The following is a 56,032-nucleotide window of genomic DNA, read 5'->3' as shown; positions in this document are numbered from 1 at the left end:
TCCGCCCACATCCACCTGATGCCCCTTGGCCGCGGCACCTTCGATCAGCGCACGAATGGATCGGTCCGAAACCGAGCTTTCCACGAACACCGCCGTCAATTTCTGATCAACCAGCGTATCGACCAGTTCGCCGATCCGGTTCAGACCAGCCTCGGACTGGGTCGAGATGCCCTGAATGCCCAGCACCGCATAGCCGTATTCCGCACCGAAATAGCCAAATGCGTCGTGGGCCGTCACCAGAATGCGGTTGTCCTTCGGGACGGCGGCCAGCATCCGTTTCCCATAGGCTTCCAACTGGGCAATCTCGGCAAGATGGGCCTGCGCATTGGCGGCGAAAAACTCGGCCGCTTCGGGGCGGGTGTCAGTCAGCGCATTTTGCACCTGAACTACAATGTCGCGCCACAGGGCCGGGCTCATCCACACATGCGGGTCGAATTTGTCGGCGTAATCATCATGGGCGCGCAGCTTGGACGTGTCGATCCCTTCGGCAACGGCCACCACGTTGCGCTTGCGAGACAGGTCGTGGAAGAAATCCTCCATTTGCGCTTCAAGATACAGGCCGTGCCATAGGATAAGATCTGCGCGGGTCATTTCGACGATATCGCTGCGGGTCTGGCGATAAGCGTGCGGGTCTACACCGGGGCCCATCAGGCCCTTGACCTCGACCTGGTCCCCACCGACCTGACGCACGGCATCTGCAATCATACCGGTTGTCGCCACCACTTTAAGCGGCGTTTCGGCCAGCGCCGAGATAGGCAGAGCAACGGCAAAAGCCAGCGCTGCAAGAAAGCTACGACGAATCATGTCAGACCCCGATCTGATATCCCCATGACCGTTAATATGCGAACCATTCGCAACTTAGTCAATGCTATTGCGAATTATTCGCAAAAAAGGCGGCCATATTTGTCCATTTGGTCAAAAAAATGGCAGAAACGCACTCGCTTGCCCTTTTCTTTAGACGCAACCCATGCGATTTTGGCGCAAATCTCCCAAAGGACGCGATGATGGAAACGCAGAGCCCCGTGCGCACCGCGCATCTGCCGCAAGTGACCGAACCCCGCAATCCGGGTATGGATCTGGATTTGGACTGGGTGCGCGCCGTGCAGGCCAACACCTCAGCCATTGAACGCCGTGCCGCCACCCTGCCCGGTCGTCGCTCTGTAAAGAAAGATTATCAGGCCGCTTGGCTGCTGAAGGCAATCACGATGATCGACCTAACCACTTTGTCGGGCGATGACACGGTGGGCCGCGTGCGCCGCTTGTGCGCCAAGGCGCGTCAGCCTGTAGCCCCCGCGCTATTGCAAGCGATGGACATGCCGCCGATCACCACGGGTGCGGTTTGTGTCTATCACGACATGATCGAACCAGCTGTTGCGGCGCTAAAAGGCACTGGCATTCCGGTGGCTGCTGTCTCGACCGGGTTCCCTGCGGGTCTGTCCCCCTTCCATCTGCGCGTGGCCGAGATCGAAGAAAGCGTAAAGGCCGGGGCCGAGGAAATCGACATCGTGATCTCGCGCCGTCACGTGCTGTCAGGCGACTGGCAGGCTCTGTATGACGAGATGAAGGCTTTCCGTACCGCCTGTGGCGACGCCCATGTCAAAGCCATTCTGGCGACCGGAGAATTGGGCAGCCTGCGCAATGTCGCTCGCGCCTCGGTCGTGTGCATGATGGCGGGGGCGGATTTCATCAAGACCTCGACCGGCAAGGAAAGCGTTAACGCCACCCTGCCCGTCTCTCTGGTGATGATCCGCGCTATCCGCGACTACTATGACCTCACAGGATACCGCGTCGGCTACAAACCTGCGGGCGGGATTTCCAAAGCCAAGGATGCGCTGGTCTATCTGTCGCTGATCAAGGACGAGCTGGGCGATCGCTGGCTGGAGCCGGACCTGTTCCGCTTTGGTGCGTCCTCGCTGCTTGGCGATATCGAGCGGCAGTTGGAACATTATGTCACCGGGGCGTACTCGGCTGGCTACCGTCACTCCATGGGCTGAGGACAAGAACAATGACAGTCAAAGAGATTTTCGAAACCATGGATTACGGCCCCGCCCCCGAAAGCGCAGCCGAGGCGCTGGCTTGGCTGGTCGATCAGGGTGACAAATTCGGCCACTATATCGACGGGGCCTTTACCAAACCCGGCAAAGGGTTTGACAGCCGTAACCCGGCGACCGGAGAGGTGCTGGCCAAGCTGACCCAAGCCAAACTGACCGATGTGGATGCCGCGGTGGCTGCCGCCCGGAAAGCACAGCCCAAGTGGGAGAAACTGGGCGGCGCGGGGCGTGCGCGGTATCTCTATGCCATTGCGCGGCTGTTGCAGAAACATTCGCGTTTGTTTGCGGTGCTGGAAAGCCTCGACAACGGCAAACCGATCCGCGAATCGCGGGACATCGACATCCCCTTAGCCCAGCGGCATTTCTATTACCACGCAGGCATGGCGCAGTTGATGGAGAGCGAGTTGCCTGATGCACAAGCTTTGGGCGTGTGCGGACAGATCATCCCGTGGAACTTCCCGCTGCTGATGCTGGCGTGGAAGATCGCGCCAGCGCTGGCGATGGGAAATACGGTGGTCCTGAAACCTGCCGAGTATACCTCGCTGACAGCCCTGCTGTTTGCCGATATCTGCACGCAGGCTGGGTTGCCCAAGGGTGTGGTCAATATCGTCACCGGTGATGGCGCGGTGGGTGAGATGATCGTAAACGCTGACGTGGACAAGATTGCCTTTACCGGCTCGACCGCCGTGGGGCGGCGCATCCGCGAGGCAACCGCTGGATCCGGCAAGGAACTGACGTTGGAGCTGGGCGGCAAGTCCGCCTATATCGTGTTCGACGACGCCGATATCGATTCAGCTATCGAGGGGCTGGTCGATGCGATCTGGTTCAATCAGGGTCAGGTCTGTTGTGCGGGTTCGCGCCTGCTGGTGCAGGAAGGCATCGCCGATCGCTTCCACGCCAAGCTGCGCGCGCGGATGGACGGCTTACGCATTGGCAATCCGCTGGACAAATGCATCGACGTGGGCGCAGTTGTGGACCCGATCCAGTTGCAGACGATCAAAGGCATGGTCGACAGCAACACCGTAGGTGAGGTTTATCAGGCGGCCTGCGCACTGCCCGAAAATGGCTGTTTTTACCCGCCTACACTGATTTCCGGCCTCGAAACCTCGGACCCTTTGATGCAGGAGGAAATATTTGGCCCTGTTCTGGTCTCCTCGACATTTCGCACGCCTACTGAGGCGGTCGAACTGGCCAATAACACCCGCTACGGGCTGGCCGCGACGGTCTGGACCGAGAATGTGAACCTCGCGCTGGATATCGCGCCCAAGCTGGTTGCGGGCGTGGTCTGGGTGAATGCCACCAACCTGTTCGACGCCGCCGCCGGGTTCGGCGGAGTACGCGAAAGCGGCTTTGGCCGTGAGGGCGGATGGGAAGGCCTGGCCGCCTATACCAAACCCAAAGGCAAGACCAAGCCTCTGACCAAGGTCGAGGCCGCGACGGGTGAAGGCGCGCCGGTTGATCCCATTGACCGCACCGCCAAAATGTATGTTGGCGGCAAGCAGGCGCGACCGGACAGCGGATATTCAAAACCCGTCTGGGGCAAATCAGGCCTTCTGGGTCATGTGGGTCTGGCCAACCGCAAAGACGTGCGCAACGCGGTAGAAGCCGCGGCGGGCGCGAAAGGCTGGGCCAAGACCACCGGCCATCTGCGGGCGCAGATCCTGTATTATATCGGCGAAAACCTCTCGGCCCGCGCAGATGAATTCGCCGCGCGGATCGACGCCATGACCGGCGGCAAGACCGGCGCGGCTGAGATTGAGACCTCGATCCAGCGCCTGTTCACCGCCGCTGCATGGGCCGACAAATATGACGGTCAGGTGCATGGCGTTCCGATCCGGGGTGTTGCCCTTGCGATGAAGGAACCCGTTGGTGTGATTGGCGCGCTGTGCGCGGATGAGGCGCCTTTGCTGGGCCTGATCTCGGCCATGGCCCCGGCGATTGCGATGGGCAACCGGGTGGTGCTGGCGGCCTCCGAGCCCTATCCGCTGGCAGCAACGGATTTCTACCAGATCCTCGAAACTTCGGACGTGCCTGCGGGCGTGGTCAATATCCTGACCGGCAGCCACGCGGAGCTGGCCAAACCCCTGGCCGCGCATCTGAATGTGGATGCGGTCTGGTCATTCTCATCGACCGATCTGTCGGCCGAGATTCAGAAAGCCTCGGCGGGGAATCTCAAACGGACATGGGTCAACAATGGGGCCGCGACAGACTGGAACGCGGATCAAACGCGCCGCTTCCTGCAAGCCTCGACCGAGGTCAAAAACATCTGGGTGCCCTACGGCGAGTAGGCCCCCAGAACCGAACCCAGTGGTGCATATGCGCGAAAACACGAGCATATCACCGATTAACATGTGAATTCGTTCATATACAGATAACCCCACGTCCCTCAGCGTGGACCCATTCCAGATGAGGGTGGGCCCGATCATGCTGAATATCCCGTTTGAAATTCCTGACTACATACAACTGACCACAATGGTCGGTGTCTTCGGCGCGGGGCTTTATATCCTGAACTATTTTCTGCTTCAGATGGGCATCGTGCGCGGCACTGGTGTGACCTATCCGGTGCTGGTGATTGTCGCTGCCAGTTGCGTGCTGATCAGCATGATGCGCGAGTTCAATCTGGCAGGCTCGATCATCCAGATGGCCTATATCTCGATCTCAGTTCTAGGCTTGCTGCGCGGGTACCTGTCACGTCATCTGGTGCGTTTTTCCGACGCCGAACAACAGTTCATCGCGCATCATCTGGAGACGTTGAAACCGCATCAAGCCCGGCGGCTGCTGAACACCGCAACTATTCAGGAGTTCCCGGCGGGCAGCAAGCTGATCGAAGAGGGCAAGACCACCGATTTTCTGGGTTTCGTCCTCAGCGGACAAACAACCATCCTGAAGGACGATCAGGTGATCAACCGCTGCGGGGCTGACGAAATACTGGGCGAGTTGACATTTAGCCTGGGATTGCCCGCAACGGCCACGGTAAAGGCCACCGAGCCCACCACCTGCCTAGTATTCGACAATATCCAACTCACGCGCTTGCTGCGCCGGAATCGCCATATCGACGATGCGTTGAAGGCCGCGCATTTCAGACATGCGCGGCAAAAACTGCTGAGCAGCAACAAACACACCCTTCGGGCGCAGAACAGCTCGGTCGCAGCCTAGGCGTTAGCCATCCAGCCCTTCGGGCTTACCAACGATGGTGAAATGCAGCCCCTCCGGGTCCAGCAGTTCCGAGGCAACACGATTCACATCCTCAAGCGTGACCGCGTTCACCTGATCGTTGCGGGTGGCGATATAGTCGATGGGCAAATCCTCCATCTGCATCCCGACCATGATCCCGGCGATCTGGCTATTGCCATCGAACCGCAAAGGATAGGCGCCCGTCAGATAGGTCTTGGCATCGTCCAGCTCTTTCTGGGTGAAGCCTTCATTGGCCGCACGCGCCCATTCATCCCGGATGACGGACACCGCGTCCGCGATCCGGTCATTCGAAGATGAGACCGAACCCAGATAGACCGAGGCCAGATCCTTGGGGACCAAGAAGGTCGACACCCCATAGGTCAACCCGCGTTTTTCGCGCACTTCCTGCATCAGACGGCTTTCGAACCCACCGCCGCCCAGCATGTGATTGAGGATGAAGGCTGCAAAGAAATCGGGATCGTCACGATCGATACCCGCATGACCAAACAGAGCCACAGATTGCGGCGTGTCAAACTCGACAACACTGACCCCGCCGGGGATGTTGACTTGCGCCGGTCCGGGGATCGGTTTGCCTGTTTCGGGCAGATCGGCCAGCAGGTGATCCAGCAACCAGCCGAGTTCTTCGGGCGTGATATCGCCCACAGCCCCTACATAGAGCCGATCTTTGGCAAAGACGTTCTCATAGGCATCAACCACGTCGTCTCGGGTCAGGGCGGTCACGCTTTCGATCGTTCCCTTGCCCTCGGTTCCATAGGGGTGATCCCCATAAGCCATTCGCGCAAAATTGCGTCCGGCGATATCGTTCGGGCTGGTCTGATCCGACCGCAAGCCGGACAGAACCTGCGCCCGCACACGATCCACCGCGTCCTGATCGAAACGCGGCTCGTGCAGGGTCACACGCAGCAGGTCGATCACTTCGTCCCGGTTTTCAGTCAGGAACTGCGCCGAGACCGAGACGGTATCGTCACTGGCGTTATAGCCAAACGATGCTGCCAGCGATTCAAGCTCACGCGCATAGGTTCGGGAATCCATGTCGCCCGCGCCTTCCTCGATCAGGCCGCTCATCAGATAAACGGCCCCTCGCTTGTCAGGGTCGTCCAGTGAAGTTCCACCACGGAACCGCAATTCCAATGCGGTGAACGGGATCGAGTGATCCTCAACCAGCCACGCAGTGATACCACCAGGCGATGTCACCTCCTGAATTTCGATCTCGGCCCAAGCGGGCAATGCGATCACGAATGCAATCAGGGTCGCGAAAATCCGTTTCATTGCGTCACCTCATCGTCGCGCATCAGCCAGCCCGTTACCGAGGTTTCCAGTTGCAGAACCTCGCGGGCGGCAGCGATGATTTCTTCTCCGGTTACGGCCTGCAGGACATCCGGCCAGGCCTGCACGTCCTCGACCGTCAATCCGCTGGTCAGGGCCCGGCCATAGCGATTGCCGATCCCGTCCACATTGTCGCGCGCATAGGTTTGCGAAGCGCGAAGCTGCATCTTGATCCGGTCCAGATCCTCTTGGTTAACACCGTCGGCAATGAACCCGGCCACGGCTGCATCCATGGCTTCTTCGGCCTCTTGCAGGGAAACGCCCTGCGCCGGAACGATAAATAGATCAAAGGTTGTGTCATCCAACGACACGCCGCGATAGAACGCCCCGGTGTAAACGGCTTTCTGTTGCTCGAATTGCAGTTTTTCGGTCAGGTATGACGTGTTCCCACCACCCAGCAATTCGGCCAACATGAACAGGGCTGCGGCCTTTTCCTGTTCGCCCGCGTTGCGTTCAGGCGCCAGATAGCTGCGCTGCACGTAGGGCTGCGATACGCGTGCGTCCTTGAAGGTCAGCCTCCGCGCGGCCGTCTGCGGCGGCTCTTGCGAACGGATGCGCTCGGGCAGGTCCGGGTTGGCGGGGATCACGCCATAGTATTTTTCGGCCAGCGCCTTGACCTCATCGGGCTCGACATCGCCTGTCACAACCAGAATGGCGTTATTGGGCGCGTAGTGCGTCTGGTAGAAGGACAGAGCGTCCTCCATGTCCAGCGTCTCCATCTCGTGCCGCCAGCCGATGATCGGAACCCCGTAGCGGTGGTTGAGGTATTGCGACGCGTTCATCTGTTCGCCGAACAGGGCGCGGGGGTTATTGTCGGTGCGCTGGTTGCGTTCCTCAAGGATCACATCACGCTCGGTCACGATATCATCCTCGGACAGGCGGATATTGCGCATCCGGTCCGCCTCCATTCGCATCATCAGTTCCAGCCGGTCGGCGGCGACGCGTTGGAAATAGGCGGTGTAGTCATACGAAGTGAATGCGTTGTCATTGCCGCCATTGGCCGCCACCGTGGCCGAGAACTCACCCGGTGCCAGCGTATCGGTTCCTTTGAACAGCAAGTGTTCCAGAAAATGCGCCACACCGGACGATCCGACGGGTTCATCCGCCGAACCTGCGCGATACCAGACCATATGCTGCACGACAGGGGCGCGGTGATCCTCGACCACGACGACATCCATGCCGTTTTCCAGCGTGAAGGTTGTGACCGCCTCCTGGCCATCTTCGGCAAAGACCGGGGTGGCAGCAATCAGGGCAGCCGACAGGGCAAGGGCCCGAACCATGGGGCATCCTCCGTTTATTGTCTGAGTTTCAAACTACGGTGGCGCGGCGCAGGTTCAAGTGTGATGACGAAAAGTTAAGGATTATTCACCTGGCGGCGGAGCCGACGGAGTTTCGACCCCAGCCTGCCGTGCCTGTTCATTTACCTGCGACGAATCCAGCGCCCATCGTTTGTAAACTTGCGAATAGCGGTCCACGTTAAACAGACGCAGTCGGGTAAAACGGCTTTGCTTGCGGCGGAACTCAGCGTCTTCGGCATCGACCACCTGACGAGCATTCTCGGTCACGCCATACCGGCTCGAGGCCGTCACCAATGCGCCATCCGCCGCGGGAATCGCCGTGTTAGGATTCAGTGCATCCGGGTTGCCGCCCAGTGCCGCAATCGCATCCCCCTTGGGGGTCGGGTCGGTTAGATTCCCTGCGCCCGGTGTCGGCGCGGGCAGGAATTGATAATCTTCGGGCTGTGTCAGCGGCTTGACCGGCAGGACCGAGAATTCATCCGGTCCCGGACCCGGCGCCTGAAGGTGGCGCAGACCGATATCGGAACATCCCGCCACCGTGAAGGCAAGCGTCACTGCAAAAATGGAACGCGGCAACCGCATCGTAGTCTCCAGCCTGTTTGAGGCGCTTTTATCGCATTTCCACCGGCGCGTCACGAGGGCTTTTTGCCGTCGAATAGGATCAACCCGATGGCACCGGCGAAAATAAACACATCGGCCAGATTGAAGACAAACGGGTTGTTGATACCGCAACAGGACATGTTCAGGAAATCCAGAACATAGCCGTAAAGCACCCGATCCAGCACATTACCCAACGCGCCGCCAATCAAAAGCCCGCCCGAAAGCAGCATGATTTTCGACGGCGCAGACCGCATCAGCCAGACCAGCACAGCCGCCGAGATCGCAATGGACACGCCGATCAGAACCCAACGTGCCGCCTCGGTATTGCCCTGAAACAAGCCAAAGTTGATGCCGCGATTCTCGCCATATTTGAAGACAAGCAAGGGTGGCAGGACGTCGATATCGCCTTCGGCCACGCGCATGATGTGAACGACCAGAACTTTGCTGATCTGGTCGATCGCAAACGCCGCTAGTGCAGCCCAAATGAGCAAGCGATAGCGCATCAGTGACGGAAGTGCCGCATGCCGGTGAAGACCATGGCCAGATCGGCCTCGTCCGCCGCTGCGATCACTTCATCATCACGCATTGAACCACCGGGCTGGATCACACAGGTGGCACCGGCCTCAGCGGCCTCCATCAGACCGTCGGGGAAGGGGAAGAACGCGTCCGATGCTACGGCCGAGCCGATGGTCAACGGTTGAGCCAAGCCCAACACATCGGCCATACGTTCGGCTTTCTTGGCTGCGATCAGCGCAGAGTCCACGCGGCTCATCTGTCCAGCACCCACGCCTACGGTCGCGCCATCTTTGACGTAGACGATGGCATTGGACTTGACGTGTTTCGCCACTTTCCACGCGAACAGCAAATCGCGCATTTGATCTTCGGTCGGAGCCTTTTTGGTGACGACCTTCAGGTCATCCATACCGATAAAACCATTGTCCTTGTCCTGTACCAACAAACCTCCGGCAACCTGACGGACGGTTTTACCACCGGCCATTACATCAGGTAAGCTGTCGGTGGTCAGCAGGCGCAGGTTTTTCCTGGCGGCGAAAATGGCTTTCGCCTCATCGGACGCGCCTGGGGCGATCACGACCTCGGTGAAGATGCCAGTGATTTCCTGCGCGGTTTCGGCATCCAACGGTTGGTTCAGCGCCACGATCCCGCCAAATGCCGAGGTGCGATCGCAGTCGAACGCCGCCTTATAGGCCTCGATCAGCGTGGCACCTGTCGCTACACCGCAGGGGTTGGCGTGTTTGATGATGGCACAGGCAGCACCCTGCGCCGGATCGAACTCGGCCACCAACTCAAACGCGGCGTCGGTGTCGTTGATGTTGTTGTAGCTCAGTTCTTTGCCCTGATGCTGCACGGCGGTGGCGACACCCGGACGATTTGTGCCATCGGTATAGAACGCTGCCTGCTGGTGGCTGTTCTCACCATAGCGCAGGGTCTGTTTCAACTCTCCTGCAAAAGCGCGACGCTTCGGAGCCTCTAGCTGCAGCGCGTCAGCCATCCAATTCGACACAGCCGTGTCGTAGGCCGCGGTGCGGGCATACGCCTTTTGGGCAAGCCATTGGCGGAAACCATACGACGTCTTTCCGTAATTCTCCTCCAACTGGTCCAGCAGTGAGGAGTAGTCTTCGACATCCACCACTACGTTTACAAAGGCGTGGTTCTTGGACGCCGCCCGGATCATCGCCGGGCCACCGATGTCGATATTCTCGATGCATTCGTCATAGCTTGCACCTTTGGCGACTGTGGCCTCGAACGGGTAGAGGTTCACCACCAGAAGGTCGATCGCGCCGATGCCATGTTCGGTCATTGCGGCAACGTGAGTGTCGTTGTCACGCAGCGCCAACAAGCCACCATGCACCATGGGGTGCAGGGTTTTTACGCGGCCGTCCATCATTTCGGGAAAACCGGTAATCTCGCTGACATCCTTCACATCCAGCCCCGCCTCGCGCAGCGCCTTTGCGGTACCACCTGTGGACAACAGCTCGACCCCGCGCTCGGCCAGCGCCTTGCCCAAGTCGATCAATCCGGTCTTGTCGGATACGGAAAGCAGCGCGCGGCGCACGGGGTGAAAGTCGGTCATGGGTCCAAAGGTCCTTTTGGCGTCAGTCGAAATCGGGCTCGTCCCGGTGCACATCGCGCACGGCATAGGCTGTATCCTGCGCCTTGCTCAACGTCCACCGGATGCGCGTCGCATACTCCATTGCGCGGCCAGATAGAACGATCTGTTTTGTCGCGCGCGGCTTTAGCCGCCCTTTTTCAAGGTAAACGCTTGGCTCGACACCCAACTTTCCAACGCCATCATGGCGAAACACCCAGATTTCACCGCTTTTGAGCGCCATCGACACCGCCGCACCGCCCAAATCCAGCGCCGCATCTACGTCGGGGTGCAGGTGAAAGCGGATATCAAAGCCCAGACCTTTCAACCCCGAGGCATCCATCGCCCGGTCAAACTGCCGCTTGGCCTTGTCACTTGTGGCCAGCAGAATATCTTCGCCGGTCAGTTCACGGCCATCAAAGCGCAGCTCGAAGGTACGGGCATGGGTCAGACCGAAAACCTTGGCATAGCCGTCATGCCCAGCCATGAAGCGCGCGCCTTCGAACGCCTCTTCAAACTCATTGGGTACCTCGCGCGGGGCATCCATCAGCGCCTCTTTCTCAGTCCCCGGAACCGGGTCCGCCAGCCGCGCGCTGGAATAACCGTCCAGGCACAGGGTCGAATGCGATGGGGTTGCCCGCCCTGCCCGACGCCACTCGACCCCGAATGTCTCACCCGATCCGCAATTCACGACCAATGGCCGCCGCCCCGAGGTCAGCTCGAAAGCCAGCGTCGATGCGTGGGCGTTGTAAGAATTGGCCCCCTTCGGCGGCGTTGCGGCGTCGATAATCACACTGGTCCGGGCCGCGTAAAGACGCCCGAACCCCATCGACAACCCCTTGGCGCGTTGCGGTTTTACCCCGCTTTGGGCAAGGGCCTGATCCAGCCGCCCTTCAACTCCGCGTCCGCCGCCGTGAAACCGGGCCAAACCGCCATCCGTGTGGCGCAAACTGCGCAGCGCCGGGGCGATGCGCTTGATCGCATTGGCCTGCGCGCCGGGCGTCCCCCGCCCCAGATCGCTGAGCGCAGCCGACGTCCAGGCCAACAAGGTGAAAACTTCCAGCAGTTCTTCGGGATTGCGCGTGGGAATGCCGCCTTGTGCGTCGATTTGGCTGTCGCATTCGCGGGCCAAAGCACGCAGGGCCGGGTCGGCCAATTGTTCGAGCCCCTGCAACGCCAGACCGGCCTGCACCAGACCAGCCAGTGCCTCGAACCGGGGCAAGCCGGGAGTGGCAGCTTTCCACCGCTTGGACAGAAACCATGTCTGCTGCGCCAGCGAACGAAAGAAGAGCTGAGACTGCTTTTCATCCATTCCGCGCAGCAAAAAGGACGCGTGATTGATCCAGCGCATCACCCGCCGTCCGGTCAGATCGGGCACCCAGCCCGGCCCCTGCCCGCGGCCATGCGCCTCGATCCAGCCCCAGACCCATCGCTGGGCCTTGTCGCGTGCGCGCATATCACCAACAGCGGCCAGATCGTCCAGCCAGGCAAAGCCGTGGCGTTCGTGGTCAAAACCGGCGCTCGGGGCAGTCACGTCCCAAAGGCCGGTATCCTGCGCCTCGACCAGAAACCCGGCAAACAGCAGATTTCCCGCCACCAACTGCCGCCCACGTGCAAAGGAGCCAACCGTGCGCGGCTCGGGCTCTTTCACGAATCCCGCTGCCGCCTTGCGACGCTGGCTCAGCCGCGCATAAAGACGGTTCTGGAACCGGGTCCACCGGCTTGTCATGGAATCGGAGTTAGACATTGCGCTCGTTACTCTGCCCCTTGCGCTCTGTTGGCGCCTGAGACCCAACGATAGACCGCGCCGCACGTCAAGTCACCGAAAAGCGTTGGATTATTCCGATTTGTTCAGACAGGCGATGTAGAAGCCATCCATACCACCGCGATCAGACCAATAATCGGGCCGCAACCGCAACCCGCCCTCTTCAGTGATCCAGCCCTTTTCAACGCCGGTCACGGCCAGAGCCTGCCGGTTTACCTGCATGTCGGGGAACATAATCAGCGCCTCTTCGATCTGCACTTCGCCCTCATCCGGCAGCAAGGAACAGGTGCAATAGACCAGCCGCCCGCCAGGTTTAAGCAGACCCCACGCATGGGCCAGCATCTGCGCCTGCAATTCGATCAACCCGCCAAATTCCGCGCCATCCTTGGCATAGGGCAGGTCCGGGTGGCGGCGAATAGTGCCCGTGGCCGAACAGGGGGCGTCCAGCAGGATGGCGTCGTATTGGCCTTGATGGTCCAATGCGTCGCCTGCGATGACCTGCGCCGTCAGCCCCGTGCGAGCAAGGTTCTCGCGCACCCGTTCCAGCCGCGATTCCGAGATGTCCAACGCCGTGACCTGTGCTCCGGCGGCCGCCAGTTGCAGCGTCTTGCCCCCCGGTGCGGCACAGAGGTCGAGTATCTTCTCTCCGGCCTTCGGGGCCAGCACCTGCACCGGCAGCGCCGCCGCCGCGTCTTGCACCCACCAATCGCCCGCATCGAATCCCGGCAGGGCCGAGACCTGCCCCGCATCCTGCACCCGGCGCGAGCCCGTAGGCAGCGCCTCGCCAGGACCATTGGCACCGGGTTTGACGGTAATATCCAGCGGCGCACCTGCGAAATGGGCTTGTTCAATACCCGTGATCGCATCCGCGCCCCAGGCCATAGTCAGCGGGTCGCGCAGCCATTCGGGCAGGCGCGGCACGCGCATCTTGGGCCACGCATCCGGCCCTTCGGCGGCCACTTTGCGCAGCACCGCATTGACCAACCCCTTGAGGCGACCATGCTTGCGGGACCGGCCGACGATCTCGACCATCGAGTTCACTACACCATGCGCGGCCTCTCCGTGGCACAACTCAACCGCGCCGAGACGCAGAGCATTGTGGACGGTCAGCGCGGGCGTGCGGTTCAGGTGATTGTCCAGCAGACGGTCGGCGCGTTCCAACCCGCACAGGGTTTCCAGCGTCAGGCGTTGCGCCCGCGCGCGGTCTTCGCGGTCCAACCGATCCAATGCGCCAGCCGCCAGGCATTCGGACAAAAGCCGCCCTTCGCCCAGAATCTGATCCAACAGATAGATCGCGCTGCGTCGCGCTGCTGTTGCGTTGTCGGACATGGAACCGCCTTTGATGTGACCCTCGCCCGCATTGCCAAACGCGGACGGGGGCGTATATCAAGCCCTAGCACGGAAAGGAACCCGATCTCATGAGCGACCAGCGCAAAGCCCTGCCGCCCGCCGCCCAACGCGCCCTGGCCGAGGCCGAGGACCGTCGCCGCAAGGCCGAGGCTGAGGCAAAGGAACAGCCCAAAGAACTGGGCGGGCGTGATGGCCCTGACCCCGCCCGCTACGGTGATTGGGAAAAGAAGGGCATCGCAATCGACTTCTGATCACTCAGCCCCGCAGCGCGGTCAGGAAATCGGCAATCAACGCGCGCTGTTTTTTGGATTTCGCCCGATCCTCGGGCCATGTCAGCCAATAGCCGTCTTTTGTTTTCAACTCGGGAAGATCCAGACGCCGTAAGCGCCCGGCCTGTAAATCGGCCTGCGCCAGAGGTTCAGACCCCAGCGCCACACCTATCCCTTGCCGCGCCGCCGACAGGGCGTGTTCCATCGAATCGAAACTGATCACCGAAGGCGGCAGATCGTCATGACCCGTCTTGCGCGCCCAGTCGCGCCAGGCGGGCCGCTCCCCACGCAGCTCGATCAGGGGCGCTCCCCACTCCACGCCCGGGGCGGCCAAGGGCACCAGAACCTCGGGCGCGATCCGTTCAGCCTCGCGCCCCGACCACGTGCCGCGCCCATAGCGGATTTGCAGCCAAGTCCGCTCTTCATCCAGAGATGACCGTCGCGCGACCGAATCCGTCATTACCCGCACTTTCGGGCGCATCCGCTGGAACCGGGCAATCGCCGGAACCACAAGCGCATGGATGTTCGACGACAGCCCCGCAACGCGCAACTCACGCGGAGATTTGCCAAACAGATCCTCGGTATTTCGTTCCAGCGCCTGTAAGCTGTCCTGCACCAGCGGCAAATAGCTTTCGCCTTCGACCGTCAACGACACGCCACGTGCTTCGCGCACAAACAGGGTCCGGCCCAGCCACGATTCCAGGTTTCCAATCCGCTGACTGACGGCCGCTTGTGTCAAGCCGAACTCGCGCGCAGCAGCGGAAAACCCGCCCAGCCGACCGGCGGCCTCGAACACCCGTAGCCAGTCCAGAGGCGGCAATCCGATCTTCTTCTTAGCCATAAGATTTTCCAGCCCTCAGTCGCAATAAGGTTTAATTGTGGTAATGCCACGAGGCGCGTATCACCTCAAGCATAACTCGCGCTGAACAGGAGAAGCCCCATGCTGCGCACTGCCACTCACACGGCCCAGATCGTGACTGTCGAATTTGCCGATGGCACCCAATCCCGATTTCACTCCATCTGGCTGCGCGACAACGCGTTGGACCCCGACACCCGCGCGCCGGGCAATGGTCAGCGCCTGATTACCATCGGTGACATTCCCGTCGATACCACGATAAGCGCCGCTGAGATGGAAGAGGGCGATCTTCGCGTCACCTTTCAGCCCGAAGACAAGACGGTCACCTTTCCCGCCGACTGGCTTGCCGCACACAGCTATGACCGCACCCAAAGTGCCGAGTTTGGACGCCTCGCCCCCGGCATCACCACGTGGGCGCAGAGCATCGAAGCCCCCGCCGGAGATTGGACGCAGGTTCATTCCAATCCCACTGCCAAGCGCAACTGGCTGGCCGCCGTCGCCGAATATGGCTTCGCCAAGCTGACAAACGGCCCGACCGAGCCGGAATCGCTACTGCAAGTGGCCGACCTGTTCGGCTATGTGCGCGAGACCAATTATGGCCCTTATTTCGAGGTTCGGACTGAGGTGAACCCCACCAACCTTGCCTTTACCGGGCTCGGTTTGCAGGCGCATACCGACAACCCTTATCGCGACCCGGTGCCAACGCTGCAAATTCTCTACTGCCTTGAAAACAGCGCCGAAGGTGGCGAGTCAATCGTGGTCGATGGCTTCCGCGCAGCCGAAAAACTGCGTGATCAAAACCCCGAGGGCTTTGCCCTGCTGACCGGATACCCGGCGCGGTTTGAATACAAGGGCGAAGACGGGGTTTGCCTGCGGTCCCGCCGCCCGATGATCGAACTGTCGCCCGATGGCGAGTTGATTGGCATCCGGTTCAACAATCGGTCGTCTGCGCCGTTTGTTGACATCCCCTTTGACCAGATGGAGGCCTACTATGCCGCCTACCGTCAGTTGGGAGCCATCATCGACGACCCGGCCATGGGCGTGTCGTTCAAGCTGGAACCGGGTGAAAGCTTTATCGTCGACAACACCCGCGTGCTGCATGCGCGGCTGGGCTATTCCGGGGCCGGGTCGCGGTGGCTGCAAGGCTGCTACGCCGACAAGGACGGGCTGCTGTCCACGCTGGCGGCAATGGATGCCCCTCAGCCGGAGGCGGCGGAATGAAACCCGATTTCTCGACCCTGAACCGCGACAATATCGTGGCCTTCATCGGCGACATCTTCGACCGCCGCGGCGGTGAGGAATATCTGGGCGAACCCGTCACCATGGCCGAACATATGCTGCAAGGGGCCACGATTGCTGAACAGAACGGCATGCCCGAGGAAATCATCGTCGGCGCCCTGCTGCATGATATCGGCCATTTCACTTCCGAGTTCGGCACCTATCACCCCGACGACACCGAAGACCGCCACCACGAGGATGCAGGTGCCGAAGTGCTAGAGCAGTTCTTCCCGTCCGTCATCACCGATTGCTGCCGGTATCACGTGGCGGCCAAGCGCTATCTCTGCGCCACCAAGCCCGAGTATTTCAACCGGCTGTCCACCGCCTCGGTCCACACATTGGAGTTGCAGGGCGGCCCGATGAACCCCGAAGAGGTGGCCGCGTTCGAGGCCAACCCGAACCTGAAAGAGATCATTCAGGTCCGCTATCTGGACGAGGCTGGCAAACGCGCGGGCATGGAAACCCCCGATTTCGCCCATTTCGCCCCGATGGTGCAGCGCATGGTCGATAAGCATATGGAGGCCGCATGACCGCGCCTGAGTACATCTTTGAAGCTAGCGCCAAGCCGTCCTTGCCTTGGCACGAGGTGCCCCTGATCCGAGCCACCGATGCATCCGTCAAAGGCTATGGTTGTCTGGTCGATGACCCCGAGGGGTTCGAGATCGAGATCACCCGCTGGCCGCAGCAAGGCTGGCGGCCCATCGACGAGGGCACCGGTGACGAAGGCGGCTGGGTTGAAGGCACGTTCAAATGCGACTGGCAAGGCGACGTGCTCTATGGCGAGAACGAGGCGGTCAAAGGCCACTATGTTCTGGGCTGGTCCGCCGATCCGCAGCAGGCGCAAAAGGCACGCCAAACCGCGCCTCGTGATCAGGTCCTGCTGTGGCACATGAACTATCACCCGGATGGCGGTCAGATGTTCTGGCCCCTGGACAACAAGCCCTTCATCGTTCCTGCTGCCCTGCCCGGCGACAACCTGACGCCCGAGAAGGTCGTGGCCTTCTGGTGTGACGGCTCACGCGGGCTCTATATTCATCCCGGCATCTGGCACGAGGGAATTTTCCCGGTCGAAGACAGCCAGCGGTTTCTTGACCGACAGGGCGCAGTTCATGCGCGCGTCAGCGCCGATATCGGGAAAGAGTTCGGCGTCTACCTGTCTTGCCCGTTGCGCGCGGACAAGATTAAGGACGTGTAGGCAAAGCCCCAGTATGCGCCCGTTGCTTGCGGGTGATCCATAGCTGAACGGCCATCAGATATGGCACGTAGAACGCAAAGTTTTGCACAAGGTCAAACGGGCCCGAGAAATCGGGCTCGGACCCCAGCCCACCGGTCAACAGATACCAGATCGTGTAGTGCACCCGATAAAGCCACGATCCCAGCGCCAGCCAGAACAGGCGCAGGCCCCAAGCCCAATGACCGGCACGGTCTTTGTTCAACGCCATACGCGCCACCATCAGCGCTGCCGTGAACAGGCAAAGCCCATAAAGGAAAAAGGCCGCCGACATGACCGACCCACCGATCGTGCCACGCAGGGGGATATAGGTCATTCCGGCCAAACCCGTGAACAACGCCAATGCGACCAGCACTCTGCCCAGCTGACGATGAAAGCCGGTGAACGTGCGCCGCACCCCTTTCAGCAGTTGCAAAGGAACAAGCGCGACCAAAACAGTTCCGGCGCAAATATGCAGCACCATCGCCAAATTGCCGACAGGCTGCCCATCTGCAAACAAATAGCTTTGCTGCGCAGCGGCTGCGGACAATCCGATACCGATCATACCTACGCCGTGTACAACGAAAGGCAGCAGAGTCAGATAGAACCCAATCAGCAACAGGCCCAAAAGTACTCGAGATCTTACGGTCTGCATAAGCTGACCATAGGGCCGTCGGTTAGCACGTCTATAGCTCAGAGCCCCAGAACATCCACCATATCATACTGACCGGGGGCTTTGCCCTGCCCCCACAGCGCCGCTTTCAGCGCGCCGCGGGCGAAGATGACGCGGTCGGTGGCCAAATGGCGCAGCACGATACGTTCGCCCGGAGCTGCGAACAAAACATCGTGTTCGCCCACGATGTCTCCGCCGCGAATGGCGTGGAAGCCGATATCGCCGCGTTTGCGCGCGCCCGTGATGCCGTCGCGGGCGCGATCGGACACGTCCGCCAGATTGACCCCGCGCCCTTCGGCTGCGGCCTCACCCAGCATCAAGGCAGTGCCCGAGGGCGCATCGACCTTGTGGTGGTGATGACCTTCGATCACTTCGATATCGAAATCCTCATCCAGCGCGGCGGCAACTTTCTTGGTCAGCTGCACAAGCAGATTGACGCCGAGGCTCATATTGCCCGCCCGCACGATCACTGCATGGCGCGCGGCAGGTTCCAGCGCGGCAATCTGCTCATCCGTCATACCGGTGGTGCCAATCACATGTACACAGCGCGCTTGTGCGGCCAGCGCGGCAAATTCCAGCGTCGCCTCGGGCGCGGTGAAGTCTATCACCGCCTGCGCCTGCGCGAATGCTTCCAGTGGGTCATCTGTGACAGTGACGCCCAACGCAGGGCCGCCCATCGCCGTGCCCACATCCTGACCGATCCAGTCATGGTCCGCACGTTCAACAACGCCGACCAGACGCGCCTGATCGCTCTCAGACACGGTCTTGATCAGCATCTGCCCCATACGGCCCGAAGCTCCTGTGATGACGATCCCCGGAATATGGGTCATGGCTTGCTTCCCTCATTGCAATCGGCTCAAAGCCTCCTACCCGGTTCGCGCCCGCTTGGCAAAGGTGGGATTTGGGCTTAGATCGAAGTCATGGCAAAGAACAAATTCCACGATGGCCCCGGCCCGTCCCAACGACAGCTGCGTGTCGGCGAACTGATCCGCCGCACCCTGTCCGAGGTTCTGGCGCGCGGAGATGTCCACGACCCCGACCTGAATCGCATGTCAATCACCGTGGGTGAGGTGCGCACCTCGCCCGATCTCAAGATAGCCACCGCCTATGTCCTGCCCTTGGGTGGCAAGGGGCAGGAGGACGTGATCGATCTGTTGGCCCGCAACAAGGGCGAGCTGCGCCGCATGATCGGCAAGAAGCTGAACCTGAAATTCTCGCCCGATCTGCGGTTCCGTCTGGATGACACGTTTGACCGTCTGGACGATACCCGCCGCATGTTCGAACAAGACGCGGTGCGCCGCGATCTGGACGAGTGATCCGCACGCTGGCCACATTGGGCGCGCTCCTGTGGGCCGCGCAGGCCGGTGCGGTGAGCTGTGAAAAAGTCACCCACGACGACAAGCGATACACTGTTTGTGAGGTGGACGCGGCAAACGAAGACCTGCGTCTATTTCTGAACGACGACAGCGGCGATCTGCTGGGGCATTTTTCCTCGGTGAATGAGGCGCTGGCCCCCGGCGGTGAACGCCTGGCCTTTGCGATGAATGCGGGCATGTATCACGACGACCGCTCGCCCGTGGGTCACTATGTCGAGAACGGCCAAGAGCAGATGCGCGTCATCTCCAACCCCGGCCCCGGCAATTTCGGCCTTCTACCCAATGGGGTGTTCTGCATCCGCGAGGGCCGCGCCGATGTGTTCGAGACGCTTGACTATGTGGATCAGGCCCCCGAGTGCCGCTTTGCCACCCAATCCGGCCCCATGCTGGTGATCGACGGAGAGCTGCATCCGCGTTTTCTGCCCGACTCGACCTCTCTGTTCGTGCGCAACGGGGTGGGCACTAGTGCTGATGGCACCCGCGCGGTGTTTGCGATCTCGGACGATTACGTCACCTTCCACGAATTCGGCAGCCTGTTTCGGGACGTGCTGAAAACCCCCAACGCACTGTTCTTCGACGGGAATATTTCACGCATGTATGACCGGGCCGGGGGCCGCTCAGATATCGGCTTTTCACTGGGGCCCATCGTGGGTGTGGTCGAAATCGCACCTGTAAATTGACAGCGCCCATGTGATCCGCTACCCCGCGCGCCTCAGCATGAATCAAGGTGTAATATGGGACGCAAACGCAAGGGCCGCGACATTTCCGGTTGGCTGGTGGTGGACAAGCCTGCGGGCATGACCTCGACCGCCGTGGTCAACAAGGTGCGGTGGGCGATGGATGCGAAAAAGGCGGGCCACGCGGGTACGCTGGACCCCGAGGCGACCGGCGTTCTGGCCGTGGCGCTGGGTGAGGCGACCAAAACCGTTCCCTACATCACCGACGCCTTGAAAGCCTACACCTTCACCGTGCGTCTGGGTCAGGCCACCAATACCGACGATGCCGAGGGGGAGGTGATCGCCTCCAGCGATGCGCGCCCTTCGGATGACGACATCAAACAGGCGCTAACCCCGTTTCTGGGGGACATCATGCAGGTGCCGCCCAAGTTTTCCGCCGTGAAGATCGACGGACAGCGCGCCTATAAACTGGCCCGCGATGGCGAGGATGTGGAGCTGTCCGCCCGGCCACTGTGGGTTGAGGAGCTGATCCTTGTCGACCGCCTGGATGACGATCATGTGGTACTGGAAATGACCTGCGGAAAAGGTGGCTATGTGCGCTCCATCGCCCGCGATCTGGGTGCGGCGCTGGGATGTCACGGCCACGTCAAAGAACTACGCCGCATCTGGTCCGGTCCGTTCGAGGTCGAAGATGGACTGTCCGTCGACCAGATCGACGAAATGGCAAAGACCGAGGCTCTGGATGACTACCTCCACCCGCTGGAGACCGGCCTCGCCGACCTGCCCGAGTTGAAATGTACCCCCGAGGGCGCCACCCGTCTGCGCAATGGCAATCCGGGCATGGTGCTGGCCAGCGACGTGGAATATGGCGACGAGGCTTGGGCCTCACTTGACGGCAAAGCTGTGGCCGTGGGCATCTATAAATCCGGCGAATTGCACCCCAGTCGGGTGTTCGTCGTCTGAAACCCGTGTTAGGCGAGGGTATGATCACCCGAACGCATACCAAGGGCGACGCGCCCTCGACCGCCGTCTATTCCGATTGCGAGAAGTATCGCTATAGCCTGACCCGCGTGTGGGATGCGGGCGGGCGCAAGGCGCTGTTTGTGATGCTCAACCCTTCGACCGCGACCGAGGTGCAGAACGATCCCACCGTCGAACGCTGTGAACGGCGGGCGCGGGCGCTGGGGTTTGGCGCGTTTCAAGTGACGAACATCTTTGCCTGGCGCGACACCGACCCCCGCAAGATGCGCGCCGCCACCGATCCGGTGGGCCCTGCGAATGACGCGGCCATTCTCGACGGTGTCGAATGGGCCGATCAGGTCATCGCCGCATGGGGCACGCATGGAGAACATCTGAACCGCGGCCCGGCGGTCGAGACCCTGCTGCGCGGCACCGGGCATCCTCTGTTCCATCTGGGACTTACCAAGGCGGGGCACCCGAAACACCCGCTCTACATCGCCTATACCCAGCAACCCGAGCTATGGTGACAAAGGGTTAACCACAACCCCAAGCAGTCTTTGACCAACCACCTGAACGCATGGGATAAATCATCCTCGGGGCAATGCGTTCGCGGAGGGGTTCCATGTTCATGATCGGGTTTCTCAGCATCGCAGCACTGGGTGGCGCGGCCTATGCGATCAGCGACATTTTTGAACCCGAGGACGAGCCCGAAGAAGACGAAGTCATTGAAGATGACGCCGAAGAGATCTCGGAAGGCAATCTGCTTGAGATTGACGATGTGCCAGACGCACCGTCAACCGGAACTGTCATTTTCGAACACGAAGGCAATCTGATCCTTGCTGGTACTGAAGAGCAGGACATTCTGACCGGTCAAGATGGCGACGACCAGATCAACGGCTATGCCGGGGATGACACCGTGATTGGCGGCGCGGGCGATGATACCCTGCATGGCGGGGACGGGGACGACACGGTCGTGGGTGGGTTGGACGATGACATTCTGCATGGCGAGGATGGCGATGACCTTCTGACCGGAGAGGACGGGGATGACACGCTCTACGGTTATTTCGGCGTGGATAGTTTGGAGGGCGGCGTCGGGGACGACGATCTTTATGGCGGTCAGGACGACGACAGGCTGAGCGGGGGTGACGGGGATGACGCACTGCATGGCGGCTATGGCAACGACACGCTGAACGGCGGCGCGGGTGAGGATGCGCTGTTTGGGGACGACGGCGACGATGTTCTAATCGGACAAGACGCCGAAGGCGAGGATGAGGTCGATTTCCTCAACGGTGGCGAAGGGGATGACACCATTCTGGCCGACGGGGGCGACATTGTGACTGGCGGCAATGGCACGGATGAAATCATCGTTACCCCGGAAGAAGGCGACGACCCGGTCACAGTGATGGATTTCCAGCCCGGTCAAGACAAGCTGCTGATCTCGTGGACCGGCGAGGAAGACCCCGACATTCAGGTTGAACCCGATGCCGAAGATGACAACCTGACAAATGTCGTGATCAACGGGCAGACCGCCGTGCAACTGCTGGCAGCCGAAGGATTGACCGCCGAGGATATCCAACTGATTGGCGAGGGCGCGCTGGCGCAATTGAACGCGCTGGGCTGATCGGGCAGAATCCCTTTGCTATCCACCGAAAATCCGCTTATACGCGCGCATCCGCATCGGAATCGGTGCGGTTTTCTCCATGGGCCTGTGCTGGACGACATCCCGGCCTGCGCCATTAACCTTAACCTTTTTACAAGGAGACCCCGATGTCGATTACTGCCGCTGAAAAAGCACGCGTCATGAAAGAATTCGCAACCAAGGACGGCGACACCGGTTCGCCTGAAGTCCAGGTTGCCATCCTGACCTCGCGCATCACCACCCTGACCGAGCACTTCAAGACCCACAAAAAAGACAACCACGGTCGCCGCGGTCTGCTGAAAATGGTCGCCCAGCGCCGTAAACTGCTGGACTACCTGAAGGGCAAGGAAGAAGCACGCTATCAGGACCTGATCAAAAAGCTGGGCATCCGCCGCTAAGCGCTTTTTCGTCCAATTCGAAACGCCCGCCAATTTGGTGGGCGTTTTTTTGTTCGGGACGATCTATCGAAGCTATTGTGCTGTCAGTCCGAAGCGGCGCGATCATATTCCATGCGCGCGGTCTTAACCTGATCCATCTGTTCGTGCGACCAGTAGACGAGCGGCCTTAGCAGTTCCAATAAGCTGCGGCCCTGAGGTGTCAGTGCATAAGACACAGCGACAGGCGGACCGGGATCGACAGTACGCGTTAAATATCCATCCCGCTGTAGCCCCCGCAGATTTTCGGTCAGCACCCTTTGCGTAACGTCACCGATACATCGCTTGAGCTCTCCGAACCGCTTCGGCTCATCTTCCAGCGCCAGAATGATGATCATCCGCCACTTGCCTGTGACGTTGGACAAAACGGATCGGATCGAACAGTTCGACGCTTCGGCTTTATTGCTAACGCCAATGGGAAGCATGACACCCTCAAGTTCATTATGAATACCAGAAACGACTACAATACCTTATACTACAAATGCAACATACTGTTTTTTCGCTAGTATCCTAAAAGTAACCCGGTGACTTTAAGGTGCGTAATTGCCCTTTGGTGCGTTTTTGATACCTACTATCAACGCAAAACGAATCATCAGGAATTCACCATGACCCCCAAAGATCTTGTCCTCGCACTTTTTTCTGCCGCTTTCCTGGACCATGACCCCGAAGCTGCGCGTCAGATGGTAAGCACCGACTATGTTCAGCACAATCCGCAGGTACCGACCGGGGCCGAAGGACTGATGGGCCTGATCTCGTTGGTCGGTCAGGCTGGTATGACCGCGACCACCCATCGCGTGATCACCGAAGGTGATCTGGTCGTACTGCACAACACCTATGACAATGCCGACGCGTTCGGCGCGTCCTCGCTCGCTGCGTTTGACATCTTTCGCGTAGAAGACGGGAAAGTGGTTGAACATTGGGACAACTTGCAACCTATCCCCGAAACCACCGCGTCAGGGCGCGGCATGACGGATGGTGCGGTTGAGATCACCGATCTCGACAAGACCCAAGAAAACAAAGCCTTGGTTCTGGGTTTTGTACGCGACGTGTTGGGCGGGGCAGCACCAGAGAATGTCTCGAAATACATGGACCCCGAAGTTTACATGCAACACAACCCGTCAATCGAAGACGGCCTGTCGGGATTGATGGCCGCGATCGAAGCATTTGCTGCACAGGGAATGATAATTACCAAGTTTGAGCCTCAATTCGCCGTGGCCGAGGGCAATTTCGTCTTTGTCGCGACCGATGCTGTCATGGGCGGCGAACCCTGGGCCTTCTTCGATCTGTGGCGCGTGGAAGATGGCAAGATCGTAGAGCACTGGGACGTCGTCTCACCTATCCCGTCCGAAATGGCACATGGGAACGGCAAGTTCTGAGTAAGCTTGACCGCCCCTGAAGCGCCATGAGAAAGCGCCCGTCAAACCTGCGGGCGTTTTCCGCTTTCTTCAATCAGGAAGACCAGCATTCCGCCACCCGGCGCGCCAATTTTCCGAAGCATTTGTCATCGAAAACACAGGCAGTTTGGCTTGTTCGGTAGACGCGGTGATATCGGGCCGAAGCGCATTAAGGTCATTGACCGCAGACTTCGCCGCGGCTGTATCCGGCAGTTGCCCCAGCGCGGCAATCAGCATCAAATGGCTCATGACGAAACCGGACCGAACCGCCAGAGCCTCACGCGCGGCTGCGGCGGCTTCTTCGTACCGGGCAAGCTGGAACAAAGCGCTGCATCGGGCAATATGCGCGGCGTGTCGCATCGGGTCCTTGGGGCTGAGTTCAACGGATTGCGTCGCATGATCCAGTGCCTCGTCCGGTCGATTTAGCATGCACAGGTTGATCGAAGCCAGCATATGAACACTCGCGGCATTCGGATTCTCGGCCAGCGCCTGTTTGAAAGCAGACCGTGCGCGCGGTAAATCCCGCGCCAGCATCGAGATCGAGTGCGCCGCATAGGCCATTGCGATTCCGTCAGCCCGGTCGCTCATCAACACGCGTTCGGCGGCAGCTACGGCGGCCTTGGGGCCTTTGCCCACAGGTTCCAGACCCTGCACAAGGCGCTGGATGTGCAGCCATGCCAACAACCCGGCTGCGGCTGCGTAGTCAGCGTCGCGCTCCAGTGCCAGAGTGGTAAGCCGGATCGCTTCGCGATTGTCTTCATCGGTCAGCAAATGGAAATGCGACAGAGCCTGTAAATACAGCTCATACGCCTCCAGACTTTCGGTTGGCTTGGCGCGCGAGCGGGTGGTTTCAGCGTGACGCAGTGACGGCTCGATTGCTGTCACCACCTCTTGCGTGACCTTGTCCTGAAGATCGAAAATATCATCCAACACACCATCAAACCGATCTGCCCAAAGGTGGCTGCCGTTTTCCGCGTCAATCAACTGCCCGGTAATCCGAACACGTTGGCCCGCCCGACGGACCGACCCTTCCAGCACATAGCGAACGCCCAGGCTACGCCCGACCTCGCGGATATCAGTGCTTTTTCCTTTGAAAATAAAAGATGAATTGCGCGCCACTACCATCAGCCACCGAAACCGCGACAGCTCGGTGATGATGTCCTCGGTCATGCCGTCGGCAAAAAACTCCTGCTCGGGGTCGCCGGACATATTGTCAAAGGGCAGCACGGCGATCCCGGGGCGCGTGTCGGCCGAGGTCGACAGATTGGCCGACGTCCCCTTGGGCCAGCACCAGACACCGATGCGGCGTGTGATGTTTTTCAACTCGGTCTGCTCGCCCCCGTCGAACTGGGCCGCATCGCCCCGGTCCAGGCTGTTGTGCGACGTGTCCGAGATCAGGATCTGGTCGGGTTCAGCCAATGCCTCAAGCCGCGCGGCGATGTTGATCCCATCACCGAAGATATCGTCGCCATCCGAGATCACCTCGCCCGTGTGGATACCGATACGCAGCCGAATGGTGTCTGCCTTCGGTGCAGACTGGACCGCAATCGCGCAATCGGCGGCGTCAGATGTCGAGGGGAACTCGGCAATCCACCCGTCCCCCATGCTTTTGATCAGGCGCCCCTTATGCGCCTCAAGCAAGGACTTAAGCGTGTCTTCACGAAACGACCTGAGCGCGGCCAACGTGCCCTGCCGGTCCTGATCCATCAGCGCCGAGTATCCAACGACATCTGCCGCCAGCACCGTCGTAAGTCGTCTTTTCATTGACAGCCCCCCAACAAAGGCAACTTACCGCGCGGGAGACCGTCTGTCAGGTTATTTGCGCAGGACATCCGCGAAGTTTGTCCGTAGCCTTGGCACATTTCGCTTTCGTTCCAACCTGATTTCACGCGCGCGGTGTCAACTCCCAGTTTGACAAGCATGCAACTAAAGGTCGGTGCTTCGGTTTCGCTTCCCTTCCCCTTCAAACTCATGTATGCGCGCGAGTATCTGAGACGTTGTGCCCTGACCCTGGCACTCGAATGGAAGATAAATGGGGTCGGCGGCAATGGGGCCGCCATGCAAACCGGAGACCCGCAGGGGCGGGAGTGCTCCGTTCTAGGATACGCATATGTTTGATGTAACAAAGAAATCGATTCAGTGGGGCGAAGAGACGCTGACACTGGAAACCGGCAAGGTTGCCCGTCAGGCGGACGGCACCGTGATTGCCACGCTGGGCGAAACCAGCGTCATGGCCAACGTGACCTTTGCCAAAAGCCAAAAGCCCGGTCAGGATTTTTTCCCGCTGACCGTCCACTATCAAGAGAAATACTATGCTGCCGGTAAAGTTCCGGGTGGCTTTTTCAAGCGCGAGGCGCGCCCGACCGAAAAAGAGACGCTGACCGCGCGTCTGATCGACCGTCCGATCCGCCCGCTGTTCGTCGATGGCTTCAAAAACGAAGTTCTGGTCATGTGCACCGTGCTGAGCCATGATCTGGTCAACGATCCCGACATCGTTGCAATGATTGCTGCGTCGGCTGCTCTGACTATTTCCGGCGCGCCGTTCATGGGTCCGATCGCCGGTGCCCGCGTTGGTTTCGTGGATGGCGAATACGTCCTGAACCCGACCGTAGACGACATGCAGGACCTGCGCCTGAACCCTGAACAGCGTCTGGATCTGGTTGTCGCCGGCACCAAAGATGCCGTGATGATGGTGGAATCGGAAGCTTACGAGCTGTCAGAAGCCGAAATGCTGGGCGCCGTGACCTTCGCGCATGAACAAATTCAGCCGGTTATCGACCTGATCATCAGCTTGGCCGAAGAAGCTGCGAAAGAGCCGTTCGAGTTCGAAGCGCCCGATTACTCGGATCTCTATGCCGCTGTTGCCGCAGCCGGTGAAGAGCAGATGCGCGCCGCCTTCGCGATCACCGACAAGCAAGAGCGCACCACCGCCGTTGCCGCGGCCCGCGAAGCAATCAAAGAAGCGTTGACCGAAGAACAGCTAGAAGACGGCAACCTCGGTTCCGCGATGAAAAAGCTGGAAGCCGGCATCCTGCGAGGCGACGTCGTCAAAGGCGGCAAGCGGATTGACGGTCGCTCGACCACCGACATCCGTTCGATCGTTGCTGAAACTTCGATGCTGCCCCGGACCCATGGTTCCGCCCTGTTCACCCGTGGTGAGACTCAGGCACTGGCCGTAACCACGCTGGGCACCGGTGATGATGAGCAGTTCATCGACGCGCTGCACGGCAACTTCAAATCGAACTTCCTGCTGCACTACAACTTCCCCCCCTATTCGGTTGGTGAAGTTGGCCGCGTGGGTGGCCCCGGACGTCGTGAGATCGGCCACGGCAAGCTGGCATGGCGCGCCCTGCAGGCGGTTCTGCCTGCGGCGACCGACTTCCCCTACACGATCCGTATCGTGTCCGAGATCACCGAATCCAACGGATCGTCCTCGATGGCGTCGGTCTGCGGCGGCTCGCTGTCGATGATGGATGCGGGCGTTCCGCTGAAAGCACCGGTTGCCGGTGTGGCCATGGGTTTGATCCTGGAAGATGACGGCAACTATGCCATCCTGTCGGACATTCTGGGTGACGAAGACCACCTGGGCGACATGGACTTCAAGGTTGCGGGTACCGAAAACGGCATCACCTCGTTGCAGATGGACATCAAGGTTGCGGGCATCACGCCCGAGATCATGGAGAAAGCCTTGGCGCAAGCCAAGGACGGCCGGATGCACATCCTGGGCGAGATGGGCAAAGCCCTGTCCGAGACCAACGAATTCTCGGTTCACGCCCCGCGCATCGAGACCATGAACATCCCCACCGACAAGATCCGCGAAGTCATCGGTTCGGGCGGTAAGGTCATCCGCGAAATCGTTGAGGTTTCGGGTGCCAAGGTCGACATCAACGATGACGGCGTGATCAAGATCGCCTCGCCGGACGGAGAGTCGATCAAGAAGGCTTACGAGATGATCCACTCGATCGTCGCAGAGCCCGAAGAAGGCCAGATCTACACCGGTAAAGTGGTCAAGATCGTCGATTTCGGTGCCTTCGTGAACTTCTTTGGCAAGCGCGACGGTCTGGTGCACGTCTCCCAGATCGAAAACCGTCGCCTGAACCATCCGTCGGATGTTCTGAAGGAAGGTCAGGAAGTGAAGGTCAAACTGCTGGGCTTTGATGATCGCGGCAAGGTTCGCCTGTCGATGAAAGTGGTCGATCAGGAAACCGGCGAAGAGATTGTTCCCGAGAAGAAAGAAAAGAAAGAAGACGCCGAATAATCAGCGCCTCTTTTCGAATTACCAAAGACCCCGGTTCTGGCCGGGGTCTTTTTTTTCGTGACCCTACAAGTCCTTGGCAAAGTAATGCAGATGCGGCCGCAACATCGGTTGGTCCCTGTAGGTTGTTGTCTCAATCGGTGTGTCCAGTTCCACAAACCCAAGCTTCGGATACAGGCTGCGCATCTCAACATTCGGGGTCAACGTATCGGCCACCAGCCGTTTCAACCCCATCTGTCTTGCGGCATTCTCTCGCGCCACGATCAACGCGCGCCCGGTTCCGGTGCCACGGGCACTTTCGGTGACAAAAACGCGCTTTAACTCACCGGTCTCTTGATCCAGACGCTTCAGCATCCCGCACCCCACAATCGCAGACTTCCCATCCCGCGCCACGACCAGGCAACCATTGGGTGGCAGGTAATCCTCGGGGCGCGCCCAGAATTCGGCTAAGGCGCTTTCCGGGGCGGATGGATCAATCTCGAACCCCATGGCGCCCATGCGCTCGACGATCAGGTCGTAATATTGCGACAGGATGCCATTCAGCTGATCCTTAGGCGGCAGCGCGGCACAGTGTTCAATTTCAATCATCGGGTCACAGCTCACGGATCAGTTGACCCTGCTGCGGGTGTGAGCACAAGCCATTATTCAATGCGCCACCCCGGACGGTCCGTGTTTCATCACATGCCATTGCCCATAGCTGTCGTTCAGATCCAGCTTGATCGCCGCGTTTGCCGTGGTCGAGGCGCTGCCGATCTCGGCCAGTGTGAATTCGATCCCGCCGGGAATGTCGATCCGAACGCGATGCTCGCCGCCGCCATGCGGGGCCTGAATTGGACGCCCCGTAGATTGCAGCACATCGCCCACTGTGACCTTGGCTTTACGCCCTTCTATGTCGATGTCGAAATCAATTGGCAGATACAGGGTCTCGTGTACGGTTTTGCACATGGCACGGAAGACGAACCAATGGGTGGCCATTTCATCCGTTTCCTCACCGTGAAAGACCTTTTCCAACGCATCGCGCTGCGCATCCGAGGCGCTGGGGTCAATGATCACCTGCATCTCTCCGCCACCTTCGAAAATCGGACCGGGCCACGCATAGATCAGGGCCGCTTTGGTGCCTGCCAGATCAGTTTCGCCGAAATGCCCCTTGGAGACCTCCAGCACTTCGAAACCCCTGCAATTGCCATTGGTGGGTAATTCTTCGAACTGACAGGGGCAGGCGTAGCCGCAGTTGCAATTCCCGAAGGCTTCGCCCTCAACGTACCAATCTGTGAATGCCATCGAAACTCTCCTGATGTGAAAGCCCGATACCTGTCATCACCCGCCCCGATCGCGGCACCATAGCATATTTACGCAAAATCCCGAACCGCTGCGGAAAATCGAATGGGAAAGACGCGCGAATGTGTCGAACTTCACAGTCAGAAGGCTTTCGGCATGACAATTTGCGCAAGGGTCGAAAGACCCGCGACCGAGCATGCAGGGCCGACGTCGCACAACCAATAAGTGTGTGCGAAGGAATGGGCCATGACATTAAGATCGTTCAAAGAACGAGTCATCCAAACATGTAGTTTCGAGGTTGTGGGGATCGCGTTCGTCTCGCCGGTTTATGCGTATATCGCGGGGGCGTCGATGGCGCATGGGTTTGCGCTGATTTCCCTGCTGTCCATCGTCATTTTGATCTGGTCGCCCATTTTCAACACGTCGTTCGACTGGATAGAGCAGCACCGAACCCGCCGCCTGGCAAGCGCCCGCCCCCACCGGTTGCGGATCGTCCACGCGGTGCTGCATGAGGTCACCGCGATTATTATTACATGCCCGTTGCTGATGTATTTTGGCGGCCATTCCCTGCAGGCCGCACTGGCTTTCAATCTTGGTCTGACGATCACCTATTCGATCTACACCTATGTTTTTCATATCATTTATGACCGGTTACGCCCCGTAAGACCTGTCTCTGCGGTCGAGGGCACACCGCAATGCGATCCCGGCGCGGCGGTCTGCAATAACATCTGAACAAACCCGCGCTGCTTGTTCGATCACTCCACCCCAATAAGCTGTGAATCGAAGTGAAGCTCGCCTGTCTTTCATTTGCGGCGAGTTTGTCCACATGTGGGTTCATAACCATTTGGAACAAAGGACATGGACATGGTTAAGCGAATTATTCTCGCCTCGGCGGTGCTGGGCCTCAGCGCGTCAGCACCGGTTGCGCAAAGCCTCACAGATGACCTCTACGTCCACGGATTTGCTGGCTACAGCAATTTGCAGGACAGCGATTTCACCGGCACCGTCAATGGTGGCCCGGAATCTGTCGATACCGATTTTGACGGTGGGTTCGGACTGGGCATTGCCATCGGCAAAGAGATCCCACAGTGGAGCAATGACAGCATCGCCACTCGGGTCGAACTTGAACTGTCTTATCGAGACAATGACGTAGACGGAGTGAATTTTTCTGGCAACGGGCCCGCAAGCGAAGTCAACGTTTCGGGTGATGTGACCCAGACTTCCTTGTTTGCCAATGTTCTAGTCGACTTCAAAACCGCCAGCGCGCTCACGCCCTATGTCGGCTTGGGTCTGGGTGTCGCCTACACCGATCTGGATTTCTCATACGGACCGGGTGTGGAGTTGGATGACAGTGACACCAACTTTGCCGCTCAGATCATCGCAGGCGTTGCCTATGATGTCAGCGAAAACACGGCCCTGACACTGGATACGCGCTATTCGCGCGCCTTCGACGTTTCCTCGGACCGTCTGGCCCCGAACGGCGCGTTGACCGGCACCGTCGAAGATGACATCGACGCGTTCAGCATCAATTTCGGCGTGCGCCAAAGATTTTGATCGAATAGGGGAAGTGTTTCTCTCCGGTTTCCCTTCCCCCGCATGTCCGCGTGCTCTATGCACGAGGACATGCGATCTTTCGTCATCCATATGTCCTCTAGTGCCGCGCGGCGACCCAATGCCGAGAAACTTTGCAGCGACCTTCCGAACGCGGAATTATTCGAAGCGGTAAACGGTCGCGACCCGGCGCAGATCGCCGATGTTGCGCTGTTTCCCGGCAATTTGCACCATCCAGAATACCCGTTTAAATTGCGCCCTGCGGAGATCGGGGTGTTCGAAAGCCATCGTCGTCTTTGGCGCAAACTGGTGGACGAAAAGATAGATATGGCCATCATCACCGAAGATGACCTGCGCATTGACCCCATGCGCATGGCCAAAGCGCTGAAGATGTTGGCGGCCTTTGCTACGCCCGAGCACTATATCCGCATTCCCGTAAAACAACGCGAAGTTGCGGCGCAAGTGCTGGCCAAAACCAATGATCAGCGTCTGATCCTGCCAAAGGTGATCGGGTTGCAATGTGTGTGCCAGCTTGTCGGGCGCCGCGCGGCAGAACGGCTTTTGGCCGCAACTGACAAGATCGACCGCCCTGTGGATACGTTCCTGCAAATGCACTGGCTAACCGGCCAACCAATCCTGTCGCTTCAGGGCAGTGGCAATCAGGAAGTGGCTGGCGAAATCGGCGGGTCCACAATCCAGACTCGTCCTCCGCTGAGCGACAAACTGACCCGCGAGTTCAAGCGCGCAGCTTATCGCGCCTATCTGCACAGCCATCCGCAAAAGCCGGCTTGCTGAACGAAAAAGCGGGGCCTGATGCCCCGCTTTGTTGTTTCTTAGCTCGGCGCTTTGGTTTTGCGCAGATAAGGGAAGATCGTTTCGAACTCGCCAAATTTCTCCTTGGCCTCCTCGTTCGACACCGCAGGCGGGATGATCACGTCTTCACCGGGCACCCAGTTGGCCGGCGTTGCGACGCCCTTGCTGCTCATTTGCAGACCGTCCAGCGCGCGTAGGATTTCCGCAAAATTGCGACCCACGGTCATCGGATAGGTCATCGACAGCTTCAACTGCTTGTCCGGGCCGATGATGAACACAGAACGCACGGTGGCACTGTCCGCCGGGGTGCGGCCATCGGGCAGATAAGCTTCGGCAGGCAACATGTCGAAGGCTTTCGAGACCGCAAGCCCGTCGTCGGCAATGATCGGGAAACCGGGATTGGCATTGCCATAGGCCTCGATGTCTTTCTTCCACTTCTTGTGGTCTTCCACACCATCGACCGACACGCCCAAAACCTTGGTGTTGCGTGCCGCCCATTCGTCATTCAGTTGCGCCACGGCAGAAAACTCGGTGGTGCAGACAGGAGTGAAGTCCTTGGGGTGCGAGAACAGAATAGCCCAGCTGTCACCGATCCAGTCGTGGAACTGAATGGTGCCCTGATCCGTTTCTGCGGTGAAATTTGGGACGGTGTCGTTGATGCGCAAGCCCATAATGCGTCTCCTTCTCCTGTTGGTCAGCCTGGCAGGCTGATGCGAATTTAATCACTTTGTGTGTAAGTTAAACCGTTCTTTGAGGGATCGCTCAAAATTCACGTATCACGATATTATCCTGAAATTCAGAAATTCGCCCCAACAAAAACGCGGCGCGCCTGTCTCAAGCCTCGGCCTGCGCGGCCTCATAAGCCAGCATGGCACGCTTGACGGGCAGGCCCCAATGATAGCCCCCTAGCCCGCCAGACTTGCGCAACGCCCGGTGGCATGGGATCAACCAACTGACCGGGTTGCGCCCAACGGCCGTACCCACGGCCCGCACCGCCTGCGGGGACCCCACCCGCTGCGCGATCTCGGAATAGGTCGTGACTTGCCCCGAAGGAATGTGCATCAGCGCCTCCCACACTTTGATCTGCAGCGGGGAACCGATCAGGTGCAGCGGGGTTTCAGACCGGGTCGCGCCAAACGACGCCACGACCCATGGGCGCAGCTTTTCGGCATTCTCGATGTAGCTGGCTTTGGGCCAGCGCGAGGTCATATCCTCCATTGCCGCCGCTTCGCCGGTTTCTGCGCCAAAGGCCATACCGCAAATCCCTTTGTCAGTGCCCATCACCAACGTCGGGCCGAAGGGGCAATCGAACCAGCCCCAGTAAATCGTCAGGCCCGCGCCTTTGCGGGCGTATTCGCCGGGGCTCATGGATTCCCATTTCAGGAACAGGTCATGCAGACGGCCGCTTCCGGACAGCCCCACGTTATGCGCGGTCTCCAGCGTGGTGAACCGCTCGTGCAGCAAGGCCTTGGCGTGGCCCAGCGTCAGATATTGCTGATAGCGTTTCGGCGATACCCCGGTCCAGCGTGAGAACAGGCGTTGAAAATGCGCGGGGCTCATGTCCATCTGGCGGGCCAGTTCGTCCAGCGACAGGGATTCGCCGCCCTGATCAATCAGCTCGATCGCGCGGCGCATGACGTTGTAGTGGTATCCGCTTTCGGGGGTCTGGACGTTCATAACTCACCTCATCTGCTACCCCGGACCATATCCCGCGCGCCACGCCACCGCGACCCGAAACATGCGCATTGGCTTTGGGCTTGTGTCATGCGCCTGCGGGCGGCATTAAGGCCCGGATGGCAAAGCAACTCGATTACCACACGATCCGCGAGATCTTTACGCGTTTTCAGGACGCCGACCCTGAACCCAAGGGCGAGCTGGATCATGTGAACGTCTATACTCTGGTCGTGGCCGTGGCGCTATCGGCGCAGGCCACCGATGCGGGCGTTAACAAAGCCACGCGCGAGCTGTTCAAAATCGCCGACACACCGCAAAAGATGCTGGATTTGGGCGAAGAGGGCCTGACCGAGCATATCAAGACCATTGGCCTGTTCCGCCAGAAGGCCAAGAACGTCATCAAACTCAGCCGCATTCTGGTCGAAGACTATGGCGGCGAAGTGCCCAATTCCCGTGCCGCGCTACAATCGCTGCCCGGTGTCGGGCGCAAGACGGCCAATGTGGTTCTGAACATGTGGTGGCGGCAACCGGCGCAGGCGGTCGACACCCATATCTTCCGCGTCGGCAACCGCACCGGCATTTGTCCCGGCAAGACCGTAGATGCCGTCGAGCGCGCCATCGAAGACAATATTCCCGCCGATTTCCAACTGCACGCGCATCACTGGCTGATCCTGCATGGTCGCTATCACTGCAAGGCGCGCAAACCCCAATGCGGAACCTGTATCATCCGCGATCTCTGCGAATTTGAGGACAAGACCCTATGAAAACCTACCAGCTCACCGGTATCGGAAATGCCGTTGTGGACGTGATCTCCCAGGCCGATGACAGCTTTCTGGAACTGATGGGCATCGAAAAGGGCATCATGCAACTGATCGAGCAGGAGCGCGGCGAAGTGCTGTATGCCTCGATGGAGGGGCGCGTGCAGACGCCCGGCGGCTCGGTCGCGAATACCATCGCGGGTGCCGGGGCACTGGGACTGGATGCGGCATTCATTGGCCGGGTGCATGACGACGCGCTGGGGCGGTTCTATGCGGATGCGATGAACGAGGACGGCGTCGATTTCGTCAACCCGCCGGTGCCGGGTGGCGAGCTGCCGACCTCACGCTCGATGATCTTTGTCTCGCCCGACGGCGAACGGTCAATGAACACCTATCTGGGCATTTCCTCGGAACTGTCATCACAGGACGTGTCCGAGGATGTGTCAGGCAACAGCCAAATCATGTTCCTTGAGGGGTATCTGTTCGACAAGGAAAAGGGCAAAGCCGCGTTTCTTGAGGCCGCGCGCACCTGTCACAAGGGCGGCGGCAAGGCGGGGATCGCCATTTCCGACCCGTTCTGCGTGGAACGTCACCGGGTCGATTTCCTGCTGCTGATCGAGAACGAGCTGGATTTCGTGATCGGCAACGAGGCCGAGATCAAATCGCTGTTCGAAACCGATGATCTCGAGGATGCTCTGGCCAAAACCGCCGCGATTTGCCCTCTGGTCGTATGTACCCGGTCGGGTGATGGCGTAACGGTTTTGTTCGGCGGTCAGCGCGTGGATGTACCGGTGGAAAAGGTTGTGCCCGTGGACGCCACCGGCGCGGGCGATCAATTCGCCGCTGGGTTCCTGTTCGGTATGGCCACAGGGCGCGATTACGAGACCTGCGCCAAGATCGGAAATGTCTGCGCCCGCGAAGTGATCAGCCATATCGGCCCAAGGCCAGAAGCGAATATGCAGGAATTGCTGCGCGCCGAAGGCTTGCTGTAAGTCGCTGAGTAGCGCCGAGGGCGCCCAGATGACCTTGGCGCAGCTTTTTTACGACCCCGCCGCCGCGTCGTTCAGTGCCCAGTCATAACTATAGGCACTGACTCGGGACACATCTTGCAGCCGCGCTTCCAGATCGGGGTCGGCGACCGTTCGGACATAGGTTAGAACCGCCTGTTCGTTCGGTCCGAAATCCTCTCGGAACCAGATGAAGATCTTGGACAGGATCAGCCCGCCATTGTCATTAAACCGCACGCCACGCGGGTCGTTGATATAGGCGTGTTCGGCGGCGGCAAAATCACGCTCCAGCGTGTCGGCCTGCCAGGCGCGGTCCATGAGGTTGGGGCAGCCCACAGCGGCACAGTTCAGGGCATAATGAATGCGCGGCTCGTTGAATTCAGGGCGGATGATGCGGTGTTCGATCTCGTTCAGGGTTAAGCTCTGCCCGGCGACCGTCACTATGGGCCGGTTCCACGGCCCGATTGACAGCGGCCCGTCCTTGATGTCGCGGATCGAGGCGACGGGGTAGTTCTCAAGGATCACATCCACCGTCACCGCGTTATACATATTGATCCAATAGGCCAGCTGTTGATCACGGGTCAGCGCCGCAGGGTCAACTGTTTGCAAATCTTCGATATACCCGTCCAAACGTGCTTTGTCGTCGGCCGAGACCTGCCCGTAAGCCATCCGGTTCACACCCTGCGCATCAGGCGCGACATAGCGGTTCAGAAAGGTGGTCCAGTCGCGGTGATCAACACGCTCTCCGGGCGGTTGGGCGACGCGGGTCAGGGCGCTGTTCGCCAAAGGTTCGGGCGCGGGAAGGGCCAGTCGTTCGACACTGGCACAAGCCGCAAGCAGGGGCAGCAACAGCAGGATCAGCAGACGTCTCATGAGGCATCCTTTCGGGACTGGCGCAGGGCGCGCATCTGCCCTTTCAGCCGTTTCATCGGAGCAAGCGCCGGATCGCTCAGTTCGGGCAGGTCCGGGCCATTGGACAGACGCGGAACGGCAGCGTTCCACCAGCTTGGACCAGTCGGCCCGTCAATCCGGTCAGGGCTGGCCAGATGCATGTCGCGCTGCGCGTTATGGACACACATCGAAAGCGGCCCGTTCGCCGTAGCCACCATGAACACGCACGAGGCGCAGCGGTCTTCGTCCAACTGATCTGCCGCCATGAAATTGTGAATAAACACCGCTTGCCGCCGCACCGGGCCACGTAGCACGCCAGTACCCAGACGAGCGACGCTCAGCCCAAGTTGCCCCAACGCGCGCAGGGCCAGCAGCGGATGTCGTCGGATCATGCGCCCAACCTTGGGGCGAATACGGATATGGGCGTCCTGATTGTCGTCCACCCCTTCCAGCGCTGTCATCACCCGATGCACCAAGCTTTGGTTAGACAATAGCGAGACCGCGCGCCCTCCGGCCGTCAGGACGCTGGCGTAACGGTTGCATTTGGAATGGCCCACAGCCGCCGTGCCGAAATGCAGCGGCGTCCCATAGCCTTCCTCGACCGCGCGCGCGACACTGTCCTGCGTGATCATCTCGGGCCGTTCGCGCAACACGCCGCGCCCAGTATCGGCCTGCACTTGGAACGAGACAAACGCCACCTCGGGTCGATCCCGCAGATAACGCGCCAGCATGGGCAGTTCGTCGAAATTGCCGGCAAACACCGTGGTGTTGAACAGAATACGCAGCCCCAATCCCCGCGCCCGGCGGATATAGGCGCGGCGGACGGTGTTCAGCTCTTCTTCCGAGGTGAACCCCTTACGCTCTTGCGTCATGTCCACATGAAAGGCCACGTCGTTCAGCCCCGCCGCTGCCAACCGCATCAACTTGGCGCGGCTGGCGCGAATCCCGTTTGACATCAGACAGGACCGCATACCCAAACGGCGGATTTCCCGGCACAGCGCCTCAAGATCCTCGATCTTGCGCAGGGTCGGATCACCGCCAGTCAACTGCACCGATACGCCGGTGCCGTAGTGGCTTTGAATTGTCTTCAACCGCGCAAACAGAACCGACAGAGGAGGGTCATAGGTCATCTCGGCCCGGTCCGAGAGGTAACACAGCGTGCAATCCAGATTGCACCTTTGCGTGACCTCCAGCGCAACGCAAGCGATGGGATAGAACCGCCCCGCCGTTTGCCCGGCCTGGTATTCGCCACAGCCTTGCAAACCCTCGCGCAGAGGCGCGCGGCGGTCAGAACCGATGAACTTGCGACCTGCAGGGACGATGGCGGGGGGGCTGTGCGCGGTATCTCTCATGCGGACCAAGCTAGAGATGCCGTGTGGCCCGAACTATGCCCCCTCACGGCAAGTTGTCGCAGGGTGAGTGAAGCGCACGCCTACCGCAGAAATGCGCTGAATGCTGCAACCACCTGCGCGTAGACATCGCGCTTGAAGGGTACGATTTCTTCAACCAAGCGTGAGGGCTCCTGCCATTTCCAGCGGGTGAACTCGGGATGATCGGTGTCGATATTGATCTGATCGTCACGGCCCGTGAAACGCAGCAGGAACCATTTCTGCTCTTGCCCGCGATAGCGGCCTTTCCAAATCTTGGGCACGATGTCATGGGGCAGATCATAAGGCAGCCAGCCGGGAGTTTCGGCCACGACCTCGACCAGATCAGCGGTCACACCCGTCTCTTCCCACAGCTCGCGCAGGGCCGCATCGCGAGGGTCTTCGCCTTTGTCTACCCCACCCTGCGGCATCTGCCAGGCATCGGCGTGGCGGTCATTGCGCTGGCCGACAAAGATATGACCTTGAGCGTTCATCAGCACTAGCCCGACGCAGGGCCGATAGGGCAGTTTGGCGATTTCATCGGGGGTCATGCGCGGCCTCTTTTTCCTGTCACGCCTTGTCTGTATCAAGTGCTGTCAGGACAGCAAAGACCGTGACGCAAGGTTTCGCGTGACAATGTTGACGCAAACGTCAATCTAACGACAAAGAATTCGGGAGGGAGAGTTACCATGACTGCGTACCCAAACATGCTGGCCCCGCTGGATCTGGGCTTTACCACTCTGAAAAACCGGGTCCTGATGGGCTCGATGCATACCGGTCTGGAAGAGACCGGCGACTGGAACCGCGTGGCAGAATTCTATGCTGACCGTGCCCGCGGCGAAGTTGGGCTGATGGTGACGGGCGGGATTGGCCCGAACCTCGAAGGCTCGGTCCTGCCCGGCGCGTCTATGATGACCACCGAGAAGGACGTCGAAAACCACTCCATCGTGACCCAGCGTGTGCATGAGGCAGGCGGCAAGATCGCCATGCAGATCCTGCATGCGGGTCGCTATGCCTATGGCCCCAAATGCGTGGCGCCCAGCCCGGTGAAATCGCCCATCTCGCCCTTCCCGCCCAATGAGCTGGACGAAGACGGGATCGAGAAACAGATCAGCGACATCGTCAACGCCGCCAAGCTGGCCCAAAAGGCGGGCTATGACGGGGTCGAAATCATGGGATCGGAAGGCTATTTCATTAACCAGTTCCTCGTGACCCACACCAACAAGCGCGAAGATCGCTGGGGCGGCTCGTATGAGAACCGGATGCGCCTGCCGATTGAAATCGTGCGCCGCACGCGCGAGGCCGTGGGCCGTGATTTCATTATCATCTACCGCCTGTCCATGATCGACCTTGTGCCCAATGGCTCCACACATGATGAAGTTGTCGAACTGGCGAAACGGGTTGAACAAGCGGGAGCCACGATCATCAACACCGGCATCGGCTGGCATGAGGCGCGGATTCCGACCATCGCCACATCCGTGCCGCGCGCAGCTTTTGCGTGGGTTACTAAAAAGCTGATGGGCAAGGTGAGCATTCCGGTGATTACCTCGAACCGGATCAACACGCCCGAAGTCGCCGAAGAGGTTCTGTCCACCGGCTGCGCCGACATGGTGTCACTGGCGCGCCCGATGCTGGCGGATGCGGATTTCGTCGCCAAGGCGATGGACGGCAAATCGGCACAGATCGCGCCCTGCATCGCCTGTAACCAAGCCTGTCTGGATCATACATTCGGCGGCAAACTGACATCCTGTCTGGTGAACCCGCGCGCCTGTCACGAAACCGAGCTGGTGATCGGCAAAGCCGGTACACTGAAAACCATAGCCATCGTCGGTGCAGGCCCTGCCGGCCTGTCCACCGCCATGACCGCCGCCCAGCGCGGCCATGATGTCACCTTGTTCGACCGCGCTGGTGAGATCGGCGGGCAGTTAAACATGGCCAAACAGGTGCCCGGGAAGGAAGAGTTCTGGGGGTTGGTCGATTGGTTCCGCACCATGATCGCGGATCTGGGCGTGAAGGTTGAACTGAACCGCGAGGTCACGGCCGACGACCTGACCGGCTTTGACGAAGTTGTCATCGCCACGGGCGTCACCCCGCGCGATCCGCAGATTGCGGGGCAGGATCGGGACAATGTGATCGACTATATCGACGTGCTGCGCCACAAGGCCGAGGTCGGCAAGTCCGTCGCCGTGATCGGCGCAGGAGGCATCGGGTTTGACGTGTCCGAATTCCTGCTGGAGGACGGCCATAGCATCACCACTGACCTGCCCGCATGGATGAAAGAATGGGGCGTCACCGACCCCGCCGAGCATCGCTCGGGCCTGGCGCCCGAAGGACCGCAACCGGCAGCGCCTGCGCGTCAGGTCACGCTGCTACAGCGCAAGAAACAGGCGCATGGCAAAGGTCTGGGTAAAACAACCGGCTGGATTCACCGCGCGACGCTGAAGATGAAAGACGTCAATTTCGTCGGCGGTGTGAACTATGAACGCATCGACGATGATGGCCTGCATGTAAGCTTTGGCGAAGAGCGCGCCGACCCAACCGTGATTGCGGCGGACACGATTGTTCTATGCTCGGGTCAGGTTTCCGAACGCAGCCTCGCGGATGCGCTGATCGAACGCGGTATAACTCTGCACGTGATCGGCGGGGCGGATGTGGCGGCAGAGTTGGACGCCAAACGCGCAATTAATCAAGGCACACGTCTGGCGGCGACTTTTTGAGGCATCGGGCCCGGTTCGCGCCGGGCCTGCGCTACAACGAAAAAATGGCTTTGGTGACACGTTCAACGGTCACAAATTTGCCATCCTCAGATTAACATATGTGTAATGCTGCCGGTAAAACCCCATAGTTTTCGGGTTTGTGGCGAATTTAGAAACCACCGTTTCCACGTTTCCTATCCGCAAACGATCCAGATTAAATCCCTGATATTATCCCATGTCTGCCCAGTTTCCGCCCAGATTGAGCGCCAAGGTCAGTCAACGAACCAAGACTTGGGGTACGAGTATGGACAGACTGACCGAAATGGAAGCCTTTGCCAATGTGGTGGACCAAGGTGGCTTCACAGATGCGGCCAAGAAAATGGGCATCTCCAAATCGGCCGTGTCAAAGCACGTCTCGAGCCTCGAGGCGCGTCTGGGCGCCCGTCTTTTGAACCGCACAACGCGACGCGTGTCGCCTACGGAAATCGGTTTGGCCTACTATGACCGCGCGCGCCGTGTGCTGAATGACGCAGGCGAGGCTGATGCGCTGGTGACGTCGATGCAATCCGCGCCTTCGGGCCTGTTGCGCATCAGTGTGGCCACGGATTTTGGCGTGAATCATCTGTCTCCGGTCCTGTCAGAATTCCTGTCAGCCTATCCCGATATCACCGTGAACATGGTGCTGAACAACCGGTATGTTGAGCTGATCTCGGAAGGGTTCGACGTGGCCGTGCGTATTGGTGAGTTGGAAGACAGCACCCTGCGCGCCCGCAAACTGACCGAAACCGTGAAACGGATGGTCGCGGCCCCCAGTTACATCGACAAATATGGCCGCCCCCAAAAGATCGACGATCTGAACGAGCACAAGCTGCTGCATTACTCCAGCCAATCTTCCGGCAACGTGTGGAAACTGACCGCGCCATCGGGCGAAAAGCGTCAGGTCCGTACCGCCGGCTGGCTGAGCGTGAATGACGGGCAGTCCCTGCTGAACGCAGCGATCTCGGGCCTTGGGATCGCGCATCTGCCCAGCTATCTGTACGCTGACGCGCTGAAAAGCGGCAAGGTTCTGGATGCGATGCCGTCGCTGCCTGATGAGTTGCAGGGCGTCTATGCAGTGTACCCTCCGGGCCGTTTCACACAGCCCAAGGTGCGCGCATTCATTGATTTTCTGGTCGAGTCCTTCAACGACAAGGGCCCGATGGATTGGTAATTTCTCCCCGGTGAAGACTGAACGGCCCGCACACAATTGTGCGGGTCTTTTTTTATTCCATGAAGACCGACAGCCCCATGCCCTTGGCAACGGTGCGCAGGGATTGGATCAGGATGTTTTGTCCGGGCAGGGCGGCTTCCCCGCGCCGCGACAACAGCGCGATATCGCGGTTGGCGTTGGGGATCGTCAAAGGGCGCAGACGCACCTCGTCTCGGTAAATACCCTGCCGCCTTGCATAGAGATCGGGCAAAACCGCAGCCCCCACCCCCGAGGCTGCCATTAGCACAATAGAATCCAGTGTCGTGCCCTCGTATTCATCGGATACCACGCCTCCGCATTCCGCCGCCAGCGCATAGACGATCCGGGACAGACGGTGGCTTTGGTCCAAAGTCAGGATCAGACGGTCGCGCAAATCCTCGGCTGTGACCCCGTGCAGATCGCGCGCCAGTACGTCGTCCACGGCCACCCCAATCCAGAGCGTTTCGTTGAACAGGCGTTGTTGCAGCGTATTGGGGTGATCTTCGGGGGTTGAAATGATCATGTCGAACCGGCCGGATTTCAATCCCTGCTCAAGGTCTCGGGTGTTTTCTTCGCGCACGACGATGCGCAATCCGGGCCGTTCCTGGTGCACATGCTTGATGACTTGCGGCAACAGGTAGGGCCCAATCGACGGCAATACACCCAACCGCAGCCGCCCTCCGACAGGGGTATCGCTGGTCATCGCATGGCGCAGGTCCTGTACCTCGGCCAGGATTTTCTGAGCGCGGGCAATGAACTCCTCGCCCCGCGCTGTAACCTGTACCCCGCCCCGGTCCCGTTCAAAGATACGCAAGCCAAGCTCTTGTTCTACTGTCGCAATTTGCGTCGAGAGGCTGGGTTGACTGACATTCAGAACGTCAGCAGCCAGCCCGAACCTGCCCAAGCGACTGACCGTGACGATGTATTCCAGCTGGCGCAGAGTGGGCCGCATTACATAGTTCCAAGCTATTTAGTTGTTAGAAAGATAATATTGGGCTGATTCAATTCTGCAAGGCACTAGGCCCCGGACCGCCGGAAAAGGAGCCGTAAATGCCCAGCGTCCTAGAAACTCTGTCCAGCAATCTGCTGGTGCCCACCATTTTGTTTTTTGCCTTGGGGCTGGTGGCCGCGTTTGTGCGCAGTGATCTGTCCATCCCGGCGGGCGCGGCCAAGTTCATGTCGCTCTACCTGCTTCTTGCCATCGGGTTCAAAGGCGGCAGCAACCTGGCCGAGCACGGCATCCACATGGACCTGTTCCTGACGCTTCTGGGCGGGGTGGCGCTGTCCTTTGCCATCCCCTTCGTCGCTTTCGGGCTGTTGCGAGTGATGACACGGTTGGACAGCCTGAACGCAGCCGCGGTTGCAGGGCATTACGGCTCGATCTCGATTGTGACCTTTGTGACAGCGACCAGTCTGTTGGACCTTGTCGGGCTAAGTCATGACGGGTTCATGGTCGCCGTCGCCGCCGCGATGGAGGTTCCGGCCATCCTGTCCGCCCTTTGGCTGGCACACCGGTCCAATGGCAATGGCGTAAAGGATGACGGGTTGTGGCGTGACCTGTTGGCCAACGGCTCCATCGTTCTGCTGACCGGAGCGTTCCTGATCGGGGCTATCACCGGCGGTCAGGGGATGCAGATGATTGCGCCCTTCATCGTGACGCCATTTACCGGGATTTTGTGCCTGTTCCTGCTTGATATGGGTCTGTCGGCGGGGCGCAGCCTGCTGAGCAATCGCGACAAGCTGTCGGTCGGCCTGTTCGCCTTTGGGGTCCTGATGCCCCTGATCGGCGCGATGATGGCCTGGGCCGTGGGCGCGCTGATCGGTCTGTCCGAAGGCAGCCTGTTCCTGCTGATGGTTCTGTCCGCCTCGGCCTCATATATAGCGGTGCCTGCGGCCATGAAAATCGCCCTGCCCAAGGCGGAATCCGGGATTTACCTGACCCTGTCTCTGGGCGTGTCCTTCCCGTTCAACATCACCGTTGGCCTGCCGCTTTATCTTTGGTGGGTGATGTAGGCAGGTCAGTTCACCAGCAGAACCGCCTCAACCCGGCGGTTCTGGTCGCGGCCCTCGGGCGTGGCATTTGAGGTCATGGGGGCCAGATAGCCAATGCCGCGCGCCTCAAGACGGTTTCCGGCAACGCCGTGCTGTTCGATCAACCGCACGCGCACAGCCTGCGCACGCCCCGTACTGACCGAAATGTTCGCCTCGAGCGTACCCGTATCGTCGGTATTGCCCACCAGCGCCAATCGGACGTTGGGATTGTCGGCCATATAAGACGCGATCAGCGCCAGCGAAGGAAACGGGCCTTCGCCCAGCGTGATCTCACCGGTTCTGAAATGCAGGTCTTCAAGGATAACGTGGCCATTCTGTTCCAGTGCGTCCAGTAGCCCGTCTGTCTGCTTCACCGTTTCCTCAACGACCAGAGGCGGCGGTTCGGGCGCGTCCACGGGCGTGACACGGATCATCTGCACATATCCGTCGGGCGGATTGCGGCTGACCAGCAGGCTCAGCGCCTCATCCCCACGGGTGGCCGAGAGAAAGCGATAGTCCTGAATGGCCACGTACATATCCGGGGTGGGCACGACCTCGGTTCCAAAACGGAAGTCGAAACCGCCGCAGGTGATCGCGTCGCATTCGAAGATGATGTCAAAGCCCTGATCCATGATCTGTTGACGCAGTGGGGCCAATAGCTGCAACGTGGTGCTGGACCCTGATTGCAGGCGCCATGTCAGGCGCTCGACGCGGCCCTCGACTGTGAGGGCAGGGACTTTGCCAGTCGCGAATCCGCCGGTGGGCAAGTCATAGCTGTCCAGCGGACTGACTCGTTCGCTGACCAGTCGCGAACCCGACGGCAAGGCCACATCCTGCGCCAACGCAGAACCAGCCAGACATAGCGATATCAGGCCCGCGCGCAGGATCATCGGGCCTGCGCGAAATAGGCGTCGTTTGGCACCATCGCCGTGGCGCTGGCGACCCGGTTCGACATGTTGAAAAAGCCGGCCACATTGACAATGTCCCAGATATCACGGTCGCTGAAACCCGCATCACGCAGGTTTTGGCGGTCCGGTTCTTCAATCTCAGCGCTGGCATGGGTCATCTTGGCCGCGAAATCCAGCATCGCCCGTTGCCGCGCTTCCAGTGGAGCGATGCGATAGTTCATCGCCAACATCTCACCCAGTTGCGGATCACCCGACATCTGCCGCACCGCCGCTCCATGCGCCACAAGGCAATAAAAGCACTTGTTGATGGCCGAGACGACAACCGCAATCATCTCACGTTCCAGCTTGGTGACGCCGCTTTCGGCCAGCATCAGATCGTTGTACATGGTGGTAAAGGCGTTCAGCTTGTCGATGTCAAAGGCATAGGCCCGCAACACATTGGGCACAAAGCCCAGCTTCTCCACACAGATATCGAAATACCGCTGGGTTTCCGCTGGTAGGGGATCGACCATCGGCAGGTTCAATGCAGTCGGCAGAGAGGGATCGGTCACGTCAGGTTTTTCTCCTTAGATAAGCTGACGGTAATGGTATTCTCCGGCGATCTCCATCCCCAGCGCATGATAGAGACCATTGGCCCCATCATTGACCTTGGTGCAAATCACACTGAGCGTACGCGCCCCCTGTTCTTGCGCCCAGAAGGCCGCCGCTCGCATCGCCCATTGACCCAGCCCGTGACGGCGGTGTTCCGGCAGGATTTCCAGCGCGTGGACCATGGCGACACCGTCGTGGATAGCGACAAACGCCGTCCCAGCCGGTTTGTCCACGCGACGCATCAGCAGGCCAGTTTTCGGCCCCGACGCGCGTTCCATCACCGCAAGCCGTTCCGGGCCGATGCCGCCTTTGGCCCAGATCTCGACCATGATGGCCAGCGGGTCCCAGATGGCAAAGGCAGTCACCCGCGGAACAGGGATGTCGGTCAGATGCGCCACCGGGCAGGTGTAGATGTTGACCGGGTCCAGCACGTCATACCCCCGATCCGAGAGCTGCTGATCCAGCGCCTCGTCCCCCGGTCGCAGGCAAAAGATGCGTTTCTGCCCCATCGCCAGCATCGCGGCTTCGGCAGCGTCGATCTGTGCTTCGGTCGCGGGTCCTCGCGCGCTGGCCGCCGACACGCGTGATCCACCGCCCTGCCCTTGGCGCAATTGGAATGGGCCCTGCTTCGTGTACTGCGCGGCAGGCCATGTGCCATCGACGATGTTGGCCCAATCGGTCAAAGCTCGAACTCTTTCGCCAACCGTGTGACCGCTGCATCAACTTGCGCCCCGTCGGTACCGCGCACCACGATATTCGCGCCAAAGGCCCCGTTGATCTGAAACGGATAGCTGCCAATGGCCAGATCGGGAAAATCCGCAGCCAACGCTGCCAGCGGCCCCGCGATATCGCCCTCGCCCCGATGCACGCGCAGGGTCTGCGACAAAAGCGGGCTGCCGCCGGTCAGGCCGGGCAGCACACTGGCCACCATCGCCTGAAAGACCGAAGGGACCCCGGCCATGACATGCACATTCGCAATCGTGAACCCCGGTGCGGTCGAGACCGGGTTGTCGATCAGCGTGGCCCCATCCGGGATGCGCGCCATGCGCAGGCGGGCCGGGTTCAACTCCAACCCGGAATTCTTGTAGTGCGCTTCAAGCAAAGCGCGCGCGTCGGCACGGATATCAATGGCCGCGTCAAAGGCACGCGCGATGCAATCGGCGGTGATGTCGTCATGGGTCGGCCCGATACCACCGCTGGTGAACACATGGTCATGCGCTTGGGACAGCGCCTTAACGGCGGCTTCAATCGCCGGGGCGTCATCGCTGACGATACGCACTTCTTTCAGGTCGATGCCCTGCTTGGTCAGCTCACCCGCTAGATAGTGCATATTGGCATCGCGCGTGCGGCCCGACAGGATTTCATCTCCGATCACCAGCATTGCAGCGGTTGGATTGGCCATGGCGCATACCCCCTCTTGATCGACCGTTGGGGCAGGTATAGGCCCTAGGCCATGCGATTTGAAACCCCTCTTGTCCCCGCCCGCCTGATCCGCCGCTACAAACGCTTTCTGGCCGATTGCAAGCTGGAGGACGGGCACGAAGTAACCGCCCATTGCGCCAATCCCGGCTCAATGATGGGTCTGGCCGAACCAGGCCAGAAAATCTGGTTGGAGCCCAATGACGACCCCAAGAATTATCTATGGTTAAACTGCAATCGTGATAAAAATTCATAATTATATTCATATTATCAATAACTTAGAAATAACCTGCGGAACTCGAGATCAATTCACCAATCTAATGAGCTGCCCCGACCCTCTCTCCCTCAATTGTTACCCCTCATTTGTTCAGGATATTGAGCGTATGGATTTCTTGTTCATCCGTTTCGTTTCGTTTTTTACTAAGCGCGTCGGTAGTGGTGACCGCAAATTACTCATAGGCTCGTTGCGCACACTATAGCTGCCTGAACCGATGACCACATTCTACTAAGGCTCGCCTGGTTCGACGTAAAAACACTTCCTCCCATAGTAGCCTGCAGACTTTTGGAATGCCCTGCTCGTGAACCCTGTTCTATACTACATTTGGAAGAGGAGACGTTTTTAGGTTATGGCCGCGCGCGGAGCCCTCAAATAGCGCAGCGAGTGGCCATAACCGGGTTTCAGGTCAAAACAGTGCTTCAGCAGAGCCAGTTTGTCTGGCGTCATGTCTTCAAGCAACCGCTTGAGCTTGTCGTTCTCGTTTTCGGACCACGTCAACTTGGCAGCACGTGACATCTCCTCGCCGCCATTCTTCGACTTTTTTACTCTGCCTTGGGCGAAACCACGATTGGGTGCACGCTTCCGACGTCGGCCTCCCCGATTTCTGGTCGCAACTTCAATTTCAGTAAAGCTGCTCTTTCTCATACTTTTTCTCTCGCGGATACTCGAACTAATTCACAACAAAATACTCCAAGTTTCAGAAACGGCTCGTCAGGCTTGAACTACTCTGTTTTGACTATCTATGGTTAGGTAGGAGTGTGTCGATGTTGCGCTTGGTTTCTTCAGATCACCCTAATGGGAAGTCAAAGTTTACTGTTTGGAAAGAGAGTGGCGACCTAAACGTTTTCGCCACCGCTTTTTTGGTCGATCATTCACAAGATCCACTGAATACTTCTCGAGCAGACTTTGAGGCCATCAAGCGTCTTCATATCATTGCCGAGCTGTTCGACATCACAGATTTCGAGCACCGAATTAGTTATGCAGCTGGTCTATCAAAGGTTGAGCTAAAGAGCATCAACGATGCCTTTCAGTTTAAGACCGAGGACTTATCCGCTTTGCTTGAACAGAAACGCCAAGGGATCATCAGTCTGGACCTTTTTCGACAATTGGACCATCTGGTTAAAACAAGCAAATCGACACAGCTCGTAAGAAAAAGTTCTCTAAGAAAGTACTTCCGTTGGCTGATGAAGCACGGAAATGCCGTACTTGATCGGTATGTCACAAGCAAAACCGAACTCTCAACCAGACAATTGCTTCCAGACTTGGTCTCTGAACAAATCAAGCTTCCAAAGAGAACCACGTACAACCAGAGATCTAAGTACAATCCAGTTGATCTTTCACAGTTAGAAGAATTTGTGGAGAGTTATGACCCCTATCAAGTCTGGTCAGATCCGGTAGTAGCACTGCGCAACAGTGTGATGTTTGATCTGCAGTATTTTGGCACGTTGCGTCAGAGTGAGGTATTGCTCCTCAAGTTCCAAGACATTCATCACTCTCGGGGTAATCACCCGAACCAAATAACCATAGAAGATAGAAGGGAAGATCCAGAAGACCCCAGGAAGATTAAACCAGCGGCCAAGACTGGACGTGGGCACATTACAATTCCAGAGGAGTCGTTCCAGCGACTTGAGCAATGGAAAGACTCCTACAACGACATTTTCGATGATGCGCTGGACCTCGGTCTCGATGAGAATGTAGCGCACAATTTTTTGTTCATTGGCACCTATCGGCGAAAAAGAAAGTTTTATGGTCGCCCACTGTCAATTCCAGGGTACGTAAGCGCATTCTCTGATCTTTCGAAAGCTGCTGGGCTACTTAAACCCGGAGGAAGCCACGCCCTGAGGCATCTGTGCGCGATGCGATATGTTCGGCGGCGCAGATTGCGCGGCGACGACATCGAGGTAATTCGACGTGATATGCGCCAGTTTTTCCGTTGGTCTCAAAATAGCCAAATGCCCGACTACTACACCTCTCACGAGAACCATGGCGCACTCTATGACGACCTCTCCGCCGAGCTTGCAAAGGATAACTAATTGGGCCGAAGTTTCACAAACAATCCATCTTTAAAAGAGCTCGTTCAGGCGCATCGTTCTATAGAAAGCCGGTCTGGTTTCACTATCAACGTTCAAGATGATGTCTGGAAACTCCTTGGCGGCAGCATCCACTTTACCTCGATCAAAGACTTTGTTTCACAAAGTTTCTTGAAAGAACTGAAATTTTGCTTCTCGGATATCTGTGAAAGCGGTCTCGCCGACAGTACCGTTAAAGGATTCAATTTTGCTTTAAGCGACCTATTGCGCTTCACACACCAAAAAACTGGTGTGACAATCGAGGCCATTTCCGACCATGAAATCGCCTCTTGGTATGAAAGCGCCGCGTCTCCTGATTATCCAGGTAGCCTCAAGATGTTCATTGTTAATTCCAGAAAGGCAAGCGGTTCAAGATTTCCGAAAGTCTCAGACAATATTCTTTCCAAACTCAAGAAGCGAAATCGGGAAGCAGAATTCGTCGTGAACTTGGATGCCGAAAGAGGGCCTTGGCTGGAGACAGAGGTTGTTATCCAAGACACTGCTATCGAACGCGCCTACACTAAGGGAGAATGGACATCCGAAGTGTATCTAATTGTCCAACTACTAAGATTTTATGGTATGCGGATAGGTTCTTTAGCGCGAATGAAAATTGGGGATGTTCACGTACCAACAATCACTAAGCAGTCAAAACCGCAACTTCGCTGGCCTTTTTTGAAGAACGACAAAACCCCCGAAGAAGCTCTGTTCTGGCCCCTCGGCGGTACACTTCTTTCGGCGATGGAAGACTATCTCGCGCAACGCCTTTCTGGAATTCCTCCGAGGGACTGGCACAGCCTACCGTTATTCACGCCTGAAGGCCTACCTGGATCATTTCCCGGAAAGGGTTACCCCGCCTCAGGATCAAAAGAGGTTGGTTACGAGGGCCATGCGCGGGAAAGCTCTTTGGCAGCCCGTTTTCGAAGCGCGATGAACTCTTTGCGTCTTACGACAACTCGTACAGGAAAAGAGAAGCCGATGAAGTTCACTCCCCACAGAGAGCGTCATACTGTTGGTACAAGACTCGCTCTAAAGGGCTATTCAGCAGAGCAAATCGCTCTCTTTCTCGGCCAAGTTTCAGCGGAAAGTGCGGCACCCTACGTGGAACTGGCGGTTCTTTGCATGCAACTTCGAAACCCCGCTTTCTACAATATGATGGATGAGGTCGGAGCGCTCTATTTGAACCCGGCAGTAACTCGAAATCAGATCACAGAGGGGTTTGACCCCGTTGTTTCGATGGAAGCCAGCACAGAAGACAGACTTGCTTTGATCGGTGCAGGAAAATGTGGAGACTGCATTTTTGCAGGCTCTTCTTCTGCCGCCGAGCCATGGCCGTGTTTTTCTTGTCCAAAATTCCACGTTTATGAAGACGCAGATTTGCAGCCTCTTTGGGATGTATTGCAGGAACGCCAGGCATTCATGAGCGATGAAGATGGAAATTGGAATAGCCGCTTTGACCCTGACATCAAAGCACAATTTCAAAGATATGAAACATTGCTCGTCAGCACAGAAATGCATCGACTGAAGGAAATTGAAAGACGCGGAAACCTTGAAAAGGTCAGCCAATGAAGGACGCGCCACCCACAAAAAACAATACGTTTTTAGCGCAGTGGTCACCTTCAAAATCGTGTGTAGATTTCATCGAAGAGACAAAGAACAGCCAACTCGCACAGTTACCAGATTTCCCTGCGTGGGACAAAAGCACTTGGGACTTGTCAGCATTCACCAATCGCTCTTCTTTGGCGGCCCACAAAGCCAATATCTCGTGGCATTTTGTGAGCTCTACCAAAGAAAACAGTCGGATACCCGATCCTTGGTCCGATCTGTTAAAAGCACTTATGGTACGCAAGCTCACGTCAAATATGGGCAAACCACTTCTCGCAGGTGGCACTGTTCGAAACTTCGGATTAGAGCTTAGAAAATTTGCAGAAGCTTGTATTGCATCCGACTTGAAGGACGTTACCGAAGTTTCAAAAGAATTTGTTTCGGAATTTGTTACTCTGAGAAACTCTGGGAAGTGCATAGTCGCAATAAACTTTGTTGTTAATCAGCTCACAAAGAGTGGTTGCGCGCCGCAACTTGAATCTTTGAAGCCGTTTCGGCAAGAGATAGGCTCTTCTCAGCAGGTCAGGCCATCTAACGTAAAACCGATCAACTGGGACGATTTTGTTGCGTTAGCTGCAACATATCAGCTTTTGGAGCCCGACAAGAGTCGACTGAACAAGCATGCTGACTACGACTACATGCTTGTTTACGCCATGTTGGCCAATCTTCTTGCAGCAGCACCCGCACGCATTTCGGAGCTTTGGCGTCTTCCTGCGGATTGTTGTGTAATTAGCTCACCTTTAGAAGAATTTGGGGAGCAGATTGATGACGAAAAACTGGATTTTAAGTTTGGGCTTTGCTGGTTCCCCGTCAAAGGTGGAAGGCCTGTAGTGAAGCCTATACCGGCAGCAATGCAGAAGATCGCACATCGCTGTATCGAAGTTTTAATGGAGTACAGCCACGAGGCGCGGAAATCAGCAGAGTTCATAATCAACAACCCAGGTGTTATACCGATCCCTCTTGGTTGCGACGATATCCGTGACTGTCGTGATACGGGCGTCATCTCGGCTGCACAAATACATCGGCTGTTAGGAACAGACGGGTCCCGACCTCTCGGGGAGATAGGTGAATGGAAAAAGTTCCGAAAGACCAAAGCGTCTCGAACTCGGACAGGTAATTCTCGAACTAATCAGTACGCTAAGTATTGCTTCCGTACATTTGAAAAGGAGTGGTGGGATATCTTTCTCGCCAAATTTAAGAAGTCTTTTCAATCTGAATGGCCCTACGTTGTTAATGAAGAAAACTACCAGCTGCGTGCCGACAAAGCACTATTGTTGCTTTTTAAAGGGCAAATCAGTTCGACGGCAGTGAACAAATCCAAACTTTTTTTTGACACACCATCCGTATCTACGCTGGGTAACCTTCTAAGAAAGCATGCTCAGAACAGAACGATTTGGGAACGCCTGGAAATCACTTTGCCGAATGGTCAATCCCCAGAGATTTCGACGCACCAAATCCGCCATTTCTTGAATACCATAGCGCAACGGGCAGGAGTTCCAGAACCGATAATAGCCATGTGGTCAGGCCGCGTATCTATTGCACAAAATGCAACCTATGATCATCGAACTGATTCCGAGCGTTTGAGGCAACATGGCTATCATGTGCAGGACTACGATCATGCTCAGGTTGACGACCTCTTGGCACGCCAAGTTGATCAAGCATTTGTTGGCAGCATAGGCCTCCCTTCTGCTCACGTCCTCAACGCGCAAGACGAAACAATCAAAGATCTTCAAAGACGTAGATTGATCTCAGTTACTCAGATCGGGTTTTGCGTTGGAGATACCCGCTCTGAGCCATGCCCACATGCCATGGGGTGCCTGAATTGCGCCCGCTTTGTGGTCTGTAAGGGAGCGGAAAATGCAAAACGGTTCGTTGAGCAGAAAATCACGGCTTTGGAGAAACAATTAACAGTTCTCAGACACCACCTTGAACAGGAAGGTGGAGTCCGTATTCGAAACAAGCACATTGTCCCACATCTCGAAGAGCAGATTGATGGAGCAAAAGATATGCTTCTCTACTTGAATGACCCGAACGTCGAGGATGGCGCCGTAGTCCCGCGGGCAGACTATTGTGGTGCCCTCGATGGTTCTTTCAGTGCTCGTGTAGAAAGTTTTCTGATGGAGCTTCAGAAGTTGGATGAACAAAAAACAAGGCTCGTTCATGGCAAAGAATAATCGTTCCATGTCTGAAGAAGAAATCAATTTGGTTATCGAAATAATCAAGCGCTTCAGGTCAAAACCTACTTGGCCTGAAATCAACAAGAGAGCAAATAAAGCAGGTATCGAGTACAGCCTCAGAGCAATTCAGGCAAAAAACAAAATCGTGACCGCCTACAAGGAAAAAGTCACCGATTTCAAAGCCAAGAAAACGTCTAAAAAAGAGGCGAGAGAAGACCTTGGGCTACCCACCGATAACAGGGCCCTTCAAGCAGAAGTTCTTAGGCTTCGAGCAACTCTTGAAGACGTTGAGGCACGAAATCGAGAACTGGAGCGAACTTTGGAAAGCATCCTTGCCTCTGCGCTAAAACACGATATTCCGCTTTCCTCTTTGGATCGCCCAATCCGGAAATGAAATTGATAGGAACACCCAATCTGGGGATACCTCACATGGTGAGCAATGGTTCGCCAATTGTAATTTCACTCGGGTGAATCCGTGTGGTGTAAACCAGCTGCTCCACCCCCTGCATCTTTGCGCTTTCACAGGCGTGTGCGTAGACAGGATCAATATCTGCGGCTATCTGAAAACGGTGGCAATCGGTGCGTTGCACAAGATATAGCATCACTGCTCGGTGCCCATTTTGAGCTACCTTGGCCAATTCTCTAAGATGTTTTGTGCCACGTTTAGTAACGCTGTCAGGAAACTCCGCGAGCCCTTTCTGTCGCATAAGTGTGACGCTCTTAACTTCAACAAAACAGTCAGGCAGACCATTCTGTTTTAGAAGAAAGTCAACGCGGCTGTTCTGGCCGTACTTCACTTCTGGAAGGATTGTTTTATATTTCGACAACTCGGAAACGCTCTGCACCTGAAGCGCAGCGCGCAATACATGGTTGGCAACCGAAGTGTCTACACTGCTGAAGTGGCCGTTGTCGTGTTCGATCAAGCGCCAACCATAATTCAACGTCTTCTTAGGGTCATCGTTTGGCTCCAACCAAACCTTCATTCCTGTTTCGGCCAACCCTAACATAGAGCCCGGATTTGGGCAGTGAGCAGTGATTTCTTTCCCATCCTGTAAAATGCAGTCAGCTAAGAAACGTTTATAACGGCGAACCAAAGTGGCCGAGATCAGCGGAGTTCGAAACTTCATTTCATCAACCTACTGCACTCCCTTGGACTATCAAAGTACCCTTGCCGTCGAGCCCAACTCATCCTCTTGCGCGTTTCGCGCGACCCACTTACGACCCTCTTCGACCATGAACCGGAACGCCAGGGATTCCTCGAATGTCTCATGCTTGTCTGACAGGGCTCGCGGAACATGCTGAAGCCCGCCAAAATCGACGAGATGATCCCATCTGGCCCGCGTTGCAGGCCCCATTCGCTCAAGACCTATGAACGTCTTTACCAGAACGCCAAGGTTCTTGACCGGCGCCCCTTCATAGGCGCGCGCAGGCAAAAGCGTGTCGCAACAAACCAGCCCAGCCTCCGCGGGAACGAGGAACGGGCCCTCGTGCTGCCGTATATTGGCGATACCGGCCCAGTTTATCGCTCGGCCAAACACATCCATCAGGCCCTTGACGCTCCGCACGCCGGCATCCTGGATTGACCGCTCGACCGCGTGCAGGCTGATCGCGGCGACGCCGGCATTTGTCTGAATGTCTGTCGGCATACCGCGACCCATCGGGTCCAGCGGGGCCTGAACCGCCAGTCGCGCCGTGTCGACAGAAACCGAGAGCATTTTCTGCTTTCTGTCATATCCCTGTATCCCGGGCCGCAGATACATCACCTTCAGCGTCCAATACTCATCGAAAGCCATGGCGTCGAAAACCAAAGGCTCATAGGCCTTCTTCAATATTCTGCAGCTTTTCTGTCTGAGCTTCAGGGTCTTGGACCCCGCATTGATGATCGGCTTTCCGAAGTTCCTTGCTGTGATCCTTTCGATCTCGGCGAACAGCTCCCTCGCTATCCCTTTGGCCAGACTGTCATCAATCTTGTCCGGCAGATCACTGCTAATCGGCATCTATCACTCCGAATGGGAAATTATCCTTGTTTTCCGTAATATTGGCGGAAGGCTCAAGACCCAAATTGCAGAACCAAACCTTGATACGTTTTACAGTCGTGGCTATGGTTCATTCTATGGGCCGGAATGTAGGAAAAAAACGAAAAGCGGCGCAATATGATCGCAAAAGTCACTCCCAGTGAGGACGCATTAAGTGCTCTCGGTGAGTCGAATGAAACTCTGGTAGAACTCGGAAAAGCGGCGCGGACTATACTCCAAAACCGTCGCCAGACACTCCCCAGCAAGCAAAGCTGAGAGAGGTTTACCGCCAGATGTAAGACACCGCGAACGCGTTTGCGTCGCTTCTCAAAATCATTGAGAAAGTTTGAGTGCAGCAGCCCAAAGAAATTCGCGATCCAATCTCGCTCGTGAACTCCGAAGGGAGAAAACAAAGTCGGTTTGCGAGACTCACAAACGAACCCTTTTCGCTAATTTTCCATCAGAACAGCCTGAACACAGAAAGATGATTTTGTGCAATTTCTTGCGACCTCGGGGATCCCTAACGCCTATACAGTGCCTTCATCCCGAGCGTCCAAACTCTCGAGCCAAAAGCTACGCACCCTCAGTTTGCGTGTGCACATGTAACAACAAACAGTGTCCTGCTTAAAAGGAACTCGCGTTTCATGCGAGGTATGGAAGAATGGATTTGTTTTGGACAACTACCGGAAGAGGCGCGCGAGGCGCATCTGCAGCTTAAAAAGTGGGTACCGCCAGAGCAACCGACGACCAATCCTCTGCTCGAGCCCTGGCTTTTTCTCAAAGAGTTCTTTCATCATCTCATCGGGTGTCATAGCAACAGAGTAGCACAGTTTCACCCGTTTGCGAATTCCAACGATCAAAGACACTCGAACCGATGCTCACGAAGCAGCAATTCTTACTGCGGTCGAGTATCATCGTCGCGCAATTGCCGAGGTATCGAGCGAAGATGAAGAAGGTGGCGTCAGAG

55 protein-coding genes and 1 pseudogene (1 of these 56 running past the window's edge) are annotated in these 56,032 nt (G+C 58.0%); 28 read left to right on the top strand and 28 right to left on the bottom strand.

What is annotated here, in order from left to right; translation table 11 throughout:
* A protein-coding gene (locus ACR0L1_RS08070) for a metal ABC transporter solute-binding protein, Zn/Mn family (RefSeq protein ID WP_480858143.1) crosses the window boundary here: on the bottom strand, nt 1–804 show its 5' portion. The gene continues 150 nt to the left of window position 1, outside the view; 804 of the gene's 954 nt are visible here — the first part of the coding sequence; the start codon lies at nt 802–804; its stop codon lies beyond the left edge, outside the window.
* A 200-nt stretch (nt 805–1,004) separates the two neighbouring features.
* On the opposite strand from ACR0L1_RS08070, the gene deoC reads away from it, so the two are divergent.
* The 3 genes from deoC (at nt 1,005) to ACR0L1_RS08055 (ending at nt 5,207) form a co-directional block, all read left to right on the top strand.
* Nucleotides 1,005–1,994, top strand: a complete 990-nt coding sequence (deoC, locus tag ACR0L1_RS08065) for a deoxyribose-phosphate aldolase (protein ID WP_480858141.1) — start codon at nt 1,005–1,007, stop codon at nt 1,992–1,994.
* A gap of 11 nt (nt 1,995–2,005) precedes the next feature.
* Nucleotides 2,006–4,339 carry an aldehyde dehydrogenase family protein gene (locus ACR0L1_RS08060; protein ID WP_480858139.1) on the top strand — a complete coding sequence of 778 codons (2,334 nt, stop codon included), beginning with the start codon at nt 2,006–2,008 and terminating at the stop codon, nt 4,337–4,339.
* Nucleotides 4,340–4,475: 136 nt separating this feature from the next.
* On the top strand, nt 4,476–5,207 hold the full coding sequence (locus ACR0L1_RS08055) for a cyclic nucleotide-binding domain-containing protein (protein WP_480503411.1): 732 nt from the start codon (nt 4,476–4,478) through the stop codon (nt 5,205–5,207).
* Between the two features lie 3 nt (nt 5,208–5,210).
* Here ACR0L1_RS08055 and ACR0L1_RS08050 read toward each other — a convergent pair whose 3' ends face one another.
* The 7 genes from ACR0L1_RS08050 to ACR0L1_RS08020 all read right to left on the bottom strand — a co-directional run bounded on the left by ACR0L1_RS08050 (nt 5,211) and on the right by ACR0L1_RS08020 (nt 13,671).
* A complete protein-coding gene (locus tag ACR0L1_RS08050) occupies nt 5,211–6,515 on the bottom strand; it encodes a M16 family metallopeptidase (protein WP_480858136.1) in 1,305 nt (434 codons plus the stop codon).
* Complete coding sequence (locus tag ACR0L1_RS08045; RefSeq protein WP_170789575.1) at nt 6,512–7,852, bottom strand: M16 family metallopeptidase; 1,341 nt, start codon at nt 7,850–7,852, stop codon at nt 6,512–6,514. The genes ACR0L1_RS08050 and ACR0L1_RS08045 overlap by 4 nt, the downstream gene beginning before the upstream one ends.
* 81 nt (nt 7,853–7,933) lie before the next feature.
* Nucleotides 7,934–8,452: a DUF3035 domain-containing protein gene (locus ACR0L1_RS08040; RefSeq protein WP_170789574.1), complete on the bottom strand. Its 519-nt coding sequence runs from the start codon at nt 8,450–8,452 to the stop codon at nt 7,934–7,936.
* 50 nt (nt 8,453–8,502) lie between these two features.
* Entirely contained in the window at nt 8,503–8,973 is a 471-nt protein-coding gene (gene lspA / locus ACR0L1_RS08035) for a signal peptidase II (protein ID WP_480858134.1), read from the bottom strand.
* A complete protein-coding gene (gene purH, locus ACR0L1_RS08030; RefSeq protein ID WP_480858132.1) occupies nt 8,973–10,562 on the bottom strand; it encodes a bifunctional phosphoribosylaminoimidazolecarboxamide formyltransferase/IMP cyclohydrolase in 1,590 nt (529 codons plus the stop codon). Before purH ends, lspA begins: the two co-directional genes overlap by 1 nt.
* Before the next feature lie 22 nt (nt 10,563–10,584).
* Nucleotides 10,585–12,324: a heparinase II/III family protein gene (locus ACR0L1_RS08025; RefSeq protein WP_480858130.1), complete on the bottom strand. Its 1,740-nt coding sequence runs from the start codon at nt 12,322–12,324 to the stop codon at nt 10,585–10,587.
* A 90-nt stretch (nt 12,325–12,414) separates the two neighbouring features.
* Nucleotides 12,415–13,671, bottom strand: coding sequence for an RsmB/NOP family class I SAM-dependent RNA methyltransferase (locus ACR0L1_RS08020; protein ID WP_480858128.1), 1,257 nt, complete (start codon nt 13,669–13,671; stop codon nt 12,415–12,417).
* A gap of 89 nt (nt 13,672–13,760) precedes the next feature.
* On the opposite strand from ACR0L1_RS08020, the gene ACR0L1_RS08015 reads away from it, so the two are divergent.
* A complete protein-coding gene (locus tag ACR0L1_RS08015; protein ID WP_480503419.1) occupies nt 13,761–13,943 on the top strand; it encodes a DUF1674 domain-containing protein in 183 nt (60 codons plus the stop codon).
* 4 nt (nt 13,944–13,947) lie between these two features.
* On the opposite strand, the gene ACR0L1_RS08010 is transcribed toward ACR0L1_RS08015, so the two are convergent.
* Complete coding sequence (locus tag ACR0L1_RS08010) at nt 13,948–14,802, bottom strand: LysR substrate-binding domain-containing protein (protein WP_480858126.1); 855 nt, start codon at nt 14,800–14,802, stop codon at nt 13,948–13,950.
* A 99-nt stretch (nt 14,803–14,901) separates the two neighbouring features.
* Here ACR0L1_RS08010 and tmpA point away from each other — a divergent pair, with 99 nt between their 5' ends.
* From tmpA to ACR0L1_RS07995, 3 genes are read left to right on the top strand one after another with little or no spacing between them, the layout of a single operon-like run.
* Nucleotides 14,902–16,038, top strand: coding sequence for a 2-trimethylaminoethylphosphonate dioxygenase (gene tmpA, locus ACR0L1_RS08005; RefSeq protein ID WP_170772793.1), 1,137 nt, complete (start codon nt 14,902–14,904; stop codon nt 16,036–16,038).
* A complete protein-coding gene (gene tmpB / locus ACR0L1_RS08000) occupies nt 16,035–16,625 on the top strand; it encodes a (R)-1-hydroxy-2-trimethylaminoethylphosphonate oxygenase (RefSeq protein WP_170772794.1) in 591 nt (196 codons plus the stop codon). The genes tmpA and tmpB overlap by 4 nt, the downstream gene beginning before the upstream one ends.
* Nucleotides 16,622–17,290 (top strand): ureidoglycolate lyase, encoded by a 669-nt coding sequence (locus ACR0L1_RS07995; RefSeq protein WP_170789567.1) that lies wholly within the window; start codon nt 16,622–16,624, stop codon nt 17,288–17,290. Before tmpB ends, ACR0L1_RS07995 begins: the two co-directional genes overlap by 4 nt.
* On the opposite strand, the gene ACR0L1_RS07990 is transcribed toward ACR0L1_RS07995, so the two are convergent.
* Complete coding sequence (locus ACR0L1_RS07990) at nt 17,277–17,960, bottom strand: DUF2306 domain-containing protein (protein ID WP_480550172.1); 684 nt, start codon at nt 17,958–17,960, stop codon at nt 17,277–17,279. The genes ACR0L1_RS07995 and ACR0L1_RS07990 overlap by 14 nt on opposite strands.
* A 38-nt stretch (nt 17,961–17,998) precedes the next feature.
* Nucleotides 17,999–18,808 carry a 4-hydroxy-tetrahydrodipicolinate reductase gene (dapB, locus tag ACR0L1_RS07985; protein WP_170772800.1) on the bottom strand — a complete coding sequence of 270 codons (810 nt, stop codon included), beginning with the start codon at nt 18,806–18,808 and terminating at the stop codon, nt 17,999–18,001.
* Between the two features lie 90 nt (nt 18,809–18,898).
* Between dapB and rbfA the strand changes: the two genes are divergently transcribed.
* The 6 genes from rbfA to rpsO all read left to right on the top strand — a co-directional run bounded on the left by rbfA (nt 18,899) and on the right by rpsO (nt 23,028).
* A complete protein-coding gene (gene rbfA / locus ACR0L1_RS07980; RefSeq protein WP_170379347.1) occupies nt 18,899–19,294 on the top strand; it encodes a 30S ribosome-binding factor RbfA in 396 nt (131 codons plus the stop codon).
* On the top strand, nt 19,291–20,034 hold the full coding sequence (locus tag ACR0L1_RS07975; protein WP_170785123.1) for a phosphodiester glycosidase family protein: 744 nt from the start codon (nt 19,291–19,293) through the stop codon (nt 20,032–20,034). Before rbfA ends, ACR0L1_RS07975 begins: the two co-directional genes overlap by 4 nt.
* 54 nt (nt 20,035–20,088) lie before the next feature.
* Nucleotides 20,089–20,994: a tRNA pseudouridine(55) synthase TruB gene (gene truB, locus ACR0L1_RS07970; RefSeq protein WP_480858122.1), complete on the top strand. Its 906-nt coding sequence runs from the start codon at nt 20,089–20,091 to the stop codon at nt 20,992–20,994.
* A 20-nt stretch (nt 20,995–21,014) separates the two neighbouring features.
* A complete protein-coding gene (locus ACR0L1_RS07965) occupies nt 21,015–21,518 on the top strand; it encodes a DUF1643 domain-containing protein (protein ID WP_170789565.1) in 504 nt (167 codons plus the stop codon).
* A gap of 95 nt (nt 21,519–21,613) precedes the next feature.
* The gene (locus ACR0L1_RS07960; RefSeq protein ID WP_170772808.1) at nt 21,614–22,612 is read left to right on the top strand and encodes a calcium-binding protein; all 999 of its coding nucleotides are present in this window, start codon (nt 21,614–21,616) and stop codon (nt 22,610–22,612) included.
* Between the two features lie 146 nt (nt 22,613–22,758).
* Nucleotides 22,759–23,028, top strand: coding sequence for a 30S ribosomal protein S15 (rpsO, locus tag ACR0L1_RS07955; protein ID WP_008757925.1), 270 nt, complete (start codon nt 22,759–22,761; stop codon nt 23,026–23,028).
* Nucleotides 23,029–23,111: 83 nt separating this feature from the next.
* Here the strand turns inward: rpsO and ACR0L1_RS07950 are convergent, their stop codons facing one another.
* Nucleotides 23,112–23,489 (bottom strand): winged helix-turn-helix transcriptional regulator, encoded by a 378-nt coding sequence (locus ACR0L1_RS07950; protein WP_170772810.1) that lies wholly within the window; start codon nt 23,487–23,489, stop codon nt 23,112–23,114.
* Between the two features lie 180 nt (nt 23,490–23,669).
* Between ACR0L1_RS07950 and ACR0L1_RS07945 the strand changes: the two genes are divergently transcribed.
* Nucleotides 23,670–24,440, top strand: a complete 771-nt coding sequence (locus tag ACR0L1_RS07945) for a nuclear transport factor 2 family protein (protein WP_480858119.1) — start codon at nt 23,670–23,672, stop codon at nt 24,438–24,440.
* Between the two features lie 69 nt (nt 24,441–24,509).
* Here ACR0L1_RS07945 and ACR0L1_RS07940 read toward each other — a convergent pair whose 3' ends face one another.
* Nucleotides 24,510–26,222 carry an adenylate/guanylate cyclase domain-containing protein gene (locus ACR0L1_RS07940; RefSeq protein ID WP_480503431.1) on the bottom strand — a complete coding sequence of 571 codons (1,713 nt, stop codon included), beginning with the start codon at nt 26,220–26,222 and terminating at the stop codon, nt 24,510–24,512.
* Nucleotides 26,223–26,568: 346 nt separating this feature from the next.
* On the opposite strand from ACR0L1_RS07940, the gene pnp reads away from it, so the two are divergent.
* Nucleotides 26,569–28,716, top strand: a complete 2,148-nt coding sequence (gene pnp / locus ACR0L1_RS07935; RefSeq protein ID WP_480503432.1) for a polyribonucleotide nucleotidyltransferase — start codon at nt 26,569–26,571, stop codon at nt 28,714–28,716.
* Between the two features lie 63 nt (nt 28,717–28,779).
* Here pnp and ACR0L1_RS07930 read toward each other — a convergent pair whose 3' ends face one another.
* Both ACR0L1_RS07930 and ACR0L1_RS07925 read right to left on the bottom strand, forming a co-directional pair.
* On the bottom strand, nt 28,780–29,301 hold the full coding sequence (locus ACR0L1_RS07930) for a GNAT family N-acetyltransferase (protein ID WP_170789561.1): 522 nt from the start codon (nt 29,299–29,301) through the stop codon (nt 28,780–28,782).
* A gap of 57 nt (nt 29,302–29,358) precedes the next feature.
* Nucleotides 29,359–29,994 (bottom strand): DUF1326 domain-containing protein, encoded by a 636-nt coding sequence (locus ACR0L1_RS07925; RefSeq protein WP_480858116.1) that lies wholly within the window; start codon nt 29,992–29,994, stop codon nt 29,359–29,361.
* A gap of 243 nt (nt 29,995–30,237) precedes the next feature.
* On the opposite strand from ACR0L1_RS07925, the gene ACR0L1_RS07920 reads away from it, so the two are divergent.
* From ACR0L1_RS07920 to ACR0L1_RS07910, 3 genes are all read left to right on the top strand, one after another.
* Nucleotides 30,238–30,723: a PACE efflux transporter gene (locus tag ACR0L1_RS07920; RefSeq protein ID WP_480858114.1), complete on the top strand. Its 486-nt coding sequence runs from the start codon at nt 30,238–30,240 to the stop codon at nt 30,721–30,723.
* 132 nt (nt 30,724–30,855) lie between these two features.
* Nucleotides 30,856–31,545 (top strand): outer membrane protein, encoded by a 690-nt coding sequence (locus ACR0L1_RS07915; protein WP_170772824.1) that lies wholly within the window; start codon nt 30,856–30,858, stop codon nt 31,543–31,545.
* 69 nt (nt 31,546–31,614) lie between these two features.
* Nucleotides 31,615–32,337 carry a glycosyltransferase family 25 protein gene (locus ACR0L1_RS07910; protein ID WP_480858112.1) on the top strand — a complete coding sequence of 241 codons (723 nt, stop codon included), beginning with the start codon at nt 31,615–31,617 and terminating at the stop codon, nt 32,335–32,337.
* A gap of 38 nt (nt 32,338–32,375) precedes the next feature.
* Here the strand turns inward: ACR0L1_RS07910 and ACR0L1_RS07905 are convergent, their stop codons facing one another.
* Nucleotides 32,376–33,026, bottom strand: coding sequence for a peroxiredoxin (locus tag ACR0L1_RS07905; RefSeq protein WP_170355987.1), 651 nt, complete (start codon nt 33,024–33,026; stop codon nt 32,376–32,378).
* Between the two features lie 163 nt (nt 33,027–33,189).
* Nucleotides 33,190–34,032, bottom strand: coding sequence for a bifunctional helix-turn-helix domain-containing protein/methylated-DNA--[protein]-cysteine S-methyltransferase (locus tag ACR0L1_RS07900; protein WP_480858110.1), 843 nt, complete (start codon nt 34,030–34,032; stop codon nt 33,190–33,192).
* 116 nt (nt 34,033–34,148) lie between these two features.
* On the opposite strand from ACR0L1_RS07900, the gene nth reads away from it, so the two are divergent.
* Together nth and ACR0L1_RS07890 are read left to right on the top strand one after the other, a co-directional pair.
* Nucleotides 34,149–34,793, top strand: a complete 645-nt coding sequence (nth, locus tag ACR0L1_RS07895; protein WP_170772829.1) for an endonuclease III — start codon at nt 34,149–34,151, stop codon at nt 34,791–34,793.
* Nucleotides 34,790–35,779 (top strand): adenosine kinase, encoded by a 990-nt coding sequence (locus ACR0L1_RS07890; RefSeq protein WP_170355980.1) that lies wholly within the window; start codon nt 34,790–34,792, stop codon nt 35,777–35,779. The genes nth and ACR0L1_RS07890 overlap by 4 nt, the downstream gene beginning before the upstream one ends.
* A gap of 48 nt (nt 35,780–35,827) precedes the next feature.
* Here ACR0L1_RS07890 and ACR0L1_RS07885 read toward each other — a convergent pair whose 3' ends face one another.
* The 3 genes from ACR0L1_RS07885 to ACR0L1_RS07875 form a co-directional block, all read right to left on the bottom strand.
* The gene (locus tag ACR0L1_RS07885; RefSeq protein WP_480503438.1) at nt 35,828–36,667 is read right to left on the bottom strand and encodes a DUF547 domain-containing protein; all 840 of its coding nucleotides are present in this window, start codon (nt 36,665–36,667) and stop codon (nt 35,828–35,830) included.
* A complete protein-coding gene (locus ACR0L1_RS07880) occupies nt 36,664–38,037 on the bottom strand; it encodes a radical SAM protein (RefSeq protein ID WP_480858108.1) in 1,374 nt (457 codons plus the stop codon). Before ACR0L1_RS07880 ends, ACR0L1_RS07885 begins: the two co-directional genes overlap by 4 nt.
* A gap of 80 nt (nt 38,038–38,117) precedes the next feature.
* Nucleotides 38,118–38,603 (bottom strand): RNA pyrophosphohydrolase, encoded by a 486-nt coding sequence (locus tag ACR0L1_RS07875; protein WP_480858106.1) that lies wholly within the window; start codon nt 38,601–38,603, stop codon nt 38,118–38,120.
* A gap of 138 nt (nt 38,604–38,741) precedes the next feature.
* Between ACR0L1_RS07875 and ACR0L1_RS07870 the strand changes: the two genes are divergently transcribed.
* Nucleotides 38,742–40,769, top strand: coding sequence for a 2,4-dienoyl-CoA reductase FMN-binding domain-containing protein (locus ACR0L1_RS07870; protein WP_480858104.1), 2,028 nt, complete (start codon nt 38,742–38,744; stop codon nt 40,767–40,769).
* Between the two features lie 283 nt (nt 40,770–41,052).
* Nucleotides 41,053–41,958 carry a LysR family transcriptional regulator gene (locus ACR0L1_RS07865; RefSeq protein ID WP_170772843.1) on the top strand — a complete coding sequence of 302 codons (906 nt, stop codon included), beginning with the start codon at nt 41,053–41,055 and terminating at the stop codon, nt 41,956–41,958.
* A 52-nt stretch (nt 41,959–42,010) separates the two neighbouring features.
* Here the strand turns inward: ACR0L1_RS07865 and ACR0L1_RS07860 are convergent, their stop codons facing one another.
* Entirely contained in the window at nt 42,011–42,928 is a 918-nt protein-coding gene (locus ACR0L1_RS07860; RefSeq protein ID WP_480858102.1) for a hydrogen peroxide-inducible genes activator, read from the bottom strand.
* Between the two features lie 98 nt (nt 42,929–43,026).
* Between ACR0L1_RS07860 and ACR0L1_RS07855 the strand changes: the two genes are divergently transcribed.
* Complete coding sequence (locus ACR0L1_RS07855) at nt 43,027–43,989, top strand: sodium-dependent bicarbonate transport family permease (RefSeq protein WP_170785158.1); 963 nt, start codon at nt 43,027–43,029, stop codon at nt 43,987–43,989.
* Nucleotides 43,990–43,994: 5 nt separating this feature from the next.
* Here ACR0L1_RS07855 and ACR0L1_RS07850 read toward each other — a convergent pair whose 3' ends face one another.
* The 4 genes from ACR0L1_RS07850 to ACR0L1_RS07835 are packed head-to-tail and all read right to left on the bottom strand — an operon-like array spanning nt 43,995 to nt 46,908.
* Complete coding sequence (locus ACR0L1_RS07850; RefSeq protein ID WP_170772849.1) at nt 43,995–44,897, bottom strand: OmpA family protein; 903 nt, start codon at nt 44,895–44,897, stop codon at nt 43,995–43,997.
* Nucleotides 44,894–45,466, bottom strand: a complete 573-nt coding sequence (locus tag ACR0L1_RS07845) for a peroxidase-related enzyme (protein WP_170772851.1) — start codon at nt 45,464–45,466, stop codon at nt 44,894–44,896. The genes ACR0L1_RS07850 and ACR0L1_RS07845 overlap by 4 nt, the downstream gene beginning before the upstream one ends.
* A 15-nt stretch (nt 45,467–45,481) precedes the next feature.
* Nucleotides 45,482–46,189: a GNAT family N-acetyltransferase gene (locus ACR0L1_RS07840; protein WP_480858099.1), complete on the bottom strand. Its 708-nt coding sequence runs from the start codon at nt 46,187–46,189 to the stop codon at nt 45,482–45,484.
* A complete protein-coding gene (locus tag ACR0L1_RS07835; protein WP_170772855.1) occupies nt 46,186–46,908 on the bottom strand; it encodes a competence/damage-inducible protein A in 723 nt (240 codons plus the stop codon). Before ACR0L1_RS07835 ends, ACR0L1_RS07840 begins: the two co-directional genes overlap by 4 nt.
* Before the next feature lie 51 nt (nt 46,909–46,959).
* Between ACR0L1_RS07835 and ACR0L1_RS07830 the strand changes: the two are divergent.
* A pseudogene (locus ACR0L1_RS07830) lies at nt 46,960–47,148 on the top strand (DNA/RNA nuclease SfsA); the annotation flags it as partial.
* A 396-nt stretch (nt 47,149–47,544) separates the two neighbouring features.
* Here ACR0L1_RS07830 and ACR0L1_RS07825 read toward each other — a convergent pair.
* Nucleotides 47,545–47,718, bottom strand: coding sequence for a hypothetical protein (locus ACR0L1_RS07825; protein WP_480858098.1), 174 nt, complete (start codon nt 47,716–47,718; stop codon nt 47,545–47,547).
* Nucleotides 47,719–47,966: 248 nt separating this feature from the next.
* Between ACR0L1_RS07825 and ACR0L1_RS07820 the strand changes: the two genes are divergently transcribed.
* From ACR0L1_RS07820 to ACR0L1_RS07805, 4 genes are read left to right on the top strand one after another with little or no spacing between them, the layout of a single operon-like run.
* Nucleotides 47,967–49,235, top strand: a complete 1,269-nt coding sequence (locus tag ACR0L1_RS07820; protein ID WP_480858096.1) for a hypothetical protein — start codon at nt 47,967–47,969, stop codon at nt 49,233–49,235.
* Nucleotides 49,236–50,837, top strand: coding sequence for a tyrosine-type recombinase/integrase (locus ACR0L1_RS07815; RefSeq protein WP_480858094.1), 1,602 nt, complete (start codon nt 49,236–49,238; stop codon nt 50,835–50,837).
* Nucleotides 50,834–53,047 carry a hypothetical protein gene (locus ACR0L1_RS07810; RefSeq protein ID WP_480858092.1) on the top strand — a complete coding sequence of 738 codons (2,214 nt, stop codon included), beginning with the start codon at nt 50,834–50,836 and terminating at the stop codon, nt 53,045–53,047. The genes ACR0L1_RS07815 and ACR0L1_RS07810 overlap by 4 nt, the downstream gene beginning before the upstream one ends.
* On the top strand, nt 53,034–53,444 hold the full coding sequence (locus tag ACR0L1_RS07805; RefSeq protein ID WP_480858090.1) for a hypothetical protein: 411 nt from the start codon (nt 53,034–53,036) through the stop codon (nt 53,442–53,444). Before ACR0L1_RS07810 ends, ACR0L1_RS07805 begins: the two co-directional genes overlap by 14 nt.
* A gap of 31 nt (nt 53,445–53,475) precedes the next feature.
* Here ACR0L1_RS07805 and sfsA read toward each other — a convergent pair whose 3' ends face one another.
* Both sfsA and ACR0L1_RS07795 read right to left on the bottom strand, forming a co-directional pair.
* A complete protein-coding gene (gene sfsA / locus ACR0L1_RS07800; protein WP_480858088.1) occupies nt 53,476–54,177 on the bottom strand; it encodes a DNA/RNA nuclease SfsA in 702 nt (233 codons plus the stop codon).
* A 30-nt stretch (nt 54,178–54,207) separates the two neighbouring features.
* Nucleotides 54,208–55,047 carry a hypothetical protein gene (locus tag ACR0L1_RS07795; RefSeq protein WP_480858086.1) on the bottom strand — a complete coding sequence of 280 codons (840 nt, stop codon included), beginning with the start codon at nt 55,045–55,047 and terminating at the stop codon, nt 54,208–54,210.
* Nucleotides 55,048–56,032 lie beyond the last annotated feature (985 nt).

Source organism: Ruegeria sp. J8, assembly GCF_056531925.1.
The sequence above is the reverse complement of the archived record's forward strand: the minus strand, read 5'-3'. Positions and strand labels throughout refer to the sequence as shown.

Excerpts from the sequence above, each read along its gene's own strand:
- truB (WP_480858122.1), top strand. The coding sequence starts at position 20,089 with ATGGGACGCAAACGCAAGGGCCGCGACATTTCCGGTTGGCTGGTGGTG.
- ACR0L1_RS07990 (WP_480550172.1), bottom strand. The coding sequence starts at position 17,960 with ATGCAGACCGTAAGATCTCGAGTACTTTTGGGCCTGTTGCTGATTGGG.
- ACR0L1_RS08055 (WP_480503411.1), top strand. The coding sequence starts at position 4,476 with ATGCTGAATATCCCGTTTGAAATTCCTGACTACATACAACTGACCACA.
- ACR0L1_RS07885 (WP_480503438.1), bottom strand. The coding sequence starts at position 36,667 with ATGAGACGTCTGCTGATCCTGCTGTTGCTGCCCCTGCTTGCGGCTTGT.
- ACR0L1_RS08010 (WP_480858126.1), bottom strand. The coding sequence starts at position 14,802 with ATGGCTAAGAAGAAGATCGGATTGCCGCCTCTGGACTGGCTACGGGTG.
- ACR0L1_RS08015 (WP_480503419.1), top strand. The coding sequence starts at position 13,761 with ATGAGCGACCAGCGCAAAGCCCTGCCGCCCGCCGCCCAACGCGCCCTG.
- ACR0L1_RS08050 (WP_480858136.1), bottom strand. The coding sequence starts at position 6,515 with ATGAAACGGATTTTCGCGACCCTGATTGCATTCGTGATCGCATTGCCC.
- ACR0L1_RS07875 (WP_480858106.1), bottom strand. The coding sequence starts at position 38,603 with ATGACCCCCGATGAAATCGCCAAACTGCCCTATCGGCCCTGCGTCGGG.
- ACR0L1_RS07940 (WP_480503431.1), bottom strand. The coding sequence starts at position 26,222 with ATGAAAAGACGACTTACGACGGTGCTGGCGGCAGATGTCGTTGGATAC.
- ACR0L1_RS07950 (WP_170772810.1), bottom strand. The coding sequence starts at position 23,489 with ATGCTTCCCATTGGCGTTAGCAATAAAGCCGAAGCGTCGAACTGTTCG.
- deoC (WP_480858141.1), top strand. The coding sequence starts at position 1,005 with ATGGAAACGCAGAGCCCCGTGCGCACCGCGCATCTGCCGCAAGTGACC.
- tmpA (WP_170772793.1), top strand. The coding sequence starts at position 14,902 with ATGCTGCGCACTGCCACTCACACGGCCCAGATCGTGACTGTCGAATTT.
- ACR0L1_RS07960 (WP_170772808.1), top strand. The coding sequence starts at position 21,614 with ATGTTCATGATCGGGTTTCTCAGCATCGCAGCACTGGGTGGCGCGGCC.
- ACR0L1_RS08040 (WP_170789574.1), bottom strand. The coding sequence starts at position 8,452 with ATGCGGTTGCCGCGTTCCATTTTTGCAGTGACGCTTGCCTTCACGGTG.
- ACR0L1_RS07865 (WP_170772843.1), top strand. The coding sequence starts at position 41,053 with ATGGACAGACTGACCGAAATGGAAGCCTTTGCCAATGTGGTGGACCAA.
- ACR0L1_RS07915 (WP_170772824.1), top strand. The coding sequence starts at position 30,856 with ATGGTTAAGCGAATTATTCTCGCCTCGGCGGTGCTGGGCCTCAGCGCG.
- ACR0L1_RS07860 (WP_480858102.1), bottom strand. The coding sequence starts at position 42,928 with ATGCGGCCCACTCTGCGCCAGCTGGAATACATCGTCACGGTCAGTCGC.
- ACR0L1_RS07880 (WP_480858108.1), bottom strand. The coding sequence starts at position 38,037 with ATGAGAGATACCGCGCACAGCCCCCCCGCCATCGTCCCTGCAGGTCGC.
- ACR0L1_RS07835 (WP_170772855.1), bottom strand. The coding sequence starts at position 46,908 with ATGGCCAATCCAACCGCTGCAATGCTGGTGATCGGAGATGAAATCCTG.
- rbfA (WP_170379347.1), top strand. The coding sequence starts at position 18,899 with ATGGCAAAGAACAAATTCCACGATGGCCCCGGCCCGTCCCAACGACAG.
- ACR0L1_RS07855 (WP_170785158.1), top strand. The coding sequence starts at position 43,027 with ATGCCCAGCGTCCTAGAAACTCTGTCCAGCAATCTGCTGGTGCCCACC.
- ACR0L1_RS07850 (WP_170772849.1), bottom strand. The coding sequence starts at position 44,897 with ATGATCCTGCGCGCGGGCCTGATATCGCTATGTCTGGCTGGTTCTGCG.
- ACR0L1_RS07805 (WP_480858090.1), top strand. The coding sequence starts at position 53,034 with ATGGCAAAGAATAATCGTTCCATGTCTGAAGAAGAAATCAATTTGGTT.
- ACR0L1_RS07810 (WP_480858092.1), top strand. The coding sequence starts at position 50,834 with ATGAAGGACGCGCCACCCACAAAAAACAATACGTTTTTAGCGCAGTGG.
- sfsA (WP_480858088.1), bottom strand. The coding sequence starts at position 54,177 with ATGAAGTTTCGAACTCCGCTGATCTCGGCCACTTTGGTTCGCCGTTAT.
- ACR0L1_RS07870 (WP_480858104.1), top strand. The coding sequence starts at position 38,742 with ATGACTGCGTACCCAAACATGCTGGCCCCGCTGGATCTGGGCTTTACC.
- nth (WP_170772829.1), top strand. The coding sequence starts at position 34,149 with ATGGCAAAGCAACTCGATTACCACACGATCCGCGAGATCTTTACGCGT.
- ACR0L1_RS07825 (WP_480858098.1), bottom strand. The coding sequence starts at position 47,718 with ATGTCACGTGCTGCCAAGTTGACGTGGTCCGAAAACGAGAACGACAAG.
- rpsO (WP_008757925.1), top strand. The coding sequence starts at position 22,759 with ATGTCGATTACTGCCGCTGAAAAAGCACGCGTCATGAAAGAATTCGCA.
- ACR0L1_RS08045 (WP_170789575.1), bottom strand. The coding sequence starts at position 7,852 with ATGGTTCGGGCCCTTGCCCTGTCGGCTGCCCTGATTGCTGCCACCCCG.
- ACR0L1_RS07945 (WP_480858119.1), top strand. The coding sequence starts at position 23,670 with ATGACCCCCAAAGATCTTGTCCTCGCACTTTTTTCTGCCGCTTTCCTG.
- lspA (WP_480858134.1), bottom strand. The coding sequence starts at position 8,973 with ATGCGCTATCGCTTGCTCATTTGGGCTGCACTAGCGGCGTTTGCGATC.
- dapB (WP_170772800.1), bottom strand. The coding sequence starts at position 18,808 with ATGACCCATATTCCGGGGATCGTCATCACAGGAGCTTCGGGCCGTATG.
- purH (WP_480858132.1), bottom strand. The coding sequence starts at position 10,562 with ATGACCGACTTTCACCCCGTGCGCCGCGCGCTGCTTTCCGTATCCGAC.
- ACR0L1_RS08060 (WP_480858139.1), top strand. The coding sequence starts at position 2,006 with ATGACAGTCAAAGAGATTTTCGAAACCATGGATTACGGCCCCGCCCCC.
- ACR0L1_RS07930 (WP_170789561.1), bottom strand. The coding sequence starts at position 29,301 with ATGATTGAAATTGAACACTGTGCCGCGCTGCCGCCTAAGGATCAGCTG.
- ACR0L1_RS07900 (WP_480858110.1), bottom strand. The coding sequence starts at position 34,032 with ATGAACGTCCAGACCCCCGAAAGCGGATACCACTACAACGTCATGCGC.
- ACR0L1_RS07920 (WP_480858114.1), top strand. The coding sequence starts at position 30,238 with ATGACATTAAGATCGTTCAAAGAACGAGTCATCCAAACATGTAGTTTC.
- pnp (WP_480503432.1), top strand. The coding sequence starts at position 26,569 with ATGTTTGATGTAACAAAGAAATCGATTCAGTGGGGCGAAGAGACGCTG.
- ACR0L1_RS08025 (WP_480858130.1), bottom strand. The coding sequence starts at position 12,324 with ATGTCTAACTCCGATTCCATGACAAGCCGGTGGACCCGGTTCCAGAAC.
- ACR0L1_RS07925 (WP_480858116.1), bottom strand. The coding sequence starts at position 29,994 with ATGGCATTCACAGATTGGTACGTTGAGGGCGAAGCCTTCGGGAATTGC.
- ACR0L1_RS07995 (WP_170789567.1), top strand. The coding sequence starts at position 16,622 with ATGACCGCGCCTGAGTACATCTTTGAAGCTAGCGCCAAGCCGTCCTTG.
- tmpB (WP_170772794.1), top strand. The coding sequence starts at position 16,035 with ATGAAACCCGATTTCTCGACCCTGAACCGCGACAATATCGTGGCCTTC.
- ACR0L1_RS07795 (WP_480858086.1), bottom strand. The coding sequence starts at position 55,047 with ATGCCGATTAGCAGTGATCTGCCGGACAAGATTGATGACAGTCTGGCC.
- ACR0L1_RS07890 (WP_170355980.1), top strand. The coding sequence starts at position 34,790 with ATGAAAACCTACCAGCTCACCGGTATCGGAAATGCCGTTGTGGACGTG.
- ACR0L1_RS07905 (WP_170355987.1), bottom strand. The coding sequence starts at position 33,026 with ATGGGCTTGCGCATCAACGACACCGTCCCAAATTTCACCGCAGAAACG.
- ACR0L1_RS07820 (WP_480858096.1), top strand. The coding sequence starts at position 47,967 with ATGTTGCGCTTGGTTTCTTCAGATCACCCTAATGGGAAGTCAAAGTTT.
- ACR0L1_RS07910 (WP_480858112.1), top strand. The coding sequence starts at position 31,615 with ATGCGATCTTTCGTCATCCATATGTCCTCTAGTGCCGCGCGGCGACCC.
- ACR0L1_RS07965 (WP_170789565.1), top strand. The coding sequence starts at position 21,015 with ATGATCACCCGAACGCATACCAAGGGCGACGCGCCCTCGACCGCCGTC.
- ACR0L1_RS08020 (WP_480858128.1), bottom strand. The coding sequence starts at position 13,671 with ATGTCCGACAACGCAACAGCAGCGCGACGCAGCGCGATCTATCTGTTG.